Raw genomic sequence first — 56161 nt, 5'->3', positions numbered from 1 at the left:
TTGCCGATGAACCACTTACCGAGTTCGGCTTTTGGGCAGACTGGACGGTGACCCCAAAATGGAACCTCTGCAATGCGCCCGGCGAGGATGGCGGCAAGGTCAACAGCGTCGGTGCCTTCCTTGACAGCGATGACAACGTTCTGGTCTGCACCCATGCTACCTTCCGCTTTGCCGTGGACAGGTTTGGCGTGGAGGCGTTCGACAACCGGCTGATCGCGGTGGACGAGTTCCATCATGTTTCCGCCAACCCGGATAACAAGCTGGGCCTGCACTTGGGCCAATTCATTGCCCGCGACAAGGTCCATATCGTCGCCATGACGGGTAGCTATTTCCGGGGCGATGCGGAGGCCGTTCTTGATCCACGAGATGAAGCGAAGTTCAGGGATGGAACCGTCACCTATACCTATTACGAGCAGCTAAACGGCTACGAGTATCTGAAATCGCTCGACATCGGCTATTTCTTCTACTCCGGCGCTTATTCCGACGATATCCTCGCGGTGCTGGACCCAAGCGAGAAAACCATCATCCACATCCCCAACGTCAATTCGCGGGAAAGCACCGGGCAGAAGATCAAGGAGGTCGAACACATCATCGAGGAGCTTGGCGAATGGCAAGGCATCGATCCCTCCACCGGCTTCCAGTTGGTCAAAACGCCGGAAGGCCGCACCCTCCGCATCGCCGACCTTGTGGATGATGACGCGGCCAAGCGGGATCGCGTTTCCGCCGCGCTCAAAGACCCCGCGCAGAAGAACAATCGCGATCATGTGGATATCATCATTGCGCTTGGTATGGCGAAGGAAGGCTTCGACTGGATTTGGTGCGAACACGCCCTGACAGTCGGCTATCGTTCCAGCCTGACCGAGATCGTGCAGATCATCGGCCGCGCCACCCGCGACGCACCGGGCAAAACCCGCGCCCGCTTCACCAACCTGATCGCCGAACCTGATGCTTCGGAAGAAGCCGTGACCGAGGCCATTAATGACACGCTCAAGGCCATTGCCGCCAGCCTGCTTATGGAACAGGTGCTGGCTCCTCGCTTCGAGTTCAGACCGAAGAACGCCGCCACGGATACAGCCACGCCTGGCTTCCATTACGGCGAAGAAGGCTACCAACCGGACAAATGCAATGTCGGCTTCAACGAAGAGAGTGGCCATTTCCAGATCGAGATCAAGGGCCTTGTCGAGCCAAACAGCAAGGAAGCTCAGCGTATCTGCCAGAAGGACTTGAACGAGGTTATTGCGGCCTTTGTGCAGGACAGGCCCGCCATTGAGCGCGGCCTTTTCGATGAAGAGCTTGTGCCGGAGGAACTGACCCAGCTTCGTTTGGGCAAGATCATAAAGGAAAAGTATCCCGAGTTAGACGAGGGTGACCAGGAAGCCGTAAGGCAGCATGCCATCGCAGCGCTCAACATCACACAACAGGCCAAGAAGATTGCCCACGATGGCAACGGCTCCGACTACGAGCCGAGCGCAAACACGGCGCTGATCGACGGCGTTCGCAAATTTATAATGGATGTGCGCGAGCTGGATATTGACTTGATCGACCGGATCAACCCCTTTCAGGAAGCCTATGCTATCCTCGCCAAGACCATGAGCGAAGAAAGCCTGAAGCAAGTTGCGGCCGCCATTTCCGCTCGGCGAACCAGCCTTACTCCGGAGGAAGCAAAGCAACTTGCCGTCCGCGCGGTCCAGTTCAAGAAGGAGCGTGGACGGCTTCCGTCTATAAGTTCCACCGACGCATGGGAAAAGCGCATGGCCGAAGGTGCTGCCGCTTTCGTGCGCTTTAAGGATGAGGGCCGCTATGAGTGACCTTGACCTTGACGGACTGCGCGACGAACTGGCCGATTTCGTCCAGCCGGAGAAGAAAGTAGGGCGGACTCCCCGCCAGGAGCGTATCATCGCCGGGTTCGAGGAAATTCAGCGGTTCACCGATGAGCATGGCCGCGAGCCGCAGCATGGCGAGGACCGCGATATATTCGAGCGGCTCTATGCCGTGCGGTTGGATCGACTTCGTAGCTTGGAGGAGTGCCGCTCGCTTCTAGCGCCGCTCGACCGTCAGGGGCTTTTGTCCAGCGAGGAAGACGTGCCCGCGATGCCCGAGGATATGGACGCCGACGCTCTCTGGACAGAGCTCGCAGGGGCTGCGGGTGCTTCCGAGATTACCGAGTTGCGCCATGTACGCTCTACCGCCGAAAAGCGCGCAGCCGAGGAGATCGCCAACCGCGAGCCATGCCCCGATTTCGAGAAGTTCAAGCCCCTGTTCGAGCAAGTGCGGATCGACCTTGATTCGGGTGTTCGCACCACCCGGCAGTTTGTAAAGGATGCCGGTTTCCTGAAAGCGGACATTGTTGAAGGACAATTCTTCATCCTTGGCGGTCAAGTCGCCTATATAGCCGAGGTCGGCGAAACCTTCCGTGCCCCGAACGGGGAAAGTGACGCCCGCTTGCGCGTCGTTTATTCCAACGGGACAGAGAGCAACCTGCTGCGCCGGTCGTTGCAGCGAGCGCTCTACAAGGACGAAACAGGAAGGCGCATCACGGAGCCGACGGCTGGCCCCCTGTTTGCGAGTGAAAGCGACGACGATGATATAGCGAGCGGCACAATCTATGTTCTTCGTAGCAAATCCAACCACCCAAGCGTCGCCACCAACCGCGATGTGCTACACAAGATCGGCGTGACCAGGGGAGATGTGAAGCAGCGGATCGCTAACGCCAAACTAGACCCGACATTTCTGATGGCGGACGTCGAGACAATTGCCACGTACAAGCTCTACAACATCAATCGAAGTAAACTGGAAAACGTCATCCACCGCGTCTTCGCGTCCGCTCGGCTCGACATCGAGATCAATGATCGATTTGGCAAGCCGGTCGTACCACGCGAGTGGTTTCTTGTGCCGCTTTTCGTGGTCGATGACGCCGTTGAGAAGATCAAGGATGGCACGATTACACAGTATGTCTACGACCCCAAGAATGCCTGTCTGAAGAAACGCCATGACGCAGATTGAATTGCGTCGTCTCGATTGCCGGGAGTCAAGCCTGCATCGATCACAACTGCCCGCCTGTTGTCCAAGTTCGATTGGCTTCAGCGTTCGTTCGTATTCACATGTAGATAAGTGATGGGACCCAAAGGAAATAAAGGGGGTGTGGCCCCGGTGGGGGCGAGACAAACCCGCTGTGATCGAAGGTAGGTACTTGCGTACGCCTGATTGCGTCGTGCGCAACCGAACAGACATTTCAAGGCGATCTGTGAAGCAGCAGCAGCGAACGCTCGCCCAGCATCCAGGAGTCGCAGCTCGACTGATCAGTTTGGTTAAGGAGAACAGGGTCCCAGTGAGTGCGACGGAGGATGTGAACCTGAATCGTTCCTGAAACCAATATAGAATCGCAGGGCCGTTTTTTTTCGACCTTGAACCTCTACCTCACCAGCCGGACTGCAATGGGAAAGAAAGTAGGGATAAAACATGCCCTACAAAAATAATCTCGATAAAACAGCTTTTTACTGGAAGAATATGGCGGAGAGAGAGGGATTCGAACCCTCGATACGGTTTCCCGTATACACGCGTTCCAGGCGTGCGCCTTCAACCACTCGGCCACCTCTCCACGGCGCTGCATTTTTCAGCTGCGCGACGCTCATCTAGTCGATCTGATCGCGAATGCCAAGACCAGTCTGTGACAGATTTGCAATTTGACGCATTTTCCTGTGTCCGGAGTTCACAAACGCTCAACTTTCCGTAGCGCAATTGCCATCCCGCGCACCGCAGCCTATGTCTCGACAGGTAGTTTCAAATGCACCGCGCGAACACACCCAAGGGGAAGCGATGTTTCGCTTGATCTTTCGAATCCTGGCCCTGTTTGCCCTGGCCGTCGCCGTCGTGATGGCGGTGATCGACGCCACACGCTCCATCGCCGCTTCCGCGCTCATCATCACCCCGCTGGGTGAAAGCTGGTATTCGGTCTCGCCCGATACGCTCAATCTCAGCCAGGCGCTGATCCAGCGCTACACCTTCCCCGTCATCTGGGATCCGGCCATCATCTACATTCTCACCCTGCCGGGCTGGCTGGTCTTCGCCGTGCTCGCGCTTCTCTTCCACGCCATCGGATACCGGCGCAAACGCCACGCCTTCTCATAAGGCGCGCGGAAAGAGACCGCACAGCCAGGCAGCAGATCGCCCGCTTTCGTACGGCCACAAAACGCGCGCTCCGAACTATTGATATGTCCGAAAACCGGATTCCACTTTTCGGCCCGATGCTCTCCACTGAACCCCGGCAAGACTATCCAAAGTCGTTTTTCCGAACGGTCAAAATTCCACGTGAAATTTGAATTCAGCCATGCAAGAGTGCTGGCAAGAGGAGAGTAATTTGCTTTCCTCATGCCGTCCCCGCTGGTCCACGGCCGGTTACGGGATGCTCGCAAGGGCGCGGGAGCGAACGGGCCTTGGTTCCGGTATCCGCTTCTGCGGCACAGGCAAAAGAGACAGGATAACCGACAGGGTGTGGATCACATGAAGCGTATTGTCCTCGGCCTTCTGGCCGCAACCGCGATGTCCGCAAGCGCATTTGCGGATGAGATCGCTCCGGCTCTCATCTACGATCTGGGAGGCAAGTTCGACAAATCCTTCAACGAGGCAGCCTATAATGGCGCCGAGCGGTTCAAGGAAGAAACCGGCATCGAATATGTGGAGTTCGAAATCTCCAACGACGCCCAGCGCGAGCAGGCCCTGCGCCGCTTCGCCGAGAACGGCCGCAACCCGATCGTCATGGCCGGCTTCACTTGGGTGGACTACCTGAAGAAGGTCGCCGCAGAATATCCCGACACCGACTTCACCATCATCGATGATGCGGTGGATGCGCCCAATGTGCGCTCTGTGACCTTCAAGGAGCAGGAAGGTTCCTATCTGGTCGGCATGCTGGCAGCGCTCGCTTCCGAAACCGGCACGGTCGGCTTCGTCGGCGGCATGCAGGTTCCGCTGATCGGCAAGTTCGAGTGCGGCTATGTGGGCGGCGCCAAGGCAGCCAACGCAGACGCCAAGGTCATTCGCAATTACACCGGCGACACGCCATCGGCGTGGAACGACCCCACAAAGGGCGGCGAGATCACCCGCACGCAGATCGACCAGGGCGCAGACGTGGTCTATCACGCCGCTGGCGGCACGGGCGTTGGCGTTCTCCAGGCTGCGGCGGATGCCGGCAAGCTCGGCATCGGCGTCGATTCCAACCAGAACGGCCTGCATCCGGGCAAGGTTCTCACCTCCATGGTCAAGCAGGTGGACGTCGCCGTCTACAATGCTTTCATGGACGCCAAGAACGGTGAGTTCAGCTACGGCCTTCAGGATCTCGGCCTTGCCGAAGACGGTGTCGGCTACGCCATGGACGACAACAACAAGGACCTCGTGACCGACGAGATGAAGGCCACCGTCGAGGCAGCCAAGCAGAAGATCATCGACGGCGAGATCGTGGTGCACAACTTCCTGAGCGACAACGCCTGCCCCTATTGAGGCAGCGCTTTCGCTCCGGCGACACATTCCAAAGGGCCGCCCGTGCGGCCCTTTTTCCTTTCCTCTCCGCGGCCGGAATGTGTTAGGCCGCTTCCATATTTTCTCCGTACAGTCTTCAGGAGCTTTCCATGTCCGATCTCGCCCCGGTTCTCGATCAGCTCGATCGTTCCATCGATCAGAGTCTGGAGCGGCTTTTCCACCTTCTGAAGATCAAGTCGATCTCGACCGATCCGGCCTTCACCGCCGACTGCCGCAAGGCTGCCGAATGGCTGGTGGACGATCTGAACTCCATCGGTTTCGACGCCAGCGTGCGCGACACTGAAGGTCACCCCATGGTGGTGGCGCATCATGATGGCGAAGGCCCGCACGTGCTGTTCTACGGCCATTACGATGTGCAGCCGGTCGATCCGCTGGAGCTGTGGGACGAAGACCCGTTCTCCCCGTCGATCAAGGAGATCGAGCCGGGCCGCAAGGCGATCCTCGGTCGCGGTTCTTCCGACGACAAGGGCCAGCTCATGACCTTCGTGGAAGCCTGCCGCGCCTATAAGTCGGTTCACGGCAAGCTGCCCTGCAAAATCACCATCCTGTTCGAGGGTGAGGAGGAATCCGGTTCCCCGTCGCTGCGCCCATTCCTGGAAGCAAACCGCGAAGAGCTTTCCGCAGAGTTTGCGCTGGTCTGCGACACCGCCATGTGGGACCGCGATACGCCGGCGGTCTGCGTTGGCCTGCGTGGCCTGGTCGGTGAGGAGATCACCATCAAGGCCGCCGACCGCGATCTGCATTCGGGCTTCTTCGGCGGCGCCGCCGCCAACCCGATCACGGTTCTGGCGCGCATCCTCGGCGACCTGCACGACGAGAATGGCCGCGTCACCGTGCCCGGTTTCTATGAAGGCGTGGAAGAAACGCCGGCAGAGATCCTGAAAACCTGGGAAGGTCTCGGCGAAACCACCGAGGATTTCCTCGGCCCCATCGGCCTTTCCAAACTGTTCGGCGAGAAGGACCGTTCCGCGCTGGAGCTGGTCTGGGCGCGCCCGACGGCAGAGGTGAACGGCATCACCGGCGGCTACACCGGCGAAGGCTTCAAGACGGTCATCCCGGCCGAAGCCTCGACGAAGGTTTCCTTCCGTCTCGTACACAAGCAGGATCCTGAAAAGATCCGCGCCGCCTTCCGCGCCTTTGTCGAAGAGCGGCTGCCCGACGACTGCCGGGTGGAGTTCCATCCGCATGGCGGCTCGCCCGCCTTCCAGCTCGACTATGACATGCCGCTTGTCACCAGGGCGCAGGCCGCGCTGACCGACGAGTGGTCCAAGCCGGCGGTGGCCATCGCCATGGGCGGCTCCATTCCGATTGCCGGCGAATTCCGCCGCATGCTCGACATGGAGACGCTGCTTGTGGGCTTTGGCCTGCAGGATGACCGCATCCACTCACCCAACGAGAAATACGACCTCAACTCGTTCCACCGCGGCCAGCGCTCCTGGGCCCGCATTCTTGATGCCCTGAGCAAGCAGTAAGCCGGGAAGAAGAAGACATGACCATCCGCTTTCACAAGAACGATCTGCCGGATCTCAGCAATTACGATGTCGACGCCGTGGCCATCGACACCGAGACGCTGGGCCTGAAACCGCATCGCGACCGGCTTTGCGTCGTCCAGCTTTCGCCGGGCGACGGCACCGCCGATGTGGTGCAGATCGATGCCGGGCAGAAAAAAGCGCCGAACCTCGTCGCCCTTCTGAAGAACCGCAAGATCACCAAGCTGTTCCACTATGCGCGCTTCGATCTGGCCGTGCTCTATCACAGCTTCGGCGTCATGCCGGAGCCGGTGTTCTGCTCCAAGATCGCCTCGCGCCTCACCCGCACCTATACCGACCGTCACGGCCTGAAGGATCTGTGCAACGAGCTGCTCGGCGTCAGCCTGTCCAAGGCGCAGCAATCGTCCGACTGGGCCGCCGAGACGCTTTCGCCCGAACAGCTCGAATATGCGGCATCCGACGTGCTCTACCTGCACCAGCTGCGCGAAAAGCTGATCGTGCGCCTGGAGCGCGAGAAGCGCACCCGCGAGGCCGATGCCTGCTTCCGCTTCCTGCCCACCCGCGCCAAGCTGGACCTGATGGGCTGGGAAGAAGCCGACATTTTTGCCCACAGCTGAGCGCAACCCGGTCGATTTCGTTTAATTTGACTTAACTGCGCCTTAAACCGCTGCCCTTTACTGTGCCCGCACTTGGCAATGCGGGCACAGGATCACGGGGCAACAGGCTGTATGGCGCGTAAGACGAAAAACCGAAGGATCGAACCGACATTCGACGCGCCCGCCGCGCGCCGTGGCGGCGATGATCTCAAGCTCGGTGACGCCGATCGCGTCGTGCCCTCGCGCCAGCGGCGCAAGCCCGCAAAGGGCAAGAGCACCAAAGGCGGAAAAAGCGCCCGCCGCGCAGGCCCGCGCCGCAAGAGCGGTGCCGGTGGTAGCGGTGGCGGCGGTTTCTTCGGCTTCCTGCGCACCGCCGTCTACTGGTCATTCGTGCTGGCGCTGTGGGGCGGCATCGCCGCCGTGGGCATCACCGCCTATTACGGCGCGAAAATGCCCTCCGCCACCACCTGGGAAATCCCCGACCGGCCACCCAATGTGAAGATCGTCTCCGCCGATGGCGGGCTGATCGCCAATCGCGGCATGACCGGCGGCGAGGCCGTTGGCCTGCACGAAATGTCGCCCTTCATCCCGCAGGCCGTGATCGCCATCGAGGACCGCCGTTTCTATTCGCATTTCGGCGTCGACCCCATCGGCCTTGCGCGCGCCATGTCGGAAAACCTTCTGGCCGGGCGGCTGACCCAGGGCGGCTCCACGCTCACCCAGCAGCTTGCCAAGAACCTGTTCCTGAAGCCCGACCGCACCATTGAGCGCAAGGTGCAGGAAGTGCTGCTCGCCTTATGGCTGGAGCAGAAGCACTCCAAGGATCAGATCCTCGAAATGTACCTGAACCGGGTCTATTTCGGCTCCGGCTCCTATGGCGTCGAGGCAGCCTCGCGGCGCTATTTCAACAAGTCCGCGCGCGACGTCACCCTGTCGGAAGCCGCCCTCCTCGCGGGCCTTCTGAAAGCGCCCTCGCGCCTTTCGCCGGCGCGCGATCCGCAGGCCGCCGAAACCCGCGCGCAGGTGGTGCTGACCGCCATGCGCGACCAGGGCATGATCGGCGACAGCGAGATGACCACCGCCATGAGCCGGCCCGCCACCCGCGCCGCCGCCTACTGGACCGGCTCCGAACACTATTTCGCCGACCGTGTGATGGAAGAACTCCCCGGCCTCATCGGCGATGTGAAGAACGACATCATCGTCGAGGCGACGGTGGACTTCCGGCTTCAGAAACAGGCCGAAAAGACCATCCGCAGCCTGATCGACGAGAAGGGCGGCAAGCTGGCGGTCAGCCAGGGCGCGCTCGTCTCCATCGACACCACGGGCGCAGTGCGCGCCATGGTGGGCGGCTACGACTACGCCAACAGCCAGTTCGACCGCGCCTCCGAGGCGCGCCGGCAGCCGGGCTCCGCCTTCAAGCCCTTCGTCTACATGGCCGCGCTGGAACAGGGTCGCCGCCCCGACAGCGTGCGCAATGACGCGCCGATCAGGATCGGCAAATGGAAGCCGGAAAACTACAAGGGCAAGTATTACGGCCCCGTCACCCTGTCGGAAGCGCTGGCCCGCTCGCTCAACTCCGTTGCAGCGCAGCTTGCCGTGGAAGCCGGTCCCAAATCCGTGGTGGAACTGGCGCAACGCATGGGCATCGAGTCCGACCTCAAGGCCAACGCCTCCATCGCGCTCGGCACCTCCGAGGTCACGCCGCTGGAATTGACGGCGGCCTACCTTCCCTTCGCCACCGGCGGACTGCGCCCGGAGGTCCATTTCGTCACCCGCGTGACCACCTCCTCCGGCAAGGTGCTCTATCAGCATGACCGGCCACGCATGACGCGCGTGGCAAGCGCGGAAGTGATCGGCATGATGAATTCGATGATGCAGGGCGTGGTGGAAAACGGCAGCGCCCGCGCAGCCGCCATCGGTCGCCCCGCCGCTGGCAAGACCGGCACCACGCAGCAGTCGCGCGATGCGTGGTTCGTGGGTTACACCGCCGATCTGGTGACCGGCGTGTGGTTCGGCAACGACACGTCCAAATCCACCAGGGCGACGGGCAGCTCCCTGCCCGTGCCGGCATGGAAGGCTTTCATGGAAGAGGCCGAGAAGGGCCGCCCCGTAAAGCGCCTGCCCGGCTCCTGGTCGCCCGGCGCATCCTTCGGCGGCGGCGTCGCCGCGCAGCCTCAGGAGCGCCCCGTCCCGCAAGCCGCTGTTGGCTCTGGCGGTAATGGCGGCGCCAACACACAAGCGTCGCAGGCCTCTGAGGCCCGGCCTACACCGCCCGCCCCGGTGCCAGCCCCAGTGCCCGCACCCGGCGGCGGAAACCCCGACCACACGGCCTCCGTGCGCCGCCCCGTGCCACCGGCGGATGTCGGCGGTGCGCCGCAGCGCAGCCAGACCTCCATCCTCGACATCATTCTGGGAAATTAGAGTGCCGCCATCCGCTTTGCCTATCGCTTTCCCCTGCGCTGTCGCCTACATAGGAACGGAACAGGGAGAAGGGCATGGCGGACGAGCGGAAGACACTGGTTTTAACCGGAGCAAGCCGGGGCATTGGCCACGCGACGGTGAAGCGTTTTTCCCGCGAGGGCTGGCGCGTCATCACCTGCTCGCGGCAGGCGTTCGCCGATGACTGTCCATGGCCGGCCGGCCCGGAAGATCACATCAAGGTAGACCTTTCCGACCAGGAAGACGTGGGCATCGCGGTCGCCGAGATCCGGCATCGTCTGGAGGCCAATGGCGGCCGGCTCGACGCGCTGGTGAACAATGCGGCCATCTCGCCCAAGCTTGAGGGCGGCAAGCGCATGAACTCCATCGACACGCCCATGCATGTGTGGCGCGATGTGTTTCAGGTGAATTTCTTCGCCCCCATCATGCTGGCGCGCGGCCTCTTCCGCGAGCTTGGCAATGCGAAGGGCTCGATCGTGAATGTCACGTCCATCGTCGGCAGCCGCGTCCACCCCTTTGCCGGAACCGCCTACGCCACGTCCAAGGCCGCTCTCGTGGCGCTGACCCGCGAAATGGCAGCCGATTTCGGCCCCCATGGCGTCCGCGTCAACGCCATTGCGCCGGGCGAGATCGAAACCTCGATCCTTTCTCCCGGCACCGACAAGATCGTTGAAGGCATTCCGCTGCGCCGCCTCGGCCAGACCTCGGAAGTCGCCGACACGATCTTCTTCCTGTGCTCGGATCAGTCGTCCTACGTGTCCGGCTCGGAAATCCACATCAATGGCGGCCAGCACGTCTAAAACATCCCACGCGGCGTGAGGTGTAACAAACGTTGCAGCGTTTCCGGGAAACGCTGCAACGGCGCACAAGCTGCTATTGAAGCAGCACTTTCTCGATGTCGCTCACCGTGTGATTGGTCAGCGTCTTGGCGATCTCGCCGATCACCTTGTCTTCCACTTCCTTGTGCATTTCCTTGCGCAGCTCGCCCAGCACCAATGGCGGGGCGACCAGCACGAGCTTGCTGTACTTGCCCTTGTGCGCAAGCTTGTAGAGACGCTCGGCGACATCGCCGGCAAAGCGCTCTTTCTCGATGCGGTGCCAGTCGGTCTCGTCCACGGCGCTGCGGTGCCCGCCATTGCCGTCATTGAGACGTCCCGGCCTGTCGGTGCCCTGCTCCCAGCTTGGCGGGTTCTCTTCCTGCATCAAACGCACGACCTGAAGGTTGGGATAGGTGGCGTCGCCTTCATTGCGAAGGAACAGCGCCTTCTCACCATCAGCGACCACAACCCATGTATCGTGTACAAGCCGGAACTCAGCCATTTCGATCTCCATTGCTCAAGTCGGTCTCCGGGAAACGCGGGCTGGCGCTTCCCGTTCCCACAAAACTGATATGGGTATCGCAGCGAAGCCGGGGAAGGATTTCCTGCGGAAAAGCGACGCTGCGGAAAAGCAATCTTGTCGCACCCCTGTGCCACGGTGAGTGTATTTCTTCTCAGGAACCCATGCAAACCGCCATTATTTCGGGCATCTTTCAACAAGGCTCGCGATCATGGCGACAGACACTCAAAAGCTTGCGGCTTTTCCCGTGTTCATGCGGGTGGAGAACCGCGCCGTCGTCATCGTCGGCAATGGAGAAGAGGCGCTTGCCAAGGCCCGCCTTCTTGGCCAGTCGCGCGCAGCACTCACGCTTGTTGCCGATGCGCCCGAAGACGCCCTCGTCTCCTGGGCAAAGGCCAACGGAGCGCATCTCATCCGCGCGCCCTACGCGCCGCGTTATCTCGACAATGCAGCACTGGTGTTCGCCGCCACCGATGATGAGGCGCAGGACCGCGCCATCATTGCCGATGCACGGGCGCGCTCCATCCCCGCCAATGCGGTGGACCGGCCCGAACTTTGCGATTTCTACACACCGGCTCTGGTGAACCGTGCGCCGCTCGCCGTCGCCATCGGCACAGAGGGAGCCGGCCCCGTGTTGGCGCAGATGGTGCGGGCGCGCGTCGATCAGATGCTCTCCCCGTCGCTGGGCGCGCTCGCCCATCTCGCCACGCAATACCGCGACGCCGTCGACCGGCTGGTGCCGCGCGGGCTCGCCCGCCGCCGCTTCTGGAAAGCGTTCTTCACCGGCGACACGGCGCATGCCATGGCCCGGGGCGACACGGCGGCAGCCCGCCGCAGCGCCTCCAGCCTGCTGGCCGCCGGCAGCGACATACCCGGCCACATCGCACTTGTGGGCGCAGGCCCCGGCGCGGAAGATCTGCTGACGCTGCGCGCCCAGCGGCTGCTCATGGAAGCCGATGTCATTGTCTACGACGCGCTGGTGCCCGAGGCCGTGGTTGCCATGGGCCGCCGCGATGCGGAACGCATTTCCGTCGGCAAGCGCAAGGGCTGCCACTCCAAGAGCCAGGAACAGATCAACGATCTTCTGGTCACGCTTGGCCGCGAGGGCAAGCGCGTGGTGCGGTTGAAGTCCGGCGACCCGCTGATCTTCGGTCGTGCGGGCGAGGAAATGGCGGCACTGCGTGAAGCAGGCGTGTCCTACGAGGTCGTGCCCGGCGTCACCGCCGCCTTTGCGGCCGCCGCCGATTTCGAGCTGCCGCTGACGCTTCGCGGCATCGCCTCCTCCATCGTGTTCACCACCGGCCACGACCTGAAGGGCCGCACCCTGCCGGACTGGGCGAGCCTTGCCGTCTCCGGTGCGACCATCGCCGTCTATATGGGGCGCTCCGTGGCTGCCGATGTGGCTGGGCGTCTCGTCGAGGCCGGCCTCTCGCCGGACACCGCCGTGGCCGTGATCGAGAACGCCAGCCGCGACGACAAACGTCTGCTGCATGGAACGCTGAGCGACCTGCCTTCGCTTGCCGACCGCAGCGAACTGACCGGCCCCGTGATGACGCTGATCGGCGATGCCGTGGCTGGCGCAAATTTCGAGCGCTCCGAAGCGCTCGCAACCTATAAGCACCAGCTGGAGCGCGCGTGATGAAGATAGTAGCCGCCAATCGCCTGACCGATGGCGAAACCGTATGGCTGGGCGCAGGCGACCGCTGGGTCGATACGATCGACGCCGCCCATGTGGCGCGCGACGCCGAAGACGAAGCGCGCATCGCCGCTGCCGGCAGCGCCGCGCTCGCCGCCAACATCGTGATCGACGTCACACTGGTCGACGTGGACATCGCCGAAGGCCGCATCCTCCCCAAGCGCCTGCGCGAACGCATCCGCGCCGGCGGGCCTTCCATTCACCCCGAGATCGGCAAGCAGGCGCGCAACGCCGCGCAGCACGCCGCCTAACGTCAGGCCACGTCCCATGTACCGTTACGACGAATTCGATCATGCCTTCGTGCAGGCCCGCGTTGCAGAGTTTCGCGACCAGGTGGAGCGCCGCCTTTCCGGCGAGCTCACGGAAGACCAGTTCAAGCCGTTAAGGCTGATGAACGGAGTCTATCTTCAGCTTCATGCCTACATGCTGCGCATCGCCATTCCCTATGGCTCGCTGACCGCGCGCCAGATGCGCAGGCTGGCCCATATCGCGCGCACCTATGACAAGGGCTATGGCCATTTCACCACGCGCCAGAACCTGCAGTTCCACTGGCCGAAGCTGACCGACATTCCGCGTGTGCTCGAAGAGCTGGCGGAAGTGGAAATGCACGCCATCCAGACCTCCGGCAACTGCATTCGCAATGTGACGGCAGACCATTTTGCAGGCGCCGCCGCAGACGAGGTGGCGGACCCGCGCCCCTATGCGGAGATCCTGCGGCAATGGTCGTCGCTCCATCCGGAGTTCTCCTATCTGCCGCGCAAGTTCAAGATTGCCGTTACGGGCGCAGAGCGCGACCGCGCCGCCATCGAGGTGCACGACATCGGCCTGCACCTGAAAAAGAACGAGGAAGGCGCGCTGGGCTTTGCCGTGTTCGTCGGCGGTGGCCTTGGCCGCACGCCCATGGTCGCCAAGAAGATCCGCGACTTCCTGCCCGAGCAGGACCTGCTCTCCTATGTGACGGCGATCCTGCGCGTTTACAATCTGAACGGACGCCGCGACAACAAGTACAAGGCGCGCATCAAGATTCTGGTCCACGAGACCGGCACCGGGGAACTGACAGCGCAGGTGGAAAAGGAATTCGCCGCGCTGAAGGAAAGCGAGCTGAAGCTCCCCGATGCCGACATTCGCGCCATCGAAACCTATTTCGCGCCCCCGAAGCTCAAACCCCGCCCGGAAGGCGACGCAGCAGTGAGCAAGGTGGTCAAGGCCGACCCCGGCTTTGCCGACTGGCTGCGCCGCAATGCGCACACGCACCGCAACCCCGACTATGCCTCCGTGACCGTGTCGCTCAAGGGCATTGGCGAGGTGCCGGGCGACGCCACCGATGTACAGATGGACGCCATTGCGGATCTGGCGGAGCGGTACGGCAATGACGAAATCCGCGTGAGCCATGAGCAGAACCTGATCCTGCCCCATGTGGCGCGCGCCGATCTTCCTGCGGTTCATGCGAAACTTGTCGAGATCGGTCTTGCGACCTCCAATGCCGGTCTCATCACCGACATCATCGCCTGCCCCGGCCTCGATTACTGCGCGCTCGCCAATGCCCGCTCCATTCCGGTGGCGCAGGAAATTTCGCAGCGTTTCGCAACCCAGGCCCGGCAGGACGAGATCGGCGATCTGCAAATCAAGATTTCCGGCTGCATCAATGCCTGCGGCCATCACCATGTCGGCCATATCGGCATTCTGGGCGTCGAGAAAAAGGGCACGGAGCTCTATCAGGTGACGCTTGGCGGCTCCGCGCGCGAGGGTTCGACCATCGGCGAGATCATCGGGCGCGGCTTTGCGCCGGAGGAAATCACCGACGCGGTGGAAACCATTGTCGAGACCTATCTCGCAAAGCGCGAAAACCGCGATGAAACCTTCCTCGAAGCCTATCGCCGGCTCGGACCGGCGCCGTTCAAGGAGGCCCTTTATGGCCACGAAGCCAAGGCAGCTTGACCGCAACTTTGCCGCCAGTGGCGACACGGGCGACCTCGCGGCTGCGCTGAACCTGCGCTACGGACACCTGCCCGCCGAGGAGATCATTGCCGTGGCAATCGATCTCTTCGCGGATGCGGGCGGCATTGCCGCCACATCCTCCTTCGGTGCCGATTCCGCAGCGCTGCTTCACCTGATCGCAGAAGCTGCTCCCGGCCTGCCGATCACCTTCCTCGACACCGGCCAGCATTTTGGCGAAACGCTTGAATATCGCGATCAGCTCGCGGACGATCTGGGCCTGACCAATGTCGAGATCATCAGGCCGCTTGAGGATGCTCTTGCCGCTGACGATCCAGATGGCGTCCTCCACCAGAGTGACACTGACCGCTGCTGCGCAATCCGCAAGGTGGAGCCCATGGCCCGCGCCATCGAGCCCTATCGCGCCTGGTTCACCGGCCGCAAGCGCGGTCAGGCGTCGACCCGCGCCGAAATGCCGGTGTTCGAGGCCGTTGGTCCGCGCATCCGCGTCAACCCGCTGGCGCGCTGGTCGACCGAAGATCAGGCCGCCTATATGCGCCGGCACGGACTGCGCCAGAACCCGCTGGTGGCGTTCGGCTATCTGTCGATCGGCTGTTTTCCCTGCACGAGCCCCGTGAAGCCCGGCGAAGACCCGCGTTCGGGCCGCTGGGCCGGTCAGGCCAAGACCGAATGCGGCATCCATCTGCCCGGCCTCGAAGACACACTCACGACGGCATCGGGATAGGAGTTTTTCATGAACACGGCCGATATTCGCCTCTGGACCGCAGACGGCTTTCAGGACGACCGCTGGCAGAAGGCCGAAGACGGTTCGGCTCTTGATGCCAGCGCGCATGTGATCCTGCCGCTTGCAGCCTTTCTCGATCTTGACGACGAGACACGCACAAAGGCGGCCGACCGCATCGGCGTGGAGCTTCAGCCAGGCGATGCGCTGGATGCGCTCCTGCCGCATCTTGCGCGTCTGCCGCTGGTGGCGCTCGCCTTTCCCGCCTTCAATGACGGACGAAGCTATTCCAAGGCCGAACTCCTGCGCACGCGCCATGGCTATCGCGGTGAAATCCGCGCCACGGGCGATGTGTTGATCGATCAGGTCGCGCATATGCTTCGGGTCGGCTTCTCCAGCCTGGAAATCGCCAATCCGCGCACGCTGGAGCAGCTCCAGTCCGGCCGGGAAGCGGGCATTCCGCTTTACTACCAGCCGGCGGCGAAAGCGGCCGCAGCGCCCGGCTCCTATGCATGGCGGCGGGTTTCGGCCTGAATCACCCGGAATCAGGGCTGCAAATCACGGTTATCGCGCTGTTTTGCGGGATTTTGGCTCGCTTTTCAGGGGATTATCCCTATATTAAGACCTCAGGGGTGCATTCGGCAGAACTTCTGTTATGGTGCGCCCCATCTTGAGTCGCCCCTTTGACGGGCGCTTTTGCATCTCTGCGCCGGCTGATGCCAGGCTCCCGCACCGATGTGGAATAAGATTGAACGTGAGTTGCCCTTCGCGCTTTCGAGCGCCCTGGCCAGGCTCAATCACTGAAACGCCAACTGAAGAAGGAAGTCCATTGCAGGTTATCGTTCGCGACAACAATGTCGATCAGGCCCTCAAAGTGCTCAAGAAAAAGCTCCAGCGCGAGGGTGTTTTCCGGGAAATGAAAGCCCGTCGTTCTTATGAAAAGCCGTCGGAGAAGCGCGCACGCCAGCGTGCCGAAGCTGTCCGCCGCGCTCGCAAGCTGGCCCGCAAGCAGGCTCAGCGCGAAGGCCTTCTGCCGAAGAAGCGCCGCGCAGCCTAAGGGCTGATGCCAGGCAAGCCTGGTTTTTGTGAATTTACGAGACAGGGACGGTGCGGCTTTGGCCCCGTCCCTGTTTTGTTTTTTGGATTATGGGATTGCCCTGCGCCCACCCGGATGCATTGCAATCGGTCCAAGCCATTGATGGCGCATCGGAATAATCGGATTACACGTTTCGTCCCGATGCCCGGGGCGGCCGCTCAGCCTGCGCGGCTTTCGGCTTCGTCCAGCTTTCCCAAAAGATCCTGAAATTCGTCCGGAATTTCCGAATCCAGCGAAAAATGCGGCAATTTGTTCAGAAACCGCGTGTTTTCGGGCTGCCCAAGACGCTGTCTGACACTGCGCGCAGTGTCAGCGCGATATGCGTCGCTCCGGCGCTCCTGTCGTTTGTCCTGTTGCGTCATTGTCCTTGCTCGATGTTGCAAATCGCACTCGTGAGATAAAATCCCGAGTTGTGGATTTGTTCCGAGAAATGAGGCGCTTCAGCCACATTCAGGCAACAGGGTAAACTTTTCCTAAAATTGTAAATATCGCCCGAAACACCGGGAATCCGGCGTCTTTGGGTCATGACAGGATGATGGAAAAGGCAATGTGAGCGCCACGCCGATGATGCCGCCACCAAAGATGGCGACATCGGTATTCTGTCAGCGCCCTGACGATCAGGGCTGTGTGTAGGCGGTCTTCACCGTGGTGTAGAACTCGACAGCATAACGCCCCTGCTCACGCGAGCCGAAGCTCGAGCCCTTGGTGCCGCCGAACGGCGCATTATAGTCGACACCGGCGGTCGGCAGATTGACCATGACCATGCCGGCCTGGGACTTCTGCTTGAAGTCGCTCGCATATTTCAGCGAGGTCGTGCAGATGCCCGAGGAAAGGCCGAAGCTGGTGTCATTGGCGACGTGCAGCGCTTCCTCGTAATCCTTCACACGGACGACGCTGGCGACCGGGCCGAAGACCTCTTCGCGGTTGATGCGCATATCGTTGCGGGTTTCGGTGAAGAGCGCCGGCGCCATGTAGAAGCCGGGCTTGTCGAGCGTCAGGCGCTCGCCGCCAAAGGCAAGCCTGCCGCCTTCCTGGCCGGCGATCTCCACATAGGAAAGATCCTGCTCAAGCTGCTTCTCATCGACCACCGGCCCCATCTGGGTCCTTGGGTCGAGCGCATCACCAACCACAAGCGCCTTGAGCTTGTCGGTGAGCGCGGAGACGAACCGGTCGTGAATGCCATCGGCCACGACAAGACGGCTGGAAGCGGTGCAGCGCTGGCCGGTGGAGAAGAATGCACCGTTGAGCGCGGCCGCGACCGCCACATCCAGATCGGCATCGTCGAGAACCACCAGCGGGTTCTTGCCGCCCATTTCGAGCTGCACCTTCTTGAGATGCTGTCCGCAGGCAGCGGCGATGCCACGGCCGGTGGGCACGGAGCCGGTGAAGGAGATGGCGCGAACCTTCGGGTTCTCGATCATGCGCGGACCAAGCTCGGAACCGCGACCGGCAACCATGTTGAACACGCCTTCCGGCAGACCGGCGCGGGACAGGATCTCCGCAAGCGCCCATGCCGAACCCGGAACCAGCTCGGCCGGCTTGAGCACGATCGTGTTGCCATAGGCAAGCGCGGGCGCGATCTTCCAGGCGGGAATGGCGATGGGGAAGTTCCACGGGGTGATGAGACCGATCACGCCCATCGGCTCGCGGCGCATGTCCACCTCAACGCCCGGACGGATGGAATCGAGGCGTTCACCCGGCAGTCGAAGGGCTTCGCCGGCAAAGAACTTGAACACCTGACCGGCGCGCACAACCTCGCCAATGCCTTCCGGCAGGATCTTGCCTTCCTCACGCGAAAGCAGGTGGCCGAGCTCGTCCTTGCGGGCGATGATCTCATTGCCGACAGCGTCCAGAATGTCGAAGCGCTGCTGCGGCGTGGAACGCCCCCAGGCCGGCGCGGCATCATGTGCGGCGTCGATGGCGCGGTCGAGATCCGCAGCGCCGGAGCGCGCCGCCAGGCCCACCACATCGCGCGTGTCCGACGGATTGATGTTCTCGACCTGGCTGTCGCCGTCAATCCATTCGCCGGCAATGTAGTTTTTGAAATGCATGCTGCCCGTTTCGGTTAGCGCCATTGGTGGAATACCCCCGCTTATCTCAGTTTGGTTGGCCCGGAGCCTAACCCAGGCGGGGCAGGCCAGTCATGCGATGCTTCGTTATGCCAGCCTGCCATTTGCGCATGAAACCTGAGCGGAAATGCCGGAAGCACCGAGTGTGGTCCAAGGCCCGCACAAAAGAAAACGCGGGTGAAGCTGCCCGCCTCACCCGCGCCTGCATTTTCAGTGCTGTTTTGAGTGCCGGCAGCCCCTCTGGAAAGGCGGCGCAGCTGAACTTCCCGTCAGATCAGCACTGGCCGGGGCGAACGATCCGGTAGCCGGCGGCCTGTGCCGAGCAGGCATTGCCGAAAGTGCGACGCTGGCCGTTCTTGCGTGCGCATACCGGGCGGTATTCGCGGGTGCAGATCTGCGGACGCTCGGGCCGGTTGGACTGTGCCCGGCATTCGCCCGGCCGAACGATGCGATAGCCGGCGGCGCGCGCCGTGCAGGCATTGGCAAAGGTGCGCTGACGATCACCCCGCCGCGCACAGACCGGCTGGAATTCCATCGTGCAGACCTGCGGGCGATCCGGACGCGGTGGACGCGGACGGTTCGGCCCCTCTTCAACAACCACCGTACAGCTCGCCAGAATGACGGCTGCGCCCGCAAGCGCGCCGACACGGGACAGAATTTTTGCAACAGACACCGCGAGACCCTCTCTCTTTCAAATATTGACGCCGGCTCCCGGCGCAATCCCCATGCGCAGATTAGACGATTTTGAAGAAGTCACCAGTGTATCGAGAGGTGCTATGCTTCCGGCCCGCAGCCGAAGACGGTTCTACTGCTATTGCAGGCGGCGCACGGTCTGGCTTTCCGGGAAGCAGGTCGGAGAGACCCCGTTTTTCTGCTGCCACTCGCCGATGGAGCGGCGCGTCTTGAAGCCGACCAGACCATCGGCCCCGCCGACATCGTAGCCAAGCCTTTCAAGCCCGCGCTGCATGCCCGCCACATCGCTGCGATTGAAGCCGCCGACACGGCCCCACGAGGTGGCGAATTCATTGTTGCCATACATGATGCGGTCGCCCGCATGGCCCACGAAAAGCGCGTAGAGGTCGCTCTCGTTGTAGTCCTTGAGGCGGTAGAAATTGGGCGTGACGATGAAGGCCGGACCAAAGCGGCCGGCAGGCATCATCAGATAGCCCTCGCCGCGCAGCTCATGCTCGGGAAACGCCTTGCCACCAACCCGGCGGATGCCGAGCGCCTGCCAGTCTGCAATGCTCTTGCCGCGATCCGGGCCCTCGAGCGCGCAGGAAACGCCCTGCGGAACGGTCACTTCAAAGCCCCAGTCGCGCCCGCGCACCCAGCCATGCTGCGCCAGGTAATTGGCGATGGAGGCAAGCGTGTCGGCCTGCGAATTCCAGATGTCGGCGCTGCCATTGCCATCGCCATCGACGGCATATTTCAGGTAGGAGGTCGGCATGAACTGCGGCTGGCCCATGGCGCCGGCCCAGGATGAGCGCATGGCGCGGGGCGAGACGCCGCGACGCTCCACCATTTCGAGCGCTGCCAGAACCTCTTCACGGAACATCGCCTTGCGGGTGGCGAGAAAGGCCTTGGTGCCGAGAACCTCGAACGCGTCATAGGGAATTTTTGCCCCGCCAAAACCGGATTCCCGCCCCCAGACGGCGAGCACGACGCCGCGCGGAACGCCATAGCGCTTTTCGATGGCCGACAGCACGCCATTGAGCTTTCCAGCCCGCGCGCGCCCGCCGGAGACGACGCCCCCGATATGCTTGAAATAAGCCGATGGCGCACGGAACTCCGCCTGATGCTGCCTGTCGCTGCGCGGCTTGCTCTCGCCCGGCAAGACGAGGTCCGGCAGTTTCAGATTGGGTGACACATTGGCGAAGGCAGCGTTGAAAGTGTTGGCCGAAATGCCCCGGCGCTGCGCCTCCGGCCACAGATCGCTGGCGAGCCAGTTGCGGAACTGCGTCTCGACGGACTGCGCCGCAGCCGCGCCCGCCGCAAGCGAAACGCTCAGAATGACAAGAAGGCGGATCATGCGCTGGAACATCAAGGCGTCTCTCCCGTCGCCGCAATGGGCGTTTGATCGTCTGATAGCATGGTAGCGGCACAACCGCCGCGCTGGCTAGATCGCGTCCACTTCTCGTTGAATCGTGAAAACGCTCTCATTCACTGGTCTTGTGCAATTCCGGGCGCCGACTTCGAGGCCCCCTTCTCCCCGCTCGCAGAGAGAAGGTGAGGATGAGGGGCGAGCGCAAAGTTCTGCGAACCCACAATGCGGCTAGATTTTCACGCACGGCGTCAGCCCCTCATCCCCCTGCCGGGACCTTCTCCCCGCTCGCGGGGAGAAGGAGGCTGTCATCCGGCCAGAGCGCTTCCGCTTCTCCTAGAAACTGGTACGCGATTTGAGCGCCGCCGACAGCGTTCCCTCGTCCAGATAGTCGAGTTCGCCACCCACCGGCACGCCGTGCGCAAGGCGCGTGACCTTGATTTCCATCCCGGCCACCTGATCGGTGATGTAATGGGCGGTGGTCTGCCCCTCGACCGTCGCATTGACGGCAAGAATGAGCTCGGACACCCCGCCTTCGGAAACCCGGCTGACGAGCCCCGCAATATTGAGATCGCCCGGCCCGACGCCATCAAGCGGCGACAGCGTGCCGCCAAGCACGTGATAGCGTGCGCTCATCGCGCCGGCGCGCTCAAGCGCCCAGAGATCCGACACATCCTCGACAACGATGATGGTGCTGCCATCGCGGCGCGGATCGGTGCAGATGGTGCAGGGATCGTGCGTATCGACATTGCCGCAGGTGGAACAGATCCGGACCTTGTCCAGCGCATCCGACATGGCGGCAGTGAGCGGCGCGAAGAGCTGATCCTTTTTCTTGATCAGATGCAGCGCCGCACGCCGGGCCGAGCGCGGCCCGAGCCCCGGCACACGCGCCAGAAGCTGGATAAGACGCTCGATTTCAGGCCCGGCGATGGATTTTGACATGCAAGGATACCATTGAGGGGCTGATCCGATTGCGGATCAACGCCCGTTCTCCTGTCCTGGAACGCCGTGCGTCCATTCGGACGCACAAAGGACGCTCCAACCTATTGAATCCACGCATCGTGCTTTCCGAAAATCAATTCCGATTTTCGGGGCGATGCCTAGAAAGGCAGCTTCATGCCCGGAGGAATGGGCAGGCCAGCCGTCATTTCCTGGGTCTTTTCCTGCATGGTGGCTTCGAGCTTGGTCTTCGCATCGTTGTGCGCCGCCAGAATCAGGTCCTCGAGGATCTCCACATCGTCTTCCTTGAAGAGCGACGGGTCGATCTTGAGCGCCTTCATCTCGGACTTGCCGCTAAGCGTTACCGTGACGGAGCCGCCGGCAGCCTGGCCCTGGACTTCCATCTGGGCCATTTCTTCCTGCATGGCCTGAAACTTGGCCTGCATCTCCTTGGCCTTGCCCATAAGGCCCATCAGATCGCGCATTTTGGTCTCCAATTCATTCAGAAATCGTCGTCGTCATCATCATCCAGATCGACCGCCTCGACGGGACCGGATGCATCGTCGATCGCATCCGGGTCGGTCGCGTCGGGGATGCGGATATCGATGATCTTAGAGCCGGGAAACTTGTCCAGAATGGCTGCGACGGCGGGGTCCGCCTTCGCGTCGGCCATGGCGCTCTCGCGCCGCCCCTCTTCCACCTCGGAAAGCGTGGGGCCGCCGGCCTCGCTGGAAAGCATGACGATCCAGCGCCGCCCGGTCCACTCCTTGAGCCGGTTGGTCAGGTCGCCCATCAGCGTTTTGGGCGCATCGGCGGCGAGATTGACCTCAAGCCGGCCGGGCTCGATCGAGACGAGGCGCACATAGCTCTTGAAGCGAACCTTGAACGCCATGTCGCGATTGGCGTCGGCAAGCTTTGCGATGTCTTCAAGCGAGCGCAGCGGCACGGCGTCCGCCTCGGCCTCTTCATGCACGGCCTGCTGCTGCATGGGCGCAGGCGCGCTTTCGGGCGCGGACTGGACGAGACGCATGGTCTGGCCGCCGCCACCGCCAGACACGGAAACATGCTGCGTGGCGACCGCCGAACCCATCGCGCCGCCGCCGCCAGCGCCCCCACCAGCACCATTGCCCGAAGGCGCAGGCGCGCCATGGCCGGAGGGCTGGCCCTGACCATTGCCGGCAGGCATGTCGTCGAGCCGCTTCATCGCTTCATCGAGCGTCGGCAGATTGGCTGCGTGGGCGATGCGGATCAGCACCATCTCGCCGGCGGCCACTGGCCGGCCGGAAGACTGCACTTCCTGAATGCCCTTGAGCAGCATCTGCCAGGCGCGCGAGAGAACACGCACGGAAAGCGTTTTGGAAAATTCGAGGCCGCGGGCGCGCTCGTCTTCCGACAACGAGGCGTCTTCAGCCGCCTCGGGCACGAAGCGCAGCCGCGTGACCAGATGATTGAATTCGGCGAGATCGTTCAGCACGGTCGCCGGGTCTGCGCCGACATCGTATTGCGCGCGGAACTCGGCCAGCGCGGCGGCGACATCGCCCTTCATCAGGTTTTCGAACAGGCCGATGATGCGGCTGCGATCCGCCAGGCCCAGCATGTCACGCACGGTTTCCGCCGTGACCTGGCCGGAGGAATGGGCAATTGCCTGATCGAAGATCGACTGGGCGTCACGCATCGAGCCTTCGGACGCGCGCGCGATCATCGCCAGCGCCTCGTCTTCCGCCTCCACGCCCTCCAGCCCGCCGATGCGGGCGAGGTCGGCCTTGATCATGGCTGCATCGATGCGGCGCAGATCAAAGCGCTGGCAGCGCGACAGGATGGTGATCGGAACCTTGCGGATTTCCGTCGTCGCGAAGATGAACTTCACATGCGGCGGCGGCTCTTCAAGCGTCTTCAACAGGCCGTTAAAGGCCTGATTGGAGAGCATGTGGACCTCATCGATGATGAAGACCTTGTAGCGCGCGGAGACCGGCGCGTAGCGCACCTGATCGATGATGTCGCGAATATCGTCGATGCCGGTGTGCGAGGCCGCGTCCATCTCCACCACATCGACGTGGCGGCCTTCGAGAATGGCGCGGCAATGCTCGCCCTCAACGGTCAGATCGACCGTTGGCGCATCGATGGTGTCTGTCTTGTAGTTGAGCGCACGCGCCAGAATGCGCGCCGTCGTGGTCTTGCCCACACCGCGCACGCCGGTGAGCATCCACGCCTGCGCGATGCGCCCAGCGCCAAATGCATTGGTGAGCGTGCGGACCATCGGCTCCTGGCCGATCAGTCCCGTGAAATCGCTTGGACGGTACTTGCGGGCCAGAACCCTGTAGGCGCTGCCGGCCTTGTCGCTTGCGTTCGTGCCGGCGTCGGTCATTGCCCTGTCGCGCTCCGTGTTTTGCCCTGACGCTTCCAGTGTCCCCTTGGACGAGGTTGTGCGTCAATGGACAATCTGGACGGCAAGGCTGGATTCCGGTGAATGCGGCTTAGAAAAGCAAGAAGAAGGTGGGAGGCTGGCACGGCGACCCGTGCCTGGCTCGTTAGGGCTGCTTCCTTCCGGACCTGACCCGGTTGGCGAGTGGCTCGTCCACCACCAACCTCCCGGCCCCCATATCGGAAATTGTGAAGCCAAATGCAAGGGAGGAGTTTCGCTTTCCTGTCGATGACCGGCCGATTGCCTGCAACCGCCGCGCCCGCATCCGGGCCGGCTTGCGGCTTCACCGAAACGGCGAACCGCAGAATGGCACCTGATATGCGCAATTATGCGGTATGAGGTGATTTCGCCCGGCCACAAAATAATCTAGCCTTGATTGTCATCATGAGGAAAAGCGATGCTGCCGGACGCCAAGCAGGGTTTCGAGCTCAATCCACGGCTGGAGGCTGAAAGCCTTCACGTTACATGGCTCGGCCTTTGCGAGCTGCGCCTTTGCGACGACCGTCGCTGGCCCTGGCTCATGCTGATTCCGCAGCGCCCCGGCGCGGAAGAGATTCACGAGCTGACCCCGCTCGACCAGGCCATGGTGAGCTTCGAGACCAATCTCGTCGCCCAGGCGCTCAAGGACATGACGGGCTGCACCAAGATCAACACCGCCGCCCTCGGCAATGTCGTCCGGCAACTGCACATCCATGTGGTTGCCCGCAATGAAGGCGACCCCGGCTGGCCCGGCCCCATCTGGGGCCATGGTGTGCGTGAGCCCTATCGCCGCGAAGACCTGCACCAGCTCGCCGAAACGATTCGCGGCAAGCTCTGACCTTCTCCTGAAAACGGACGTCTCTTTTCCATGACATTCCCATTTTTCAACGAACGGCGCGACGAAGCCAGCCAGCGCGTCGCCTTTTCCGGAAACTCCATCGACCGGCAGTCCGAGGCGCGCACCGACGATGATGCGCTGAAGGCGCTCAGGGACGAACGGGCGCGCGTGATGCTTTTTGGCGAGGGACGGCTTTTCCTGCGGGTCGCTGGGGAAGACGCGTTCGACCCTTATCTATCGCCGGCGGATCGTGCGACCTGCACACCCGATCTGGAGCGCGCGGTGCTTCTGGGGCATCAGGAAAGCGTTCCGGTTCTGGCCGTGCCAGCGACGGCGGACCCCGAGACATTGCCCGACCACCTCAAGGCCATCGACTATCGCTCGATCTACATGCAGGGACTGCTGGACGCCGATGCGCTCGGCGCGATGGCGCAGGGCGCATCGCTTTTGGCGTGGCATGCCAATCACCGTTTTTGCGGGCGCTGCGGCAGCGAGAGCGAAATGCGCGACGGCGGCTACAAGCGGCACTGCCCGGCCTGCGGACGCGACCACTTTCCGCGCACCGACCCGGTGGTGATCATGCTGGCGGTCCGCGGCGAGCGCTGCCTCATGGGCCGCAGCCCCCACTTCGCTCCGGGGGTCGTGTCGTGCCTTGCCGGCTTCGTGGAGCCGGGCGAGACCATCGAAGCCGCCGTGCGCCGCGAAACACGCGAGGAATCAAACATCGAAGTCGGCACGGTCGCCTATCACGCCAGCCAGCCCTGGCCGTTTCCCTATTCGCTGATGATCGGCTGCTACGGCGAAGCCATGAGCGAGGAGATCGCCATGGACGAGAACGAGCTGGAGGAATGCCGCTGGTTTTCGCGCGCCGAAGTGCGCCAGATGCTCGAAGGCGCGCATCCCGGGGGCTACCGTGTGCCCCCGAAAGGCGCGATCGCCAACACGCTCATCCGCGACTGGGCGCTCGCGACGGAGAGCTAGAGCGCTTGCGCTTTTCCTGGAATTGCTAGTCCTCGTCTTCGCTCTGCATGGCGCGGAACGGGTGCCCTTCATAGACGCCCAGAATGCGCACTTCGCGTGAGAAGAAGCCAAGCTCTTCCAGCGCCAGCGCCACATTGCGGTCGTCCGGATGGCCCTGAACGTCTGCGTAGAACAGCGTCGAGAAGAACTTGCCGCCGAGCTGATAGCTCTCCAGCTTGGTCATGTTGACGCCATTGGTGGCGAAACCACCCATCGCCTTGTAGAGCGCTGCCGGCACGTTGCGCACACGGAACACGAACGTGGTGACCATGGTCTGGTCAGGCGAGGAACGCGCGGCCCATTTCTGCTCCTTGGAGAGCACGACGAAACGGGTGACGTTGTTGTCCGTGTCCTCGACATTCTCCATGGCGATGTCGAGACCGTAGAGATCGGCCGCCAGAAGCGGCGCGAGCGCAGCGTTGGAACGCTCGCCCATCTCGGCCACAAGGCGCGCGGCGCCCGCCGTATCGCCGGCAACCATGCCCTTCCAGCGCTTCTGGCGAATGATCTCGCGACACTGCCCCAGAGCGTGGATGTGGCTGTAGACCGTCTTGATCTCCTCCGTTTTCACGCCCGGAAGAACCATGAGCTGAAAATGGATCGGCAGGAAATATTCGCCGACAATGTGCAGCTTGGAGCGCGGCAGGAGATGGTGAATGTCGGCAACGCGGCCGGCAATCGTGTTCTCGATCGGGATCATCGCCAGATCGGCAGCACCCGTTTCGACCGCGTTGAAGCAGTCCTCGAATGTGGGACAGGGCAGCGGCTCCATGTCCGGAAACATGTTGCGGCAGGCCGTGTCTGAATTTGCACCGGGTTCGCCCTGGAAGGCGATCTTGTTGGTCTTGGCTGCCATCTTCACATGTCCGTTTCTGCTAAAAGTCTGGTCCTGGCTTTTTCCAGGTCTTCGGGCGTGTCCACGCCCAGCGGCACCGAGGCCACGATCTGCGCATCGATGCGCATGCCGGCCTCGAGTGCGCGCAACTGCTCAAGGCGTTCGCGCCGCTCCAGCACCGAAGGCGGAAGCGAAACGAAGCGCTCGAGTGCGGCGCGACGATACGCATAGATGCCCACATGATGGTAGAGCGGCCCTTCGCCCCATGGCGCGGTGGCGCGCGTAAAATAGAGTGCGCGAAGCCGGCTGGCGTCTGCCGGGAGCGGCGCGCCAACGATCTTCACAACATTCGGATTGGTCTTTTCCGCCTCATCGGTGATCTCGACGCCAAGCGTCGCGATGTCGATCGCGGGATCGTCCAGCGGACCGGCAACAGCGCGGATATCTTCCGGCGCGATGGTCGGCAGATCGCCCTGCAGGTTGATGACGCGTTCGCACACGCCCTGCGGATCGAGCTTGCCCAGCGCCTCAAAAATGCGGTCAGAGCCGGATTCATGGTCGGAACGGGTCATCACCGCCTCGAAACCGGCCTTCTCCACCGCATCGGCCACTTCCTGCGTGTCGGTGGCGACCGCCACCCGGCCAATGCCGCTTTCACGCGCCCGTTCGGCCACGTGCACGATCATCGGACGCCCCGCAATATCGGCCAGAGGCTTGCCCGGAAGACGGGTAGACGCCATGCGCGCGGGGATTATGATGAGGCTGGACATTGGGGCGCGAACTCTTTTGAAATGATAAAGTGGCAAAAAGTCTCACAGGGAAGTGCCTTATATGTGTTGCATGCGCGGAGCAAAAGCCCTAGTTTCCGCGCGATTTTACCGGCATCGGTCGAACGCGGGGGACACCGGCGCGGAAGTTTGGATCTTCACGCCGCCGCGAGCGTCCGGAATAGGGAGCCTCAGGGCGTATGAACTCTTTCGAACTCAACAAAATCCTCGGCGCGCTGCTTGCCGCCGTTTTCGTGGTCTTCTCGGTCAGCCTTCTCTCGGATGCGATCTTCGCTTCGCCGCCGCCTGCCACACCGGGCTACGCGATCGAGGTTGCTGAGGACGACGGATCGGGCGCGCCTGCAGAACCGGCAGCACCGGAATCCATCGCGCCGCTGCTCGCCTCTGCCGATGTCGCCAAGGGCGAGAACATCTTCAAGCGCTGCCAGGCCTGTCACACCGTTGATGACGGTGGCGCCAACAAGGTCGGTCCGAACCTCTGGGAAATCGTCGACCGCCCGATCGCCGGCCACGAAGGCTTTGGCTATTCGGCGGCAATGGAAGAATTCTCTCAGGGCGGCACCGTGACCTGGACCTACGAGAATCTCGACCACTTCCTGACCAACCCGAAGGGTTTCGTCTCCGGCACGGCGATGGCTTTCGCCGGTCTGAAGAAGATCGAGGACCGCGCCAACCTGATCGCCTATCTGCGTGAGAACGCAGCGACCCCGGTTGCCCTGCCCGATCCGGAGCCCGAGGACGAGGCTTCTTTCGAAGAGCCGCTTTCGCCGGATGAGCGCACGGACCTGACCGTGGAAGACGAAGATGCTTCGCTTCCCGCAGGCGTCAGCGACGACCCGGCCACGGGCGAGGAAGCTTCGGCCGACGAGACCGAAGGCGAAGCAACCGCCAACTAACGAAAATTTAATTTCGTGGAACTTGAAAAAGCCGGTTTCGACCGGCTTTTTTGTTGTCCGAACATATAGTTTCCGGAAAACCACATGGCCCTTGCCATGTGCGGGCGATGGTCTACCTTTCGGCTGGGAACGAAAAACAATTATGAGGAGAATGCCATGCGGGTAATCGGTGCAACAGCAACAAGGGCGGCCTGCATGGCCGTGGCACTCTTGTTCGCCGGCACACCCGCAAGCGCCGAAGACGAATGGCTCACCAGTTCGTCCCTGATCGAGCCCGAAGGCCAGACAGGTGACTTTGAGCGATACGACTATGTGAACCCGGACGCCCCCAAGGGCGGCACGCTCAATTCCGTGGCGCTGGGCACGTTTGACAGTTTCAACCCGTTCATCGTGCGCGGCACGCAGGCTGCCGGACTGAACTATTTCGGCGGGCTGCTCTGGGACACGCTCATGCAGCAGTCGCTGACCGAGCCGAGCACCAGCTATCCGCTGATCGCCGAGGCGTTCAAGCATCCCGAAGACAATTCATCCGCGACCTACCGCATCGATCCGCGCGCACGCTGGCATGACGGCAAGCCGATCACCGCCGAAGATGTGGTCTGGACGCTGAACATGCTCAAAAAGCACAGCCCGCAGCACACCCGCTATTTCTCCAGCGTGGTGGAGGCCGTGGCCCTTTCCGAGCGCGAGGTGGAGTTCCGCTTCGACCAGAAGGGCAACAAGGAGCTGCCACACATCATGGGCGACCTGCCGGTTCTGCCCAAGCACTGGTGGGAAGGCACCGACGCCGACGGCAAGAAGCGCAATTTCACCCAGCCGACCCTGGAAAAGCCGCTGGGCAGCGGGCCATACCAGATCGAGAGCTTCAAGCCGGGCTCGGAAGTCGTCTGGAAACGCGTGGAAGATTACTGGGCCGCCGACCTGCCGGTGAATGTCGGGCGCTACAATATGGATCGCCGCCGATACACCTATATTCAGGACGAGAACGCCGCCTGGCTGGCCTTCACCAAGGGCGGGCTGCAGGACATCCGCATAGAAAACCGCTCCCGGCGGTGGGCGACCGAATACAATTTCCCGGCCTTCAAGGATGGCGATGTCATCAAGCGCGAATTCCCGACGGGCGGTGCGGAACCGATGCAGGGCTTCGTGCTCAACACCCGGCGTCCGAAATTCCAGGATCGGCGCATTCGCGAGGCGCTGACGCTCGCCTTCAACTTCGAAGACATGAACCGCACGCTGTTCTTCGACAGCTACACCCGTACCGACAGCTATTTCGAAGGTTCGGAACTGGCGGCGACCGGCCTGCCGGAAGGGCGCGAACTGGAAATCCTCGAAGAGTTCAAGGACAAGCTGCCGGCAGAACTCTTCACCGAGGAATTCAGGCTTCCCGTCTACGACAATCCGCAGGCCGAGCGCACCTATCTGCGTGAAGCCATCAAGCTCTTCTCCGAGGCTGGCTGGAGCATCAAGGGCGGCAAGATGACGAACAATGGCACCGGCCAGCAGTTCACCATCGAGTTCCTCGGCAACAGCCCCACCGACGAGATCACCACCGGTCCCTACATGGCCGCGTTGCGCAAGATCGGCATCGACGTGTCGCTGCGCATCATCGATCCCTCGCAATATGTGAACCGCATCCGCAATTTCGACTTCGACGCCGTGGCGAGCATTTTCGTCAACTCGCTTTCGCCGGGCAATGAACAACGCGAATACTGGGGCGCCAAGGCCGCCGACATTCCCGGTTCGCGCAATCTGGCGGGTGTGAAGGATCCGACCGTTGATGCGCTGGTCGAGAAGATCATCTACGCGCAGGACCGCGAGGAGCTGGTTGCGGCCAGCCGCGCGCTCGACCGCGTGCTCCTGTGGAACTACTACTGGGTGCCGCAGTGGCATGCGCCCTATATTCGCATCGCCTACTGGAACAAGTTCGGCATTCCGGAGAAACAGCCGGAATATACCGGTGTGGATCTGGAATCCTGGTGGATCGATCCCAAGCTTGAAGAGGCGCTGGCCGCCAAGTATCGGAGCCAGAATTGAGCCGCCCTGCGGCCCGACAGTGCGGCGCATCGCGCCGCACTTTTCTGGCCCTTGCCGGGGCAGCGGTGGCTGCCCCCCTTCTACCGCACGGCGTATTTGCCAGCGTCGAGACCGGCAAGCCGCTTCATGGCCTGTCGGCATTTGGCGACCTCAAATACGCCCCCGGCTTCAGCCATTTCGACTACGCCAGTCCGGATGCCCCGAAGGGCGGAACGTTCAATTTCCAGCCCGGCTACTGGTACTACAATCAGAACGTTTTGACCTTCAACACGCTGAACGCTTTCGTGCGCACGGGCGACGCCCCGCCGCGCATGGAGATGTGCTTCGCCTCGCTGATGACGCGCGCCTATGACGAGCCGGACGCGATCTACGGCTTTCTCGCCGAAAGCGTGACGCTTTCCGAAGACCGGAACGGCTTCACCTTCGCGCTGCGGCCGGAAGCGCGCTTTCATGACGGTTCGCCGATCACCGCCGAGGACGTCGCGTTCACCTACACGCTGCTCAAGGAGAAGGGGCACCCCCAGCTTCTGCTGCCGCTCGCCGAGTTGACCGAAGCGCGGGCGGATGGGCCGCACAGCGTGCACCTGCGGTTTTCCGGCCAGCAGTCGCGGCGCAACATCCTGACCGTCGCCACCTTCCCCATTTTCTCAAAGGCCTTTGTCGAGGAGAATGGCTTCGACAGTTCCCGCATCGTGCCGCTGCTCGGCTCGGGGCCCTACAGGGTGGGGAATTTCTCCGCCGGGCGTTTTGTTGAATACAAGCGGGTGGAGGACTACTGGGCGCGTGATCTGGGGCCGCTCAAGGGTTTCAACCATTTCGACACGGTCCGCATCGATTTCTATCGCGACCGCAATGCCGGTTTCGAAGCCTTCAAGAAGGGCGACGTCAACTGGCGACAGGAATTCACCTCCCGCATCTGGGCGACGGGCTATGATTTTCCGGCCATGCGCGAAGGGCGCGTTCTGAAGACGGAGATTCCCGGCGAGAAGCGCGGGCAGCTTTATGGCCTGGTGCTGAACCAGCGGCGTGAGCAGTTTCGCGATGTGCGGGTGCGCGAGGCCATCAGCCTGTGCTTCGACTTCGAATGGACCAACCGCAACCTCTTCTACGACGCCTATACGCGTTCGCATTCCTTCTTCGAGCGAGCGCCCTTCATGGCCGAGGGCGCACCTTCGCCGGAAGAAGAGGCGCTTCTTGCCCGCTTCCGTGGCGAAGCGCCGGAGGCGGCCTTTGGCGAAGCGGTGATGCAGCCGGTTTCGGACGGATCGGGCCGCGACCGCAACAATCTGCGGCGCGCACGGCAGCTTTTGACAGAGGCCGGCTGGACGCCGCGCGATGGCGTTCTCCACAACGAAAGAGGCACCCGCCTCACGCTTGAATATCTGGTGCGGGACGAGATCTTCCTGCGGCAGGATGCGAGCTTCGGCGAGAATCTGCGCGCCATCGGCATTGACGCTTCGACGCGGCTTGTCGACGCATCGCAATATCAAAGCCGCCAGAGCGCCTTCGATTTCGACATGATCTCCGCGGCAATCGGCATGGACGCCACCCCCGACGAGGAAGGGCTGGAACAGCTTTTCCATTCGCGAACGGCGGCTCTGGAAGGCTCCTACAACTTTGCGGGCATCACCGACCCGGTGGTCGACGAACTGATCGAGATCGCCGGCAAGGCCGAGAACCGTGACGATCTGAACGTAACGCTAAAGGTGCTGGACAGGGTCTTGCGCGCGCGGCGCGACTGGATTCCAAATTGGCACCTGACGAATCACCGTGTGGCCCACTGGGACATGTTCGGCTACAGCGACAACAAGCCGGACTACTTCTTCCCTGCGGAGGCTCTGTGGTGGTTCGATAAAGAAAAGGCGAAAGCGATTGGCAAGGCGTAAGGACGGCGTGGCAAAACTCCCAGCACTCCTGAACACGAAGAAAGCAGCAGACTGATGGGCGCGTATATTCTCCGTCGCCTGCTGCTGATGATCCCGACCCTGCTCGGCATCATGGCCATCTCCTTCATTGTCGTGCAGTTCGCGCCCGGCGGCCCGGTGGAACAGGTCATCGCGCAGATCACCGGTCAGGCCGGGGGCGCCGATGCGCGCATCTCCGGCGGTGGCGGCGATTTCGGCAATCAGGGCTTTGACGGCAGCTCGGTCGAAAGCAGCGGCGCGACCTCGAAATATCGCGGCGCACAGGGCCTCGACCCGGAATTCATCGCCTCGCTCGAAAAGCAGTTCGGCTTCGACAAGCCGCCGCTCGAGCGCTTTGGCCTGATGATCTGGAACTATGCCCGCTTCGACTTCGGCGAGAGCTATTTCCGCGACATCTCCGTGATCGACCTTATCCTTGAAAAGATGCCCGTCTCCATCTCGCTGGGGCTCTGGATCACGCTGATCTCCTACGGCATTTCCATTCCGCTCGGCATCCGCAAGGCGGTGAAGGACGGCTCGCCCTTCGACGTGTGGACCAGCGGCGTGGTGATTGTCGCCTACGCCATTCCCGGCTTTCTGTTCGCCATCCTGCTGATGGTGCTGTTCGCGGGCGGCTCCTTCTTCGACTGGTTCCCGCTGCGCGGCCTGACCTCCGACAATTGGGAAAGCCTTTCCTGGCCGGCGCGCATTCTCGACTATTTCTGGCACCTTGCCCTGCCGCTCACGGCCATGGTGCTGTCTGCCTTCGCCACGACGACGCTTCTGACCAAGAACTCGTTCCTTGACGAAATCCGGAAGCAATACGTGACCACCGCGCGCTCCAAGGGGCTTTCGGAACGGCAGGTGCTTTACGGGCATGTGTTCCGCAACGCCATGCTGATCATCATCGCCGGTTTTCCGGGCGCGTTCATCTCGGCCTTCTTCACCGGCTCGCTTCTGATCGAGAGCATCTTCTCGCTGGACGGGCTTGGCCTGCTCGGTTTCCGCTCGGTCATTGACCGCGATTACCCGGTGGTGTTCGCCAACCTCTACATCTTCTCGCTCATGGGCCTTCTCATCAGCCTGATTTCCGACGTGACCTACACGCTGATCGATCCGCGCATCGACTTCGAGCGGAGGGATGTGTGATGTCGGACGTGCAGGTGCAAAGCGAGGTGGCGACGGCGCGCCGCCCGCAGTCGCGGCCTTGGCTTTCGCCGATCAACAAGCGCCGCTGGCAGAATTTCTGCGCCAACCGGCGTGGCTACTGGTCGCTGTGGATCTTCCTGATCCTCTTCGTGCTGTCGCTGTTTGCGGAATTTCTCGCCAACGACAAGCCGATCCTCGCCTATTACAAGGGCGAGGTGCTCTACCCGGTTCTGGTCGATTATCCCGAGGAGAAGTTCGGCGGTTTCCTCGCCGTGACGGACTATCGCGATCCGATCATTTCCGAGGAGATCGATGCGAATGGCTGGATGGTCTGGCCGCCGATCCGCTACTCCTATCGCACGGTGAACAACGAGATTCCCGAGGCGGCTCCGGCCAAACCCTCCTGGATGTACACGAAGGAAGTGCGCTGCGAGCGGTATCCGCTGGGCGTGGATGACCCCGCCTGCACACCCGGAAACTGGAACTGGCTCGGCACCGACGATCAGGCGCGCGACGTGCTTGCGCGGGTGATCTACGGTTTCCGCATCTCGGTTCTGTTCGGTCTCATCCTGACCGCCGCCTCGGCGCTCATTGGCGTCAGCGCCGGTGCGATCCAGGGTTATTTCGGCGGCTGGACGGACCTTCTGTTCCAGCGCTTCATCGAGATCTGGTCGTCCATTCCGGTTCTCTACCTGATCCTGATCATCGCCGCCGTGCTGCCGCCGGGATTCTTCATCCTGCTCGGCATCATGCTTCTGTTTTCCTGGGTGGCCTTCGTCGGCGTGGTGCGTGCCGAGTTCCTGCGCGCGCGCAATTTCGAATATGTCAGCGCGGCCCGCGCGCTCGGCGTTTCCAACCGCACGATCATCTTCCGGCATCTTCTGCCGAACGCCATGGTCGCCACGCTCACCTTCCTGCCCTTCATCCTGAACGGTTCGATCACAACCTTGACTTCGCTCGACTTCCTCGGCTTCGGCCTGCCGCCGGGCTCCCCCTCGCTGGGTGAGCTGCTGCGTCAGGGCCAGCGCAATCTGAACGCCCCGTGGCTCGGCATTGCCGGCTTCCTGAGCCTGTCCATCATGCTGTCGCTGCTGATCTTCATCGGCGAAGCGGTGCGCGACGCCTTCGACCCGCGGAAGACGTTCAAATGAGCGAGCAGCCTCTTCTTTCGATCCGCGACCTCTCCGTTTCCTTCACGCAAGGGGCGCAGGAGACGCTTGCCGTCGACCATATCTCGTTCGATATCGGCCGCGGCGAGACCGTTGCGCTGGTGGGCGAATCCGGCTCGGGCAAATCGGTCTCGGCGCTGTCCGTGCTGCGGCTCCTGCCCTACCCGGCTGCCAGCCACCCTTCCGGCCAGATTTTCTACAATGGCGTCGACATTCTGGCCGCCGACGAGGCGACACAGCGCAAGGTGCGCGGCAACGAGATCTCCATGATCTTTCAGGAGCCGATGACCTCGCTCAACCCGCTGCACACGATCGAGCGGCAGATCGGCGAGACGCTGAAGCTCCATCGTGGCATGGGCGACAAGGCCGCGCGCGACCGCACGCTTGAGCTTCTCACCCAGGTCGGCATCCGCGATCCTGAAAAGCGGCTCGATTCCTTCCCGCATCAGCTTTCCGGCGGCCAGCGCCAGCGCGTGATGATCGCCATGGCGCTCGCCAACGAGCCCGACCTCCTGATCGCCGACGAACCGACCACCGCGCTCGACGTAACGGTGCAGGCGCAGATCCTCGAGCTTCTGGCCGACCTGCGGCGCAAGAAGTCCATGTCGATGCTGTTCATCACCCATGATCTCGGTATCGTGCGAAAGGTGGCCGACCGCGTCTGCGTGATGACCGACGGCAAGATCGTGGAAAGCGGGCCGACGGAGCAGATCTTCACCAACCCGCAGCACGAATACACGCGCCATCTCATCGCCGCCGAGCCCAAGGGCCGCCCGCCAAGGGCCGATCCGAACGCGGAAACGGTGATGCAGGGCGACGACATCAAGGTCTGGTTCCCCGTGAAAAAGGGGCTCATGCGCCGCACGGTCGATTACATCAAGGGCGTCGACGGGGTCGACGTCACGGTGCGCGCCGGCCAGACGCTTGGCGTGGTGGGCGAGTCCGGTTCCGGCAAGACGACGCTCGGTCTGGCGCTTGCCCGCATGATCGCCTCGAAGGGCGAAATCCGCTTTGACGGACAGGAAATCGACAGGCTGAGCTTCCGCCAGATGCGCCCGCACCGGCATGCGCTGCAGGTGGTCTTCCAGGACCCGTATGGCTCGCTCAGCCCACGCATGTCTGTCGCTGAAATCATTCAGGAAGGCCTGCGCATCCACCAGCCCGGCCTTTCGGCGGAAGAGCGCGACGCGATGGTCGTCGACGTCTTGAAGGAAGTGGACCTCGATCCCGAATCCCGCTTCCGTTATCCGCATGAATTCTCCGGCGGCCAGCGCCAGCGCATCGCCATCGCCCGCGCCATGGTTCTGAAGCCGCGCTTCGTAATGCTGGACGAGCCCACCTCCGCGCTCGACATGAGCGTTCAGGCGCAGGTGGTCGATCTCCTGCGCGATTTGCAGAAGCGGCACAATCTGGCCTATCTCTTTATCAGTCACGACCTGAAAGTGGTGCGCGCGCTCGCCAATGAGGTGATCGTCATGCGCGCCGGCAAGGTGGTGGAGGCCGGTCCGGCGGAGCAGATTTTCGATGCCCCGCAGACCGACTACACACGCGCGCTGATCGCAGCCGCGTTCAACATCGAAGCCACGCCCGGAGGCGTGGTCAGCGAATAAATCCAAGGGGCACGCCATGAGCACACCGCAGCGCGGTCGCGTCTTACTGTCTGTTACCGGCTTCAATCCGCAGCGCTGGTATGATCTTCTTTCGCAGGAACGGGACGTCGTTCTCGAACCCGACGGCGCGGAGGATCCGTCCATCGACTATGCGGTGGTCTGGAAACAGCAGCCCGGTGTGCTCGCCAAACTGCCGAACCTGAAGGTGATCTTCTCCATCGGCGCAGGCGTGGACCACATTTTCAATGACGATCAGGTGCCGGATGTGCCGATCGTTCGCGTGGTGGCGGAAAACCTTACCCAGTATATGTGCGAATATGTGAACTGGCGGGTGCTCGATCATCACCGCCAGGGCGCGCTCTATCGCACGCAGCAGACGAAGAAGGTCTGGCACGAGCCGCGGCAACCGCCCGCGAACGAAGTTTCGGTCGGCATTATGGGGCTTGGCCAGCTTGGCACGCGCGCCGCCGAGGCGCTTCTGGCGCTCGGCTTCTCGGTGAATGGCTGGAGCCGCACGCCCAAGGAGATCGACGGCATCGCCTCCTATCATGGCGAGGATGGCCTCACGCCTTTCCTGAACGCCACCGACATTCTGGTCGTGCTTCTGCCGCTCACGCCTGCGACCGACGGCATCGTGAATTACGGGCTGCTGTCACGCCTGCGCCAGGATGGGCCGCTCGGCGGCCCCTGCCTTATCAACGCCGGTCGCGGCAAACTCCAGCGTGAAGCCGACATTCTGCGCGCGCTGGAAGACGGTGTGCTGAAGGAAGCAAGCCTCGACGTGTTCGAGAGCGAGCCCCTCGCATCCGAAAGTCCTCTCTGGGAGCATCCGCGCGTCTTTGTGACACCGCATGCTGCGGCCACATCCGACCCGGCCCATCTGGCACCGCCAATGCTGCGTCAGATGGATGCTTTCGAACGCGGCGAGCCGCTTGAAAACCTCGTCGACCGCAAGGCGGGTTACTGAGGCACTTCCGCTTTTCGTGAATCGCGGAAACGCTCCGGTCATTCTTTTGCGCAATTCCGGGCATCGGCTTCGNCTTTCGAACGCGGCGAGCCGCTTGAAAACCTCGTCGACCGCAAGGCGGGTTACTGAGGCACTTCCGCTTTTCGTGAATCGCGGAAACGCTCCGGTCATTCTTTTGCGCAATTCCGGGCATCGGCTTCGAGGCCCCCTTCTCCCCGCAAGCGGGGAGAAGGTGAGGATGAGGGGCGAGCGCCAGGTTCGGCGAACCACACAACACGGCGAGATTTTCATGCGCCGCGTCAGCCCCTCATCCCCCTGCCGGGACCTTCTCCCCGCGCGCGGGGAGAAGGAAGCCGTCATCCGGCCAGAGCGCTTCTGCTTTTCCTGGAGTTGCTAGTCCTCTGAGACGCCCGGCCGGCGGTAATGCGTCGGCCGGCCATACAGCCGCTCGATCCGCTCAATGGCGTCTTTCAGCGGTTCACGCGCGACGGTCATGGTGTTGCCATTGGCGTGCAGCATCATCTCGTGATCCAGCATGATCGCCACATGCCCTTTCCAGAACACAAGATCGCCGCGCCGAAGGCCATTCTCGCCGGGCTCGATCAGAATGCCGATGCTCTCGGCCTGCATGTCGGTATCGCGCAGCACCGTCCGCCCGGTCATGCGCATGGATGTCTGCACCAGCCCCGAACAGTCAATGCCGAAGCCGCTCGTGCCACCCCAGAGATAGGGCGTGTGCAGGAAGCTCTCCGCGACCGAGACGTAATCGTCCTGATGATCGTCGATCGCCCGCAGATGGCCCGCGAACATCGCCCCGCCCGTGGAAAGGACCGCATAGCGCGTGCCGCGGTTTTCGACCATCCCGGCAACTTTCACTCCCGCGCCAAGGCTATGGGCGGCGACAGCCGGTTTTTTCAGTTCCGGCTCGGGATAGACGAAACTGCGCTGCGCGGTCACGCGGTGCGTGGGCGCTGCCGCATCCGTGGCGAGCGACGTGGCGTCCACATAGCCCACATAGCCGTCATGATCGGCCTGCACCCAGGCCCAGCCTTCAAGCTGCTCGAAAACACGCACCGTGTCTCCGTAGAGGAACTGGGTGTCGATGCCGGCATCGGCATGCGGTGCGCTGTGCACGTCGATGACAGGCGCGCTGACACGCGCAGGCGTGCCGGCGGTGAAGCGCTCCGCTTCCACCGTGCCCTCAAGGCGGGCATCGGCAAGGTCCGCCCGGTGGGCGTGAAGGCGGCGGTCGAGTGTCGTCATAGGGGTAGCTCCGCAGCTTTGGCCACCACCACATCGCCGAACCGCTCCACGAACAGCGCGCCCTCGACGGTGCGCTTGATCAGGACATTGCGGCGGTCGCTCGGGTCGCGGTGGCGTGAAACGAGTTTCAGTGCGCCCATCGTATCGAGGGCGCGGGTAATGACCGGTTTCGAGACATCCAGTTTTTCGGCCAGCCCCCGCACGGTGTGCGGCGGTGGGTCCAGATAGATCGTCAGCAGGATCGCAAGCTGGCGCTCGGTGAGGTCGGGCTCCTTGCCCTGCACCTCGGTGAGGCTGACCTGCTGCCACAGACGCAGCGCCTGGCTTGGCCTCAGCTGAACGGACATATCAGGACCTGCCTTCATGACGGCTTCCGGGCCGGCCACCGGGCCGGCGCGCTTTCGCGATGAAACAAAACCGTTTCGGTTCCGTTTCATTCATGCCGTGAAAGGCGCGCCGAGGCAAGCGCTCCATGCGCTCGCCCCGCTGAACCTGACCTACCTGCCGTAACGGTCTGCCAGAACGCGTTCGATGGCGCGAATGCCCTGCGCCTCGCCGCCGATGGCCGAATAGGGCTTGTCGGACGGGTTCCAGCCGTAAATGTCGAAATGCGCCCAGCTCTTCGCCTTCTCCACGAAGCGCCCCAAAAACAGGCCGGCAATGGGCGAGCCCGCAAAACCGTCGAGCGAGACATTGTTCATGTCTGCGATTTTGGAATCGAGACGCGGCATGTAGGGCTTCCACAGCGGCATGCGCCAGAGCGGATCAGACACCGCTTCGGAGGCTTCGGCCAGCGCACCGGCCAGCACCTCGTCATCGGTGTAGAACGGCGGCACATCCGGCCCGAGCGCCACGCGCGCGGCGCCCGTCAGCGTTGCCATGTCGATCAGGAGTTCCGGCTCTTCCTCATCGGCCAGCGTCAGCGCATCGGCCAGCACCAGCCGGCCCTCGGCATCGGTGTTGCCGACTTCGATGGTGAGGCCCTTGCGGCTCGTCAGCACATCACCGGGGCGAAAGGCATTGCCCGCCACGGCGTTTTCCACCGCCGGGATGAGCACGCGCAGGCGGATGTCGAGTTTCGACGCCATGATCATCGAGGCGAGCCCCAGAACATTGGCCGCGCCGCCCATGTCCTTCTTCATGAGCAGCATGCCGGCGGCGGGCTTGAGGTCGAGACCACCCGTATCAAAGCAGACGCCCTTGCCAACGAGCGTGACCTTCGGCGCATCGTCCCGCCCCCAGCGCATGTCGAGCAGGCGCGGCGCAGCTTCGGCAGCGCGGCCAACCGCATGGATCATCGGCAGGTTTTCCTTGAGGAGATCGTCGCCGGCGATGACGGTCATCGCCGCACCGTGCTGGTCGGCCAGCGTGCGCATTGCCGCTTCCAGCGCGTCTGGGTCCATGTCGCCTGCCGGCGTGTTGATCAGATCGCGCGCGAGGAAGCTGCCGTCGGCAAGACGCTGGACGCGCTCGGCGTCCACGCCTTCCGGCAGCGCGAAACGAAGCGCGTTGCGCGGCTTCTTGCCATAGCGCGTGAAGGTGTAGGAGCCGAGCATCAGGCCAAGTGCCGCGAGCTCGGGCTCGGCCGGCTTGCCCGCGAAATGCCAGTCGCCTTCCGGCAGGTGACGCGCCAGCGCACCGGCAGCAAGCGGGTTTGCGGCGTCAAGCTTGCCAAGGCCGAAGAACGCGCCGGCCAGCGCGCCATTCTCACCCGGGATCGACAAAACCTTGCCCGCAGCGCCCGTGAAACCGTTCGATCTGGCCCAGGCGATTGCCGCTTTGGGCGCGCCGGACCTGTCGAGGCCATCCGTCTCAACCGCATAGACCGGCAGCGATGTAGCCTCTTTCGAACTCAGGAGCGTGACGGGCATTTCTTGTCTCCACGTTTACGTTTCATGAAGCGTTTTAACGCTCCGTTAGGGTTAACAGAATATTGCTCTCTGATGAGAGTTGGCCGGAGGGCGGCCGAAGCCAATCGGAGGGCGCGCGCAGATGTTTACCGAACAGCGCACGAATGCAACCGCAAACAGGATAACCATGACGGCCCTGGCGCTCGTTATGGCAACGGCGATCGCCGGCTGCGCCAGCAAGGACCGGATGACAACCGGGTCTGTCAGCCGAAGCACGCCAGGTGCTGCGACCAATGTGGCCAGCATGACCGAACCGCAGTTGCGCAGCGCCGCAGACTCGCTGGGCCGCGCCTACACCAAGAACACCAAGGACAAAGCGACCGCCCTGCGCTACGCATCGGTTCTGCAAATGACCGGCCGCGCCGATCAGTCGCTTGCCGTGATGCGCAAGCTCGCCATCGACCATCCGCAGGATCGCCAGGTGCTGGCAGCCTATGGCAAGGCGCTGGCTGCCGCCGGCGAATTACAGCCGGCGCTCGACGCCGTGCGCCGCGCCCAGACGCCGGAATATCCGGACTGGCGTCTCCAGTCTGCCGAGGGTGCGATTCTCGACCAGCTCGGCCAGAAGGACGCCGCACGCGCCCTCTACACCCGGGCGCTTAACCTGCAGCCGAATGAGCCGTCCATCCTTTCCAATATGGGCATGTCCTATCTCTTGGAAGGCAATCTCAAATCCGCCGAGCACTACATGCGTCAGGCGGCGCAGAGCCCCGGCGCAGACAGCCGCGTGCGCCAGAATCTGGCGCTGGTGGTCGGCCTTCAGGGCCGGTTCGGCGAGGCCGAGCAGCTTGCCCGGCAGGAGCTTTCGCCCGATCAGGCAGAGGCCAATGTGGCCTATCTGCGCGCCATGCTTTCGCAGCAGAATGCCTGGAGTCAGCTTTCCGACAAGAAGAAAAAGCGCAACTGACCCAGCCGCGCACCGCACACGAAAAAAGGCCGCTTGATGCGGCCTTTATTTTTGAGCGCTTTGAAGGCAGGCACCCTAGAACAGCCCCTGCTGTTTGATCTGGATGCCTGCGGGTCCGAGAATGACGGCGAACAGCACGGGGATGAAGAAGAGGATCATCGGCACGGTGAGCTTCGGCGGCAGCGCAGCCGCTTTCTTCTCCGCCTCGTTCATGCGCATTTCGCGGCTCTCATCCGCCAGAACCCGGAGCGCATGGCTGACGGGCGTACCGTAGCGCTCCGCCTGGATCAGGGCCTGTGTGACGCTCTTAACGGTTTCGAGCCCGGTGCGCGCGGCGAAATTCTCATAGGCCTGCCGGCGCTCCTGCAGGAACGACAGTTCGGCAGTGGTGAGCACCAGCTCCTCGGCCAGCGCGACCGACTGCGCGCCGATCTCGTCCGAGACCCTGCGGAACGCAGCCTCGGTGGACATGCCAGACTCAACGCAGATCAGCATCAGGTCCAGCGCGTCGGGCCATGCGAGCTGGATCGACTTTTTGCGCTTAGTCGCCAGATTGCTGACATAGAGCACGGGTGCATAGAAGCCGGCATAGGCGGCGATGAGGCAGACGAACAGTTTCACGAAGAAGGGCTGTTCCGGAAGCGCTCCCATGCCGAAAACGTAGATGCCTGCCAGCGCCAGCGTGGCGAAAGGCAGCGTAGCACGGAAAAACAGGAACTTGGTAAGCGGGTTCTGTCCGCGGAAACCGGCCGTGCGAAGCTTGGCCATGGTTGTCTCGTCGGCAAGCGCGCGGCGCAGATCGAGCTTGTCGACGATGGCCCGCATGCCCACGGACTGCTTTTCGCGCAGGCCCCGGCGGCGCTGGTCTGCTTCAGCCGCGAGACGGGCGCGCTGGCGGGCGCGCAGTTCCTCGCGCTCCAGCGCCACATTCTTCATGCGCGATTTGAGCGGGTCCCCGCCAAAGGCAGGCAAAAGGGTGAACACGGTCGCAAAAACCGCGACCGCGACCAGTATCGCGATCAGGAAGCTTGGATCGATAATACTTCCAATGGCGTCTGCGGGCATTGCCTAAACCTCGAAGTTGATCATGTTCCGCATCACGATAATGCCGATTGTCATCCAGAGCCCCGAGAAGCCGAGGATCAGGTGGCCGGTGCTCGTCGTGAAGAGCGGGGTGATGTAGGTCGGGCTTGTGAGATAGACCAGGAACGCAACGACAAACGGCAGGGCGCCGATGATCACTGCGGATGCCTTGGCTTCCATGGAAAGCGCCTGCACCTTTGCTTTCATCTTCTTTCGATTGCGCAACACCCGCGAAAGGTTGGCCAGCGCTTCGGAAAGATTGCCGCCCGCCTGAGCCTGAATCTGGATCACGATGCCGAAGAAATTCGCTTCAGGGCAGGGCATGGTTTCCCCCATGCGCAGGCAGGCTTCAGGGGTTGAGATGCCCATCTGCTGGGCCTCAACGATGCGCCGGAACTCCGTGCGGACCGGCTCCTGCGATTCACTGGCGATCAGGCGAATGCCGTCATTGATGGGCAGACCGGATTTGACCGCACGCACGATCACATCGAGCGCGTTCGGGAACTCGTTGAGGAAGGCTTTCACGCGGCTGCGCCGCTTGAAGGCAACGAACCAGCGCGGAAACCCGAGCACGCCCACGATCAGAATGCCGGGCAGGACCAGAAGCGGCACGCCGAGGATGAAGGCAATGAGCGTGAGAACCACGCCACTGACGCCCGAAACGACATGAAAGCGCTCCGGCGTGATCTCCATGCCGGCCTGTTTCAGCTGCATTTTCAGCGGCGGCTTGCGAACCTTGCTGTCGCGCTTCTTTTGCCGGTCGTCGAGTTCCTTGAGCGAATCTTGAATGGATTTGCGCCGCTTCGCCACTTCGGCGACGCGATCCCGCGATGCCTTTATCGCGGACTGGTCGGTCCGCGCCTTCTTGACCGTTTCAAGCCGGCGGTCGACCTTCTTTTCGCTGGCGATGTTGTTGAACATCAGCGCATAGGCCACCGCCCCGGCGCTGCAACCGGCCAGCAGAATGAAGGCGATCATGGTTATGTCCAGGCCGAACATCGCCTACCCCCTGTCGCCTGAGAAATCGGAAGCTGCGGTCATGTCAGCCAGTCTTCCTTTCCATGCCCTCCAGCGCCGTCGCGAGGCGCTGCTCCTCACCGTAATAGCGGGCGCGATCCCAGAAATGCGGGCGGGCGATGCCGGTCGAGACATGATCGCCGATGATCTTGCCGTTCGCGTCCTCGCCCTTCATGTCGTAGAGCATCAGGTCCTGCGTGATGATCACATCGCCTTCCATGCCGATGACCTCGGTGATGTGCGTGATACGGCGCGAACCATCGCGCAGGCGGCTCGCCTGAATGATCACGTCCACCGAACCGACGACGATCTCGCGCACGGTGCGCTGCGGCAGCGTGAAACCGCCCATGGCGACCATGGATTCGATACGGTTCAAACACTCGCGTGGATTGTTGGCGTGAATGGTTCCCATGGAACCGTCGTGACCGGTGTTCATTGCCTGCAAAAGGTCGAACACCTCCGATCCGCGCACCTCGCCGACGATGATGCGTTCGGGACGCATGCGCAGACAGTTGCGCACCAGGTCACGCATCGTCACCTCGCCCTCGCCTTCCAGATTTGGCGGGCGGGTTTCAAGCCGGACCACATGCGGCTGCTGGAGCTGAAGCTCTGCGGAGTCCTCACAGGTGATGATGCGCTCATCGGCGTCGATGAAATTCGTCAGGCAGTTGAGCAGCGTCGTCTTGCCCGAACCCGTGCCGCCTGAGATCAGGATGTTGCAGCGGACGCGGCCAATGATCTTGAGGAGTTCGGCGCCTTCCGGCGAAATCGCGCCGAAACGGACCAGCTGATCGAGCGTCAGCTTGTCCTTCTTGAACTTGCGGATGGTGAGCGATGCGCCATCAATGGCCAGCGGCGGCGCGATGACATTGACACGCGAACCGTCCGGCAGACGCGCGTCACAGATCGGGCTCGACTCATCCACACGGCGGCCGACCTGGCTCACAATGCGCTGACAGATGTTGAGAAGCTGCTGGTTGTCGCGGAAGCGCACGCCGGTCTGCTCGACCTTGCCGTTCACTTCGATGTACACGCTCTCCGCGCCATTCACCATGATGTCGGCGATGTCGTCGCGGGCGAGAAGCGGTTCCAGCGGGCCGTAACCGAGTACATCGTTACAGATATCCTCAAGCAGTTCTTCCTGCTCGGAAATCGACATCGCGAAATTCTTGATCGCAATGATGTCGTTGACGATGTCGCGGATTTCCTCACGCGCACTGTCCGGATCGAGATTGGCGAGCTGCGAGAGGTCAATGGTCTCGATCAGCGCCGAGAAAACCTGGCTCTTCGTGTCGTAATAGGCTTCGCTGCGCGTGCGTGTCGACGAGGCCGGCTTTGCCGATGAAGGTTTCTCGGTCCGGGCAGGCTCCTGACGCGGCCTGGCCGTGGCGGCGGATGGCGGAAGATCGGGTTTGGAGGCCCGTGGTGCTTCCGGGCGCTCCGGCGTCATGACAGCCGCATCACCCGAAACGGGTTTCGGGATCTCAATATGCGGCGTTGCAGAATGCGGGACGCCGGCCCCTCTCTTTCCGAACATCTGACGCTACCAATCCGTATCAGCTTTTGCGTTTCAGCCGTTCCAGAATGCTGGACAGGCCGCTCTTTTTCTGCGGCTTCACCTCGCGACGGCCGGTCAGCACATGGGCCAGCTCGTTGATCGTTTCCACGATCGGGCTCTTGGCATCCATCTCGCCGAGCATGCGCCCGTTATTGGCCGCATTGCCGAACAGCTGCGGCTCGAACATGATCGTCGCCGCCGGCGTCACGCCGAGCGGTTCGGCGAAATCTTCCAGCGAGATTTCCGGACGTTTGGGGATGCCCGCCTGATTGAGCAGCAGCACCGGCGGCTTGTCGTTCGGCCGCAACTGCTTCAGCGTGTCGATCAGGTTTTTCGTGTTGCGCAGATTGGCCAGATCCGGCGTCGCCGTGATGACCACCGCATCGGCCTGCGCAAGCGTCGTTCTCGTCCAGCCATTCCAGACGTGAGGCACATCCAGGATCAGAACCGGCGCGGTGCGCTGCGTGGTGTCGATGATCTGGGCAAATGCCTCCGGGTCGAAATCATAGACCCGGTCGAGTGTCGAGGGTGCTGCCAGAAGCGAGAGACGCTCGGCGCACTGCGACAGAAGGCGGTCGAGATAGACCTCGTCGATCCGTTCTGGCGAGAACACGGCTTCGGCGATGCCCTGCGGCGGGTCCTGATCGAAATTGATGTTGGCCGTGCCGAAAGGCAGATCCAGGTCGGCCACCACAACCTCGTTCTCGAACAGGTTGGAAATGGCCCAGGCCACATTGTGCGCGATGGTGGACGAGCCGACGCCGCCCTTGGCTCCCACAAACGCAATGGAATGCCCGAGAGGCTCGGCAGTCGGATCGACAAAGATATTGGCGATGACGCTCACAATGTCGGCCATCGAGATCGGCGCGACCACATATTCCGAGATGCCGGCGCGCATCAGCTCACGATAGAGCCACACATCATTGTAGTGCCCGACAATGATGACCTTGGTGCTCGGGTCGCAGACTTCGGCAAGCTGCTCCAGCGAGGCGAGCATTTCGCGCGGCTCGGCGGAAGATTCCACGATCACCAGGTTCGGCGTTGCCGCCGTCTGGTAGAACTCCACCGCAGTCGCAACGCCCCCCATGTGGACCTTGAGGTGTGTTTTCGCCATGCGGCGATCCTCACCGGCCCGTTCGATCGGATTGGACACGCTCTCGGTGTCGCAAAACGCCTGGATCGAGATCCTGGGGATCGGGCGAAGGGACTGCAGATTGGGATCGGGCGCATTCGCAGTGAATGCCTCGTGATCCGTTTCATAGGCCAGATTGCTCATTTTATGCCTCTTGCCCCCGCCTAGTACTGGACTTCTCGGTTGCCGCGGAATTCCTTGGAAACCTTGCCGGCTTCGTAACTGCTTTCCGAACCACGATACTTGTCGATCACTCCCATCCGGTTTTCCGCATCGATGGGCGTCTGCTGACGCGGACCGAGGAAATCGTTGGGATTAGCCACCTGCGCGGCGAGATTGTTCTGATAGGAACAGCCGAAATTCGCGTAATGCTTGTTATCCGTGGTGTCGAGAATGTCTTCTGGCCACCGGCCACACTGGTTGGTGGAAGCCCTGATCGCGGGATAGGACACGCGGATCGGCGGCGCAGTATCTGCCGATGGCGCCCGGTAGGAAACGACCGCAATGTTCTCGGGCGGCACGCCATGCTTCTGCAGCTGCCGCGTAATCTGGGAAGCGATGTTGGACGCCCCGCGCTCATTGACGGAGCCGGTCGGAACCAGCACCGTGACCGTGCCGCCGGACCGCCGGTCATAACCGCTCATGAAGCCGGCGAGCGTGCCGGCCTGACCACGCGTCATGCTTTTGGCCGAGATAGCGACCGGCAAATCGATCTTCTGATCCTTCTCGGAGATCACGGTCGGGTGGTTGGTGCGGTAGTCATCCGGAATGGAGCCCACAATCACCGAGTCCCGCTTCGCGGCACAGCCAGCCAGCAGGGCGGCAGCGCCGATGAGGAGGACAGCACCGGTCGTTTTAAGCCGTGCGGTATTTCCAGTCTCATGTTTCATCATGACCACCCCCGACATGGCCTTCTCCCCGCTCACTTGTAGATGTAGCCGACAACGCCGTGATAGCGGCCATTGGGCAGATCGGTTTTCATGGTTCCGTAGACGCGGTTGACCCGCCCCAGGAACATGCCCGCGCCATCGCTGGCCGGCGTGAAATTGTCATCCGGCTTGGCAAGCGCGGTGCGCGCCGTGGGCTTCGACAGATAAGGCGTGACGATGATCACCAGTTCGGTCTCGTTGCGCACGAAGTCGCGGCTGCGGAACAGTGCGCCAAGCACCGGCACTTTTGAGAGGCCTGGCACACCGGTGAACGCCTGACGCACATCGTCCTGCACCAGGCCGGCAATCATCATCGAACCGCCCGACGGTAACTCGACAGTGGTGTCGGCCAGTCGCTTGCGGATGGAAATGATGTTTGTTCCCCTTGACCGGATGCCCTGAGAAAGCGCAACCGAGCCCTGTGTGGTGGGTTCGGAAACCTGTGTCCTGATTTTCAGGCTGATCCGGCCGGCAGAGAGAACCGTCGGCAGGAACTCAAGGCCGATACCGTATTCGACTTTCTGAATGTCATACGTCGTCTGGCCCGTCTTGTTCTCGTCGGAAACGGCAGAGTCCACACCTGTGACAAGGTTGAACTCACCGCCGACGCGGAACGTCGCCTTCTCGCCGGACACGGCGGTCAGCGCTGGTTCAGCCAGAGTCTTCATGACACCTGCCTGTTCCATCGCATTGACATAAGCGTCAATCAGCGAACCGCCGACAGAGAAGCCACTGTGCGACAGCGACTTGCCGAGACCGGCGAAATTGTCACTGATCGCTCCCCAGGTGATGCCGTCGACATTGCCCGAGCCAATCATGTTCACGCCGAGCTGCTTCATGACGGAGCGGCTGACCTCGGCAACTGTCACCTTGAGCGTGACCTGGTCCTCGCCGATGATCTGCAGCATGTTGACGATGCGGCTTTGCTGACGCTGTTTGTCCGGGTTGTTGATGGCAACACCGCCGCCATCGGTCGGAGCGGCAGCGCTTTGCGAGTACTGACCCGTGGTCGCTTCACCGCCGGTCACGAAGATCTGCGCCAGCTGTGCGGCGCGCGATGCATCGAGTGGCGTCTCGACCGTTCCGGTCAGCACCACATTGTCGTTGATGAGTTCGACATCGATGTCGGAGTTCGGGATGAAGCGTTTCAGATAGTCTTCCAGACCCGCGACATCGCGCTCGACCGCAACGTCGAGGCTGGCGATCTGCTCGCCATTCGCTCCGAAGACGAAGATGTTCGTTTCGCCCACCTGTTTGCCGAACAGATAGATCCGGCGCGCGGTACGCGTGACGGCGTCTGCAACGGCTGGATTGGCGACGAGAATGTCATAGGCGTCGCTTGGCAGGTCCAGCACCAGCGACTTGTTGAGACCGAGCTGTATGCGCTGTGTGGCGCTGCTGGCCCTCGCCTTGACCGTGTTCTGAGCCGCATATGTCTCGCTCGCGGGCATGGCGATCTGCAGGGAAAGCGCTGCTGCGCAGCCCAGAAGAACACGTGCGGTCAGTCGTGATTTTGTGCCCATAATCCGCCCCGTTTTTTTAACGCCCGTATTTTTCACGGAAGTTCCCCTGCTGGCGCGCCTGATCATTTACGGGTCCCCACTTCGGTCACTTCACCCGACTTGATAAGGCGGACACTGTTGCCACGGCCCCGACCGGACACGAGGTAAGCGCCGCTGGCGTCCGCCTCTTCGCCGGTGTCGGTAATTGCCCTCAGCGAAAGCGTAAGGCGGTCGGCCATCTGCTGCGCCACGGTGATGATTTCGGCCTGCTCCGGCGTGAGCTCCAGCGTGGCGGTCTCACCGACCTTCACGCGGCGGCCTTCCTCATTTTCCTGAATGGTCTGGTCGATGGCGAGGATCTTGATGTTCTTGAGGATGGTCTCGGTGATGAAGCCATTGGCCGAATCTTTGTCCTCGGCCCTTCGGGTCATGATGACGTCAACGAAATCATTGGGCAGAATGAAGCCACCGGCCGACGTGTCGGCTGCGATCTGCGTGGCGACGGCGCGCTTTCCCGATGGCAGAATCGCCGACATGAAGCTCATGCCCTCGCCGATCAGCTTGGAACGCCGCAACGGCTCGCCCGTATAGAGGTTCACGCGGGCGATGGAGTTGCGCAGTTCCTCCAGAGCCTCGGGGCTCTGGTCGCGCACGATCATGTTGGCGTTGATGTTTTCTCTGGGCCAGGCCTGCCAGTTCAGCCCGCTGCCCAGTTCCGAGCCCATGGGAACGTCCTGGCCGATGACCAGCACATCGACGAGATCGACCGTCGGTTCCGGCACGCTGGCCTGCACGGCCGGCTGCTGCGGTTGCGGCGCAGTCAGGTTTTTGGCCACATATCCGGCGCCGAGAGCAGCCAGTACGGCCACACCCAAAATGACGATCCGGGATTTGCTCATGACTTCCGCCCCTCGTGCTCGGACTTACCTTGCGTGAAGCGGACAATGGGCTTCCAATCGTCAAATTATGGTTAACGTGAAGCTTACAGACGTTATTAATTTAGTGTTGACCGGTCGTCGGATGCCGCTTCGCTCCCCAAAAAAATACCCCGGTGAAACACCAGGGTATCTGCATATCCGTCAAAGCCGTGAGGCGAAGGACTAACCGCCTGCCAGTCGGGCAACGGCCCATTGCATGATCGGTGTTTCCGGATAGGAGACCAGCCCCGCAATCCCGAGCGCGATGCCATAGGGAATGCCGGCCTTGCCATTGGCCAGATGCTGCAGAAGCGCATTGCCTCCGGCAAAATGGGCCAGGGGCGAATTCCTGAAATAGACAAGCGCCAGCGTCAGGACGCCGCCGAAGATCGCCGCGAAGACAAGATACTGGACGAGCGCCACACTCAGCCCAAACCATACGGCGGTGGCCGCCAGCAGCTTCGCATCCCCGCCCCCCATGCCGCCAACCGCGAACAGAACGAATGTGACGCTCAGCACCAGCGCACCAGCGGCCATGTGAAGACCGATCTGCGACCAGTCCATGCCGGTGAAAGGCGCGATGACGGCAAAGGCCGCCAGAAGGATCAGCGAAACACGATTGGCGATGGTCATGGAGAGAATGTCCGAGACCGCCGCAAACACCATGCAGAATGGAAATATGACGAAAATTGCCGCTTCAAGCATATGACCTTGCCCCGATTTTTGAGCATTCTGCGCGAGCGGGCTTAAGACTTGGTGAAATGCGCGAAAGCGCCCTGTGGCGTGGCTCCGGAAACAAAAAAACCGCCTCCCTTGCGAGAGGCGGTTTCGTTTGGGAGACTATCCCCCGAAAGCGTGGCTTAGTTGACCGTCGCAGCGTCGAGCTTACCGCCGACTTTGCCAAAGATACCCGAGATGCTCGTGCCAAGTTCGCCTGCAGCCGTGATGATGCCCACAGCGATCAGAGCGGCAAGCAGACCGTATTCGATTGCGGTTGCGCCGGACTCGTCCTTCAGGAAACGTGCAAACAGATTAGCCATTTTGTAAAACTCCTCTTCCGCGTTTTTGTTCAGCAAGACCGTCAACGTTTTTTCGTGTGTTGATCGGATGTGCAGAACATACGAAGGAGCTCTTTCAACCAGCTTAAGAAACAGCCCTACCAAAACCTTGCCGCCCCAAAGCGCCCTCAATGGTTAACAGTTGCATAATCACACATACGCAACCCTGGGCCGTTTTGTGACATTATATATATACCCGCACCGGACGGCCTTCTGCGACCGGTTCTGCAACCACGGGGCGGCGCACTTAACCCTTGGTTCACCAATATGGTTCATGGTCTCTTCAGCTTGACTTGGGGAGCAGGGCGATGCGCCACGCATTTTCGAAATCCGGAATGGCCTTGAAATCGGTCGCACTGCTTGCGGGACTGGTCGCGATGCCAGCCACAACCCTCGCAGACACATCCTCAATCGAAGTGGTGATGAACCAGGCGAAGATCGTGAAGCTGGCCCGGCCTGCCGACACGATCGTCATCGGCAACCCGGAAATTGCGGACGCCGCCGTGCAGGACGCCACCACGATCGTTCTCACCGGCAAGGGCTTCGGCGTGACCAACCTCGTCGTGCTCGACATTGACGGGCAACCCGTCGTTGACGAGCAGGTGGTGGTCAGCCGGCAGACCGTGGATTCGGTTCGCATCTATCGCCGCGCCAATGTGCAGACGCTGTCCTGCACGCCCTATTGCGAGAGCGCCTACAAGACCGAGGCCGAACGCCTTTCCGAAGCCGAGCTGAACTCCAGCCAGTAGCACCTCCCCGCTTTTCGAAAAGCGGCAGGCGCATGGTTTACAAAACCTGAAACCTTGCGCTTCAATTCGACTGGTCGTCAAAACCGGAATGCAACCTGAACGCGCTAATGTTCGTCCCGTTGGGTTTTCACCTCAGGGGCCGGAAATGGGCGAGCGGAAAAAGCAGAACGGTATCGGAGCGCGTCTGGGACGCCGCGTCTTAAGGCGCTTCATCAAGAACGACGAAGGCGCGACGGCCATCGAGTTCGCCTTTCTCGGCATACCCTTCTTCTTTCTGATCTTCGTGATCCTGGAATCCAGCATCGCCTTTGCAGCGCAGCAATTGCTGACCAACGCAACTGATGACGTGGCGCGGCTTTTCCGGACAGGACAGGAGCAGCGGGTAACGCTCGACGAGACCAAGCTCCGCCAGTTGATCTGCGATCGCATCTCCATCCTCATGTCGAACACCTGCCCCGGCCTTGAAGTCGATCTTCGCCAGTTCGACACATTCGAGGACGCCGCCAAGGCGGCGCTCGCCCTCAATGCTGACGGCTCGATCAACACAGAGGTCGATCTGGGGCCGGCACTGTCCAAAAACATGCTGCGCGTCTTCTACCACTGGCCCGTGGTGACCAACATTCTGGCCGAGCGGCTGCCAGACGGGAAGATGCTGCTCTACTCGACCAGCACCTGGCAGAACGAGCCATTCTGATGCAGTCGAAACTCTGGCAGAGGCGCGGGGAAAACGAGATGAAACACCACCAGAAGACGGACGGCGGCAGGATGGGGCTCATGATTGCAATACGCGACTTCCTGCGCGACAGACGCGGCGTGGCGGCCATCGAATTCGCGATCGTCGCGCCGATCCTGTTCGCCATGTATTTCCTGACCCTGGAATTCGGTCAGGCGATCAACGCCAACAAGAAGATAAGCCGCGCCGCCAGCATGATCGGCGATCTGGCAGCCCAGCAGCCATCGATCACGCCGAGTGAGGCCGATGCGATCATGAAGATCGGCGGCGCGATCCTAAAACCTTACAACCGCTCCGAGCCAAACATCACCCTGACCGCGATCGAGGTGACCGATGAAGACACACCGGAGGTGAGGGTCGTCTGGTCGCGTGAGCTGAAGAACGGCTCCACCGGGCCTGGCCTGCCCAAGGGCAGCATCACCACGATCCCCCAGAAACTCATGAAAAAGGGGGCGTTCTATATCAGGGCGACCACATCGCTTGGTTATAAGCCGATCATCACCTGGTCGAGCAATGGTCAGAAGTCGCTCGGCATCACCGCGATGGCGGGTCTCGACAATCTGCAGATGAGCGAGCGCTACTATCTGCGCCCACGCATGAGCAGCTCCATTCCCTGCTCGGACTGCTGAATACGCGCCTGCCCGTTTATGATCGCCAAAGGGCGATGTTCTGTCCGATTGCAAAGCCCCGGCCACCCTTCTATGTCTTGGTGAACGGGAGCAATGAGAACCGGGCATGGCGCGCGCATTCCTTTTCATTCATGAAAGCTCCGGCTCGACCGGCGTGAACTGCCTCCTGCGGGGCAGTTCAACGCTTTACGGCGCTTGCAGGATACCGCTCCCTCAGCCACGTGCCCCGCATCAGAGCCCATACTTCTTCAGCGAGCATTCCACACATGCCTGAATTGCCAGAGGTCGAAACGGTCCGCCGTGGGCTGCAGCCGGTCATGGAGGGGGCGCATATCGATTCCGTCGAGCTGCGCCGTCCGAACCTGCGCTTTCCGTTTCCGCCGGATTTCAACAAGCGTCTCGCCGGTCAGGAGATCATCGCTCTTGGCCGCCGCGCAAAGTACCTGCTCATCCACCTGGAAACCTCCGACGTGGTGCTTTGCCATCTCGGCATGTCCGGCTCGTTCCGCGTCGATCAGGATGAGGAAGAGGAACACCCCGCCCCCGGCAAGTTTCATCATGAACGCTCGAAGGCCGAGAAACACGATCATGCCGTTTTCCACCTGAAAGGCGTCGACGGGCGCAATATTCGCGTCGTCTACAACGACCCGCGCCGTTTCGGCTTCATGCTCTTACATGACGATGGACGGCTCGACAGTCACCCGCTTCTGGCCGGACTCGGGATCGAACCGACGGGCAATGCGCTGGACGGTGCGGAACTGGCGGAACGCCTGCGCGGAAAGAAAACGTCCCTGAAAGCGGCACTGCTCGACCAACGCATCATCGCCGGGCTGGGCAACATCTATGTGTGCGAGGCGCTGTGGCGCGCCCGGCTCTCGCCAAGGCGCACAGCCGTGTCCATCGTTTCGAAGCGCGGAACGTCTGAGCGGTGCGAGCGGCTCGCCACTGCCATTCGCGCGGTCATTGCCGAGGCGATTGCAGCCGGCGGCTCATCATTGCGCGACTATGTGAAGGCGGATGGCTCGCTTGGATATTTCCAACACGCCTTCAAGGTCTATGACCGGGAGGGACAACCCTGCCAGCGCGAAGAATGCGGCGGCACGGTCCGGCGGATCGTTCAGGCCGGGCGCTCCACATTCTTCTGCCCGTCCTGCCAGCGCTAGCTCTTTTCACGAACACGGAGAGGAAAACAGACCATGGCCTATGAAACGATCCTGGTGGAAACGCGGGAGCGCGTGGGATTGATCACGCTGAACCGCCCCAAAGCGCTCAACGCCCTGAACTCCAAGGTGCTCGAGGAAGTCGTCGCAGCGGCTAAAGCCTTTGACGAGAACCCGCGCGTTGGCGCCATCGTGCTCACCGGTTCGGAGAAGGCCTTTGCCGCCGGCGCCGACATCAAGGAAATGGCCTCGAAGAACTATGTCGACGCCTATCTGGAAGACCTCTTTGCTGGCTGGGAAGGGCTGACGCGCGTGCGCAAGCCGGTCATCGCGGCGGTTTCGGGCTATGCGCTCGGCGGCGGTTGCGAGCTGGCCATGATGTGCGATTTCATCATCGCGGCGGACAACGCAAAGTTCGGCCAGCCCGAGATCACGCTCGGCGTCATGCCCGGCATGGGCGGCTCTCAGCGCCTCACCCGCTTTGTCGGCAAATCCAAGGCGATGGATATGTGCCTGACCGGCCGCATGATGGACGCCGCCGAGGCGGAGCGCTCCGGCCTCGTGTCGCGCGTGGTTCCGCCGGGCGAGTTGATCGAGGAGGCGCTCAAGGCCGCCGACAAGATCGCCGATTTCTCGCTTCCGGCCGTGATGATGACCAAGGAAGCCGTCAACCGCGCCTACGAGACGACGCTTGCCGAAGGCCTGCGGTTCGAACGGCGCGTGTTCCACGCCATGTTTGCCCTGGACGACCAGAAGGAAGGCATGTCGGCGTTCACCGAAAAGCGCTCCGCGAACTTCAAGAATCGCTGAGAAGTGCGGCCATCAGGTTCCGCGGCAATGCTGCGGAACCGCCCCTGAGGCGGCCGGTTGGCCGCAGACATGCAGTCCGGGGCGGTTTGAAGGGCAATAGGCGTTGACGTTGCCCGAAAGCTCTACTATAAGCCGCCACGACTGTGGTGGCCCTGCGGCTGCCCTTTTTGTTTTGCGTCCGCGAGAGAATTCGCGGCAAAATCTGTAGAGACGAGAGAGGAAACATGGCCAACACGACTTCGGCCAAGAAGGCGGTTCGCAAGATTGCTCGCCGTACTGCGGTTAACAAGAACCGTCGCTCGCGCGTGCGCAGCTTCGTTCGCAAGGTCGAAGAAGCGCTGGCCGCTGGCGACAAGGCTGCAGCGGAAACCGCCTTCAAGGCAGCACAGCCCGAGCTGATGCGCGCTGCCGGCAAGGGCGTCCTTCACCGCAACACGGCATCGCGGAAAGTGTCCCGCCTTGCCGCGCGCGTGAAATCGCTTAGCGCCTGATATATCGCTTAGATATTCCTGAGAAACCCGGCCATGTGCCGGGTTTTTCTTTGCCCATCAAAAGGTTGGCTCTCAGCACGTCACCGACGTTTGAGACCGGCCTTTTTCTTTTCTTGAAGGAAGACGGCCGGGAATCGTGCAAAGCCGTCACATATCGAACGCCATCCAACGGTCGTCATTCAATATTCCCCTTTTATTTCAGTGTTTTACAAACCTTTATCCACAGGTTATCCATGTCATCCCCGACGCCGGAGAGACCCTGAAATGTCAAGTTATTTTTTGAGATTTTTTTCCGCCCCGACTCGGTCACGCGGCAAATGAAAAAGGCTCTTGAATCCAAACAGCTTATCGCCACACCCCTTGGGCGATGCCGATTTCAGCGCGGGAAACAAGAGCAGATTCGACAAAAAAGCGGCAGTCTCGCCCTTGCCCTTTCCACAAGGATTTCGGTAATGTCAGGCCATCGAGAGGGCGGACAGAGCCCAACGAATTTAAGCCCAAATCGGCACCTACTGAAACGCGGAATCCCGATTCTGCGCAGGGGCTTCGTGCGCTCTCGAAACAGCCCTGCCCGCTTGTCTGTCGGGGACCGATCGAGGCGCATCCGCGCCACTTGCTCAAGCGAGCGCAAGGCTATGCTGCCGCCGGCGATTTTATCATCCGGTGGCTGCGCACATTAATTGGAACTGCAGTTTACGTCTGTAGAAAGCAAAAGGAGCGTTTGGGGCCGAAAGTCAGACGAGCAACACTGACTGGAACAAACACACCAATCAAAAAGATACGGAA

The 56161-nt window shown here is 61.9% G+C and carries 52 protein-coding genes, 1 tRNA gene and 1 other RNA gene (1 of these 54 only partly in view); 31 read left to right on the top strand and 23 right to left on the bottom strand.

Annotated elements, in window-relative coordinates; genetic code table 11:
- Together NDI72_RS09200 and NDI72_RS09195 are read left to right on the top strand one after the other, a co-directional pair.
- Positions 1-1808, top strand: partial view of a DEAD/DEAH box helicase gene (locus NDI72_RS09200; RefSeq protein WP_283800287.1) — the 3' portion only. The gene continues 262 nt to the left of window position 1, outside the view; the window shows 1808 of its 2070 coding nt (coding positions 263-2070); its start codon lies beyond the left edge, outside the window; it ends in the stop codon at positions 1806-1808.
- Positions 1801-3003: a GIY-YIG nuclease family protein gene (locus tag NDI72_RS09195; protein WP_283800286.1), complete on the top strand. Its 1203-nt coding sequence runs from the start codon at positions 1801-1803 to the stop codon at positions 3001-3003. The genes NDI72_RS09200 and NDI72_RS09195 overlap by 8 nt, the downstream gene beginning before the upstream one ends.
- A 505-nt stretch (positions 3004-3508) precedes the next feature.
- On the opposite strand, the gene NDI72_RS09190 is transcribed toward NDI72_RS09195, so the two are convergent.
- Positions 3509-3598 (bottom strand) — tRNA-Ser (locus tag NDI72_RS09190).
- Between the two features lie 218 nt (positions 3599-3816).
- Here NDI72_RS09190 and NDI72_RS09185 point away from each other — a divergent pair.
- From NDI72_RS09185 to NDI72_RS09160, 6 genes are all read left to right on the top strand, one after another.
- Entirely contained in the window at positions 3817-4128 is a 312-nt protein-coding gene (locus tag NDI72_RS09185) for a hypothetical protein (protein ID WP_113153879.1), read from the top strand.
- A 372-nt stretch (positions 4129-4500) separates the two neighbouring features.
- The gene (locus tag NDI72_RS09180; RefSeq protein ID WP_113153878.1) at positions 4501-5493 is read left to right on the top strand and encodes a BMP family lipoprotein; all 993 of its coding nucleotides are present in this window, start codon (positions 4501-4503) and stop codon (positions 5491-5493) included.
- 128 nt (positions 5494-5621) lie between these two features.
- Complete coding sequence (locus NDI72_RS09175; protein WP_206553446.1) at positions 5622-7004, top strand: dipeptidase; 1383 nt, start codon at positions 5622-5624, stop codon at positions 7002-7004.
- Between the two features lie 17 nt (positions 7005-7021).
- Complete coding sequence (locus tag NDI72_RS09170) at positions 7022-7639, top strand: ribonuclease D (RefSeq protein ID WP_113153876.1); 618 nt, start codon at positions 7022-7024, stop codon at positions 7637-7639.
- Positions 7640-7750: 111 nt separating this feature from the next.
- Positions 7751-10039, top strand: a complete 2289-nt coding sequence (locus NDI72_RS09165; protein ID WP_283800285.1) for a transglycosylase domain-containing protein — start codon at positions 7751-7753, stop codon at positions 10037-10039.
- Positions 10040-10113: 74 nt separating this feature from the next.
- On the top strand, positions 10114-10857 hold the full coding sequence (locus tag NDI72_RS09160) for an SDR family NAD(P)-dependent oxidoreductase (RefSeq protein ID WP_206544400.1): 744 nt from the start codon (positions 10114-10116) through the stop codon (positions 10855-10857).
- A gap of 73 nt (positions 10858-10930) precedes the next feature.
- On the opposite strand, the gene NDI72_RS09155 is transcribed toward NDI72_RS09160, so the two are convergent.
- Entirely contained in the window at positions 10931-11377 is a 447-nt protein-coding gene (locus NDI72_RS09155) for a baeRF12 domain-containing protein (RefSeq protein ID WP_283800284.1), read from the bottom strand.
- A 229-nt stretch (positions 11378-11606) separates the two neighbouring features.
- Here NDI72_RS09155 and cysG point away from each other — a divergent pair, with 229 nt between their 5' ends.
- From cysG to rpsU, 6 genes are all read left to right on the top strand, one after another.
- Entirely contained in the window at positions 11607-13034 is a 1428-nt protein-coding gene (gene cysG, locus NDI72_RS09150; protein ID WP_206994446.1) for a siroheme synthase CysG, read from the top strand.
- On the top strand, positions 13034-13342 hold the full coding sequence (locus tag NDI72_RS09145) for a DUF2849 domain-containing protein (RefSeq protein WP_113153873.1): 309 nt from the start codon (positions 13034-13036) through the stop codon (positions 13340-13342). The genes cysG and NDI72_RS09145 overlap by 1 nt, the downstream gene beginning before the upstream one ends.
- 16 nt (positions 13343-13358) lie before the next feature.
- A complete protein-coding gene (locus NDI72_RS09140; protein WP_283800283.1) occupies positions 13359-15029 on the top strand; it encodes a nitrite/sulfite reductase in 1671 nt (556 codons plus the stop codon).
- Complete coding sequence (locus tag NDI72_RS09135; protein WP_283800281.1) at positions 15004-15771, top strand: phosphoadenylyl-sulfate reductase; 768 nt, start codon at positions 15004-15006, stop codon at positions 15769-15771. Before NDI72_RS09140 ends, NDI72_RS09135 begins: the two co-directional genes overlap by 26 nt.
- A 9-nt stretch (positions 15772-15780) precedes the next feature.
- The gene (locus NDI72_RS09130) at positions 15781-16302 is read left to right on the top strand and encodes a DUF934 domain-containing protein (protein ID WP_283800280.1); all 522 of its coding nucleotides are present in this window, start codon (positions 15781-15783) and stop codon (positions 16300-16302) included.
- A gap of 295 nt (positions 16303-16597) precedes the next feature.
- Positions 16598-16825 (top strand): 30S ribosomal protein S21, encoded by a 228-nt coding sequence (gene rpsU, locus NDI72_RS09125; protein WP_113153869.1) that lies wholly within the window; start codon positions 16598-16600, stop codon positions 16823-16825.
- A gap of 656 nt (positions 16826-17481) precedes the next feature.
- Here rpsU and NDI72_RS09120 read toward each other — a convergent pair.
- The 7 genes from NDI72_RS09120 to ffs all read right to left on the bottom strand — a co-directional run bounded on the left by NDI72_RS09120 (position 17482) and on the right by ffs (position 24503).
- The gene (locus NDI72_RS09120) at positions 17482-18939 is read right to left on the bottom strand and encodes an aldehyde dehydrogenase family protein (RefSeq protein WP_206544394.1); all 1458 of its coding nucleotides are present in this window, start codon (positions 18937-18939) and stop codon (positions 17482-17484) included.
- Positions 18940-19207: 268 nt separating this feature from the next.
- Positions 19208-19606, bottom strand: coding sequence for a Kazal-type serine protease inhibitor domain-containing protein (locus NDI72_RS09115; RefSeq protein ID WP_206544393.1), 399 nt, complete (start codon positions 19604-19606; stop codon positions 19208-19210).
- Positions 19607-19744: 138 nt separating this feature from the next.
- Positions 19745-20974, bottom strand: coding sequence for a lytic murein transglycosylase (locus tag NDI72_RS09110; protein ID WP_206544392.1), 1230 nt, complete (start codon positions 20972-20974; stop codon positions 19745-19747).
- A 336-nt stretch (positions 20975-21310) separates the two neighbouring features.
- Positions 21311-21916 carry a recombination mediator RecR gene (gene recR, locus NDI72_RS09105; protein WP_113153865.1) on the bottom strand — a complete coding sequence of 202 codons (606 nt, stop codon included), beginning with the start codon at positions 21914-21916 and terminating at the stop codon, positions 21311-21313.
- Positions 21917-22074: 158 nt separating this feature from the next.
- A complete protein-coding gene (locus NDI72_RS09100; RefSeq protein ID WP_113153864.1) occupies positions 22075-22398 on the bottom strand; it encodes a YbaB/EbfC family nucleoid-associated protein in 324 nt (107 codons plus the stop codon).
- Between the two features lie 17 nt (positions 22399-22415).
- Complete coding sequence (locus tag NDI72_RS09095) at positions 22416-24278, bottom strand: DNA polymerase III subunit gamma/tau (RefSeq protein WP_206994451.1); 1863 nt, start codon at positions 24276-24278, stop codon at positions 22416-22418.
- Between the two features lie 128 nt (positions 24279-24406).
- Positions 24407-24503, bottom strand: an RNA gene (ffs, locus tag NDI72_RS09090) — signal recognition particle sRNA small type.
- Positions 24504-24732: 229 nt separating this feature from the next.
- Here ffs and NDI72_RS09085 point away from each other — a divergent pair.
- Both NDI72_RS09085 and nudC read left to right on the top strand, forming a co-directional pair.
- Positions 24733-25152, top strand: a complete 420-nt coding sequence (locus NDI72_RS09085; RefSeq protein WP_113153862.1) for an HIT family protein — start codon at positions 24733-24735, stop codon at positions 25150-25152.
- Between the two features lie 30 nt (positions 25153-25182).
- Positions 25183-26133 carry an NAD(+) diphosphatase gene (gene nudC, locus NDI72_RS09080; protein WP_283800276.1) on the top strand — a complete coding sequence of 317 codons (951 nt, stop codon included), beginning with the start codon at positions 25183-25185 and terminating at the stop codon, positions 26131-26133.
- A gap of 25 nt (positions 26134-26158) precedes the next feature.
- Here nudC and NDI72_RS09075 read toward each other — a convergent pair whose 3' ends face one another.
- On the bottom strand, positions 26159-27028 hold the full coding sequence (locus tag NDI72_RS09075) for a prephenate dehydratase (RefSeq protein ID WP_206548763.1): 870 nt from the start codon (positions 27026-27028) through the stop codon (positions 26159-26161).
- A gap of 2 nt (positions 27029-27030) precedes the next feature.
- Positions 27031-27777, bottom strand: a complete 747-nt coding sequence (locus NDI72_RS09070; RefSeq protein ID WP_283800275.1) for a 3-deoxy-manno-octulosonate cytidylyltransferase — start codon at positions 27775-27777, stop codon at positions 27031-27033.
- A 197-nt stretch (positions 27778-27974) separates the two neighbouring features.
- Here NDI72_RS09070 and NDI72_RS09065 point away from each other — a divergent pair, with 197 nt between their 5' ends.
- The 7 genes from NDI72_RS09065 to NDI72_RS09035 all read left to right on the top strand — a co-directional run bounded on the left by NDI72_RS09065 (position 27975) and on the right by NDI72_RS09035 (position 37527).
- Positions 27975-28691, top strand: coding sequence for a c-type cytochrome (locus NDI72_RS09065; RefSeq protein WP_206544389.1), 717 nt, complete (start codon positions 27975-27977; stop codon positions 28689-28691).
- Between the two features lie 156 nt (positions 28692-28847).
- On the top strand, positions 28848-30728 hold the full coding sequence (locus NDI72_RS09060; protein ID WP_206544388.1) for an extracellular solute-binding protein: 1881 nt from the start codon (positions 28848-28850) through the stop codon (positions 30726-30728).
- Positions 30725-32614, top strand: coding sequence for an extracellular solute-binding protein (locus tag NDI72_RS09055; RefSeq protein ID WP_283800274.1), 1890 nt, complete (start codon positions 30725-30727; stop codon positions 32612-32614). The genes NDI72_RS09060 and NDI72_RS09055 overlap by 4 nt, the downstream gene beginning before the upstream one ends.
- 54 nt (positions 32615-32668) lie before the next feature.
- Positions 32669-33781: a microcin C ABC transporter permease YejB gene (locus tag NDI72_RS09050; protein WP_113153856.1), complete on the top strand. Its 1113-nt coding sequence runs from the start codon at positions 32669-32671 to the stop codon at positions 33779-33781.
- Positions 33781-34932, top strand: a complete 1152-nt coding sequence (locus tag NDI72_RS09045) for an ABC transporter permease (RefSeq protein ID WP_113153855.1) — start codon at positions 33781-33783, stop codon at positions 34930-34932. Before NDI72_RS09050 ends, NDI72_RS09045 begins: the two co-directional genes overlap by 1 nt.
- The gene (locus tag NDI72_RS09040; protein ID WP_283800273.1) at positions 34929-36560 is read left to right on the top strand and encodes an ABC transporter ATP-binding protein; all 1632 of its coding nucleotides are present in this window, start codon (positions 34929-34931) and stop codon (positions 36558-36560) included. Before NDI72_RS09045 ends, NDI72_RS09040 begins: the two co-directional genes overlap by 4 nt.
- A 16-nt stretch (positions 36561-36576) precedes the next feature.
- Complete coding sequence (locus NDI72_RS09035; protein ID WP_206548768.1) at positions 36577-37527, top strand: 2-hydroxyacid dehydrogenase; 951 nt, start codon at positions 36577-36579, stop codon at positions 37525-37527.
- A 393-nt stretch (positions 37528-37920) separates the two neighbouring features.
- Here NDI72_RS09035 and NDI72_RS09030 read toward each other — a convergent pair whose 3' ends face one another.
- Together NDI72_RS09030 and NDI72_RS09025 are read right to left on the bottom strand one after the other, a co-directional pair.
- The gene (locus NDI72_RS09030; RefSeq protein ID WP_283800272.1) at positions 37921-38790 is read right to left on the bottom strand and encodes a C40 family peptidase; all 870 of its coding nucleotides are present in this window, start codon (positions 38788-38790) and stop codon (positions 37921-37923) included.
- Entirely contained in the window at positions 38787-39137 is a 351-nt protein-coding gene (locus NDI72_RS09025; RefSeq protein WP_206544778.1) for a MarR family winged helix-turn-helix transcriptional regulator, read from the bottom strand. Before NDI72_RS09025 ends, NDI72_RS09030 begins: the two co-directional genes overlap by 4 nt.
- A gap of 16 nt (positions 39138-39153) precedes the next feature.
- Here NDI72_RS09025 and NDI72_RS09020 point away from each other — a divergent pair, with 16 nt between their 5' ends.
- Complete coding sequence (locus NDI72_RS09020; protein WP_283800271.1) at positions 39154-39300, top strand: hypothetical protein; 147 nt, start codon at positions 39154-39156, stop codon at positions 39298-39300.
- Here NDI72_RS09020 and NDI72_RS09015 read toward each other — a convergent pair.
- Positions 39288-40661, bottom strand: coding sequence for a leucyl aminopeptidase family protein (locus NDI72_RS09015; RefSeq protein WP_283800270.1), 1374 nt, complete (start codon positions 40659-40661; stop codon positions 39288-39290). The two genes, NDI72_RS09020 and NDI72_RS09015, sit on opposite strands and share 13 nt — an antisense overlap.
- Before the next feature lie 121 nt (positions 40662-40782).
- Here NDI72_RS09015 and NDI72_RS09010 point away from each other — a divergent pair, with 121 nt between their 5' ends.
- Positions 40783-41607, top strand: coding sequence for a tetratricopeptide repeat protein (locus tag NDI72_RS09010; RefSeq protein WP_206544382.1), 825 nt, complete (start codon positions 40783-40785; stop codon positions 41605-41607).
- 75 nt (positions 41608-41682) lie between these two features.
- On the opposite strand, the gene NDI72_RS09005 is transcribed toward NDI72_RS09010, so the two are convergent.
- The 9 genes from NDI72_RS09005 to NDI72_RS08965 form a co-directional block, all read right to left on the bottom strand.
- Positions 41683-42672, bottom strand: coding sequence for a type II secretion system F family protein (locus tag NDI72_RS09005; protein ID WP_206544381.1), 990 nt, complete (start codon positions 42670-42672; stop codon positions 41683-41685).
- 3 nt (positions 42673-42675) lie between these two features.
- On the bottom strand, positions 42676-43689 hold the full coding sequence (locus NDI72_RS09000) for a type II secretion system F family protein (protein ID WP_283800268.1): 1014 nt from the start codon (positions 43687-43689) through the stop codon (positions 42676-42678).
- A 43-nt stretch (positions 43690-43732) separates the two neighbouring features.
- Positions 43733-45157, bottom strand: a complete 1425-nt coding sequence (locus NDI72_RS08995; protein WP_222474219.1) for a TadA family conjugal transfer-associated ATPase — start codon at positions 45155-45157, stop codon at positions 43733-43735.
- A gap of 106 nt (positions 45158-45263) precedes the next feature.
- Entirely contained in the window at positions 45264-46541 is a 1278-nt protein-coding gene (locus NDI72_RS08990; protein ID WP_283800267.1) for a CpaE/TadZ family protein, read from the bottom strand.
- Between the two features lie 20 nt (positions 46542-46561).
- Positions 46562-47305: a CpaD family pilus assembly protein gene (locus tag NDI72_RS08985; protein WP_283800266.1), complete on the bottom strand. Its 744-nt coding sequence runs from the start codon at positions 47303-47305 to the stop codon at positions 46562-46564.
- Between the two features lie 14 nt (positions 47306-47319).
- On the bottom strand, positions 47320-48777 hold the full coding sequence (locus NDI72_RS08980; RefSeq protein WP_283800389.1) for a type II and III secretion system protein family protein: 1458 nt from the start codon (positions 48775-48777) through the stop codon (positions 47320-47322).
- Positions 48778-48911: 134 nt separating this feature from the next.
- Positions 48912-49727: a Flp pilus assembly protein CpaB gene (gene cpaB, locus NDI72_RS08975; protein ID WP_283800265.1), complete on the bottom strand. Its 816-nt coding sequence runs from the start codon at positions 49725-49727 to the stop codon at positions 48912-48914.
- A 201-nt stretch (positions 49728-49928) separates the two neighbouring features.
- A complete protein-coding gene (locus NDI72_RS08970; RefSeq protein WP_113153843.1) occupies positions 49929-50450 on the bottom strand; it encodes an A24 family peptidase in 522 nt (173 codons plus the stop codon).
- Between the two features lie 155 nt (positions 50451-50605).
- Positions 50606-50785, bottom strand: a complete 180-nt coding sequence (locus NDI72_RS08965) for a Flp family type IVb pilin (protein WP_113156126.1) — start codon at positions 50783-50785, stop codon at positions 50606-50608.
- 353 nt (positions 50786-51138) lie between these two features.
- Here NDI72_RS08965 and NDI72_RS08960 point away from each other — a divergent pair, with 353 nt between their 5' ends.
- The 6 genes from NDI72_RS08960 (at position 51139) to rpsT (ending at position 55375) form a co-directional block, all read left to right on the top strand.
- Positions 51139-51552, top strand: coding sequence for a pilus assembly protein N-terminal domain-containing protein (locus NDI72_RS08960; RefSeq protein WP_222474203.1), 414 nt, complete (start codon positions 51139-51141; stop codon positions 51550-51552).
- A gap of 145 nt (positions 51553-51697) precedes the next feature.
- Positions 51698-52246 carry a TadE/TadG family type IV pilus assembly protein gene (locus NDI72_RS08955; RefSeq protein ID WP_283800264.1) on the top strand — a complete coding sequence of 183 codons (549 nt, stop codon included), beginning with the start codon at positions 51698-51700 and terminating at the stop codon, positions 52244-52246.
- Positions 52247-52284: 38 nt separating this feature from the next.
- A complete protein-coding gene (locus NDI72_RS08950; RefSeq protein WP_283800263.1) occupies positions 52285-52914 on the top strand; it encodes a TadE/TadG family type IV pilus assembly protein in 630 nt (209 codons plus the stop codon).
- Between the two features lie 266 nt (positions 52915-53180).
- Complete coding sequence (mutM, locus tag NDI72_RS08945; protein ID WP_283800262.1) at positions 53181-54077, top strand: bifunctional DNA-formamidopyrimidine glycosylase/DNA-(apurinic or apyrimidinic site) lyase; 897 nt, start codon at positions 53181-53183, stop codon at positions 54075-54077.
- A 33-nt stretch (positions 54078-54110) separates the two neighbouring features.
- On the top strand, positions 54111-54884 hold the full coding sequence (locus NDI72_RS08940; protein ID WP_113153840.1) for an enoyl-CoA hydratase: 774 nt from the start codon (positions 54111-54113) through the stop codon (positions 54882-54884).
- 224 nt (positions 54885-55108) lie between these two features.
- The gene (gene rpsT / locus NDI72_RS08935) at positions 55109-55375 is read left to right on the top strand and encodes a 30S ribosomal protein S20 (protein ID WP_113153839.1); all 267 of its coding nucleotides are present in this window, start codon (positions 55109-55111) and stop codon (positions 55373-55375) included.
- Positions 55376-56161: the final 786 nt, after the last annotated feature.

Origin of the sequence: Nitratireductor sp. GZWM139 (assembly GCF_030068685.1) — a bacterium.
Lineage (GTDB): Bacteria > Pseudomonadota > Alphaproteobacteria > Rhizobiales > Rhizobiaceae > Nitratireductor > Nitratireductor aquimarinus.
Note: the sequence above shows the minus strand (reverse complement) of the source record. Positions and strands in the feature narration are given on the sequence as shown.

What these genes read in the sequence shown, in the direction of transcription:
- NDI72_RS09195 (WP_283800286.1), top strand. Translation starts at nt 1,801, where the DNA reads ATGAGTGACCTTGACCTTGACGGACTGCGCGACGAACTGGCCGATTTC.
- NDI72_RS09185 (WP_113153879.1), top strand. Translation starts at nt 3,817, where the DNA reads ATGTTTCGCTTGATCTTTCGAATCCTGGCCCTGTTTGCCCTGGCCGTC.
- NDI72_RS09180 (WP_113153878.1), top strand. Translation starts at nt 4,501, where the DNA reads ATGAAGCGTATTGTCCTCGGCCTTCTGGCCGCAACCGCGATGTCCGCA.
- NDI72_RS09175 (WP_206553446.1), top strand. Translation starts at nt 5,622, where the DNA reads ATGTCCGATCTCGCCCCGGTTCTCGATCAGCTCGATCGTTCCATCGAT.
- NDI72_RS09170 (WP_113153876.1), top strand. Translation starts at nt 7,022, where the DNA reads ATGACCATCCGCTTTCACAAGAACGATCTGCCGGATCTCAGCAATTAC.
- NDI72_RS09165 (WP_283800285.1), top strand. Translation starts at nt 7,751, where the DNA reads ATGGCGCGTAAGACGAAAAACCGAAGGATCGAACCGACATTCGACGCG.
- NDI72_RS09160 (WP_206544400.1), top strand. Translation starts at nt 10,114, where the DNA reads ATGGCGGACGAGCGGAAGACACTGGTTTTAACCGGAGCAAGCCGGGGC.
- NDI72_RS09155 (WP_283800284.1), bottom strand. Translation starts at nt 11,377, where the DNA reads ATGGCTGAGTTCCGGCTTGTACACGATACATGGGTTGTGGTCGCTGAT.
- cysG (WP_206994446.1), top strand. Translation starts at nt 11,607, where the DNA reads ATGGCGACAGACACTCAAAAGCTTGCGGCTTTTCCCGTGTTCATGCGG.
- NDI72_RS09145 (WP_113153873.1), top strand. Translation starts at nt 13,034, where the DNA reads ATGAAGATAGTAGCCGCCAATCGCCTGACCGATGGCGAAACCGTATGG.
- NDI72_RS09140 (WP_283800283.1), top strand. Translation starts at nt 13,359, where the DNA reads ATGTACCGTTACGACGAATTCGATCATGCCTTCGTGCAGGCCCGCGTT.
- NDI72_RS09135 (WP_283800281.1), top strand. Translation starts at nt 15,004, where the DNA reads ATGGCCACGAAGCCAAGGCAGCTTGACCGCAACTTTGCCGCCAGTGGC.
- NDI72_RS09130 (WP_283800280.1), top strand. Translation starts at nt 15,781, where the DNA reads ATGAACACGGCCGATATTCGCCTCTGGACCGCAGACGGCTTTCAGGAC.
- NDI72_RS09120 (WP_206544394.1), bottom strand. Translation starts at nt 18,939, where the DNA reads ATGGCGCTAACCGAAACGGGCAGCATGCATTTCAAAAACTACATTGCC.
- NDI72_RS09110 (WP_206544392.1), bottom strand. Translation starts at nt 20,974, where the DNA reads ATGTTCCAGCGCATGATCCGCCTTCTTGTCATTCTGAGCGTTTCGCTT.
- recR (WP_113153865.1), bottom strand. Translation starts at nt 21,916, where the DNA reads ATGTCAAAATCCATCGCCGGGCCTGAAATCGAGCGTCTTATCCAGCTT.
- NDI72_RS09100 (WP_113153864.1), bottom strand. Translation starts at nt 22,398, where the DNA reads ATGCGCGATCTGATGGGCCTTATGGGCAAGGCCAAGGAGATGCAGGCC.
- NDI72_RS09095 (WP_206994451.1), bottom strand. Translation starts at nt 24,278, where the DNA reads ATGACCGACGCCGGCACGAACGCAAGCGACAAGGCCGGCAGCGCCTAC.
- NDI72_RS09085 (WP_113153862.1), top strand. Translation starts at nt 24,733, where the DNA reads ATGCTGCCGGACGCCAAGCAGGGTTTCGAGCTCAATCCACGGCTGGAG.
- nudC (WP_283800276.1), top strand. Translation starts at nt 25,183, where the DNA reads ATGACATTCCCATTTTTCAACGAACGGCGCGACGAAGCCAGCCAGCGC.
- NDI72_RS09075 (WP_206548763.1), bottom strand. Translation starts at nt 27,028, where the DNA reads ATGGCAGCCAAGACCAACAAGATCGCCTTCCAGGGCGAACCCGGTGCA.
- NDI72_RS09070 (WP_283800275.1), bottom strand. Translation starts at nt 27,777, where the DNA reads ATGTCCAGCCTCATCATAATCCCCGCGCGCATGGCGTCTACCCGTCTT.
- NDI72_RS09065 (WP_206544389.1), top strand. Translation starts at nt 27,975, where the DNA reads ATGAACTCTTTCGAACTCAACAAAATCCTCGGCGCGCTGCTTGCCGCC.
- NDI72_RS09060 (WP_206544388.1), top strand. Translation starts at nt 28,848, where the DNA reads ATGCGGGTAATCGGTGCAACAGCAACAAGGGCGGCCTGCATGGCCGTG.
- NDI72_RS09050 (WP_113153856.1), top strand. Translation starts at nt 32,669, where the DNA reads ATGGGCGCGTATATTCTCCGTCGCCTGCTGCTGATGATCCCGACCCTG.
- NDI72_RS09045 (WP_113153855.1), top strand. Translation starts at nt 33,781, where the DNA reads ATGTCGGACGTGCAGGTGCAAAGCGAGGTGGCGACGGCGCGCCGCCCG.
- NDI72_RS09040 (WP_283800273.1), top strand. Translation starts at nt 34,929, where the DNA reads ATGAGCGAGCAGCCTCTTCTTTCGATCCGCGACCTCTCCGTTTCCTTC.
- NDI72_RS09035 (WP_206548768.1), top strand. Translation starts at nt 36,577, where the DNA reads ATGAGCACACCGCAGCGCGGTCGCGTCTTACTGTCTGTTACCGGCTTC.
- NDI72_RS09030 (WP_283800272.1), bottom strand. Translation starts at nt 38,790, where the DNA reads ATGACGACACTCGACCGCCGCCTTCACGCCCACCGGGCGGACCTTGCC.
- NDI72_RS09025 (WP_206544778.1), bottom strand. Translation starts at nt 39,137, where the DNA reads ATGTCCGTTCAGCTGAGGCCAAGCCAGGCGCTGCGTCTGTGGCAGCAG.
- NDI72_RS09020 (WP_283800271.1), top strand. Translation starts at nt 39,154, where the DNA reads ATGACGGCTTCCGGGCCGGCCACCGGGCCGGCGCGCTTTCGCGATGAA.
- NDI72_RS09015 (WP_283800270.1), bottom strand. Translation starts at nt 40,661, where the DNA reads ATGCCCGTCACGCTCCTGAGTTCGAAAGAGGCTACATCGCTGCCGGTC.
- NDI72_RS09010 (WP_206544382.1), top strand. Translation starts at nt 40,783, where the DNA reads ATGTTTACCGAACAGCGCACGAATGCAACCGCAAACAGGATAACCATG.
- NDI72_RS09005 (WP_206544381.1), bottom strand. Translation starts at nt 42,672, where the DNA reads ATGCCCGCAGACGCCATTGGAAGTATTATCGATCCAAGCTTCCTGATC.
- NDI72_RS09000 (WP_283800268.1), bottom strand. Translation starts at nt 43,689, where the DNA reads ATGTTCGGCCTGGACATAACCATGATCGCCTTCATTCTGCTGGCCGGT.
- NDI72_RS08995 (WP_222474219.1), bottom strand. Translation starts at nt 45,157, where the DNA reads ATGACGCCGGAGCGCCCGGAAGCACCACGGGCCTCCAAACCCGATCTT.
- NDI72_RS08990 (WP_283800267.1), bottom strand. Translation starts at nt 46,541, where the DNA reads ATGAGCAATCTGGCCTATGAAACGGATCACGAGGCATTCACTGCGAAT.
- NDI72_RS08985 (WP_283800266.1), bottom strand. Translation starts at nt 47,305, where the DNA reads ATGTCGGGGGTGGTCATGATGAAACATGAGACTGGAAATACCGCACGG.
- NDI72_RS08980 (WP_283800389.1), bottom strand. Translation starts at nt 48,777, where the DNA reads ATGCCCGCGAGCGAGACATATGCGGCTCAGAACACGGTCAAGGCGAGG.
- cpaB (WP_283800265.1), bottom strand. Translation starts at nt 49,727, where the DNA reads ATGAGCAAATCCCGGATCGTCATTTTGGGTGTGGCCGTACTGGCTGCT.
- NDI72_RS08970 (WP_113153843.1), bottom strand. Translation starts at nt 50,450, where the DNA reads ATGCTTGAAGCGGCAATTTTCGTCATATTTCCATTCTGCATGGTGTTT.
- NDI72_RS08965 (WP_113156126.1), bottom strand. Translation starts at nt 50,785, where the DNA reads ATGGCTAATCTGTTTGCACGTTTCCTGAAGGACGAGTCCGGCGCAACC.
- NDI72_RS08960 (WP_222474203.1), top strand. Translation starts at nt 51,139, where the DNA reads ATGGCCTTGAAATCGGTCGCACTGCTTGCGGGACTGGTCGCGATGCCA.
- NDI72_RS08955 (WP_283800264.1), top strand. Translation starts at nt 51,698, where the DNA reads ATGGGCGAGCGGAAAAAGCAGAACGGTATCGGAGCGCGTCTGGGACGC.
- NDI72_RS08950 (WP_283800263.1), top strand. Translation starts at nt 52,285, where the DNA reads ATGAAACACCACCAGAAGACGGACGGCGGCAGGATGGGGCTCATGATT.
- mutM (WP_283800262.1), top strand. Translation starts at nt 53,181, where the DNA reads ATGCCTGAATTGCCAGAGGTCGAAACGGTCCGCCGTGGGCTGCAGCCG.
- NDI72_RS08940 (WP_113153840.1), top strand. Translation starts at nt 54,111, where the DNA reads ATGGCCTATGAAACGATCCTGGTGGAAACGCGGGAGCGCGTGGGATTG.
- rpsT (WP_113153839.1), top strand. Translation starts at nt 55,109, where the DNA reads ATGGCCAACACGACTTCGGCCAAGAAGGCGGTTCGCAAGATTGCTCGC.